Source organism: Enterococcus sp. DIV0167 (assembly GCF_050541555.1).
GTDB lineage: Bacteria > Bacillota > Bacilli > Lactobacillales > Enterococcaceae > Enterococcus > Enterococcus faecalis.
On the sequence record NZ_CP172933.1, the window covers coordinates 2,700,001 to 2,750,188 of the forward strand.

Sequence of the window (50,188 nt, forward strand, 5' to 3'; positions counted from 1 at the left end):
TGTGACGGGCGGTGTGTACAAGGCCCGGGAACGTATTCACCGCGGCGTGCTGATCCGCGATTACTAGCGATTCCGGCTTCATGCAGGCGAGTTGCAGCCTGCAATCCGAACTGAGAGAAGCTTTAAGAGATTTGCATGACCTCGCGGTCTAGCGACTCGTTGTACTTCCCATTGTAGCACGTGTGTAGCCCAGGTCATAAGGGGCATGATGATTTGACGTCATCCCCACCTTCCTCCGGTTTGTCACCGGCAGTCTCGCTAGAGTGCCCAACTAAATGATGGCAACTAACAATAAGGGTTGCGCTCGTTGCGGGACTTAACCCAACATCTCACGACACGAGCTGACGACAACCATGCACCACCTGTCACTTTGTCCCCGAAGGGAAAGCTCTATCTCTAGAGTGGTCAAAGGATGTCAAGACCTGGTAAGGTTCTTCGCGTTGCTTCGAATTAAACCACATGCTCCACCGCTTGTGCGGGCCCCCGTCAATTCCTTTGAGTTTCAACCTTGCGGTCGTACTCCCCAGGCGGAGTGCTTAATGCGTTTGCTGCAGCACTGAAGGGCGGAAACCCTCCAACACTTAGCACTCATCGTTTACGGCGTGGACTACCAGGGTATCTAATCCTGTTTGCTCCCCACGCTTTCGAGCCTCAGCGTCAGTTACAGACCAGAGAGCCGCCTTCGCCACTGGTGTTCCTCCATATATCTACGCATTTCACCGCTACACATGGAATTCCACTCTCCTCTTCTGCACTCAAGTCTCCCAGTTTCCAATGACCCTCCCCGGTTGAGCCGGGGGCTTTCACATCAGACTTAAGAAACCGCCTGCGCTCGCTTTACGCCCAATAAATCCGGACAACGCTTGCCACCTACGTATTACCGCGGCTGCTGGCACGTAGTTAGCCGTGGCTTTCTGGTTAGATACCGTCAGGGGACGTTCAGTTACTAACGTCCTTGTTCTTCTCTAACAACAGAGTTTTACGATCCGAAAACCTTCTTCACTCACGCGGCGTTGCTCGGTCAGACTTTCGTCCATTGCCGAAGATTCCCTACTGCTGCCTCCCGTAGGAGTCTGGGCCGTGTCTCAGTCCCAGTGTGGCCGATCACCCTCTCAGGTCGGCTATGCATCGTGGCCTTGGTGAGCCGTTACCTCACCAACTAGCTAATGCACCGCGGGTCCATCCATCAGCGACACCCGAAAGCGCCTTTCACTCTTATGCCATGCGGCATAAACTGTTATGCGGTATTAGCACCTGTTTCCAAGTGTTATCCCCCTCTGATGGGTAGGTTACCCACGTGTTACTCACCCGTCCGCCACTCCTCTTTCCAATTGAGTGCAAGCACTCGGGAGGAAAGAAGCGTTCGACTTGCATGTATTAGGCACGCCGCCAGCGTTCGTCCTGAGCCAGGATCAAACTCTCATAATAAAAGTTAGAACAATCTTGCGATTGTTAAGCTCAATTTGTTTGCTAGCATATTGCTTGCTTGTTAAAAATGTTTGTTGTCTTGAATTGAATCAAGACGCCCTACACATTTGGTTCGTCTATTCTTTGTTCAGTTTTCAAAGGTCTACGTTACCTCGCAGCAACTTTTATATCATAACAAACTTTCGTTTGAATGTCAAGAACTTTTTTTAAAAAAGTTTTTTTAAGTTGTTTTGCTCGGTTGTTGTTGTCTGTTGTGACAACTTCTATATCTTATCATCTCGCTTGTTATTTGTCAACAACTTTTTTGTTGTTTTTTCAAACTTTTTTCGAGAGATTTGAAATCAAGAATTGTTATTTAATTATTGATTTCTGAATCGCTCAGCTGTGTGACTCGCCTTGCGACATGTAATAATATACCAAGATTTCAAGCATTGGTCAATCATTATTTTCACTTTTTTTAAACTTTTTTTCAATACCGATTATTATGATTGGTATAGGTATTTTCGTTCGCTTTTTACCCCCTTTCATCCTTTTTTGGCTATAGTTTATTAACTTTTAGCAAAATCTTCTAAATTTATCGTAATATATCAAGGATTTTGTCCTTTTTAGCAATTATTTGTTAAAATATGGAAAAGAGATTTTTTTATATATGGAGGAAATGAACGCTTATGAAAATTTTAGTTGCAGATGATGATAAAGAAATTGTAGAACTATTGAGTATTTATATTCATAATGAAGGATACGAAGTCGTGAAAGCTTATGATGGAAAAGAAGCATTATCCAAATTGCACACAACACCAGATATCGATTTATTAATCTTGGACATTATGATGCCAATCATGGATGGAATGGAAGTAGTGAAAGAACTTCGAAAAGAATCGCAAATTCCAATTATTATGTTAACAGCAAAAACAACCGATATGGATAAAATCAAAGGCTTAGTTGCTGGTGCAGACGATTATGTCACCAAGCCTTTTAATCCTTTAGAAGTAATGGCTCGGGTGAAGTCTATTTTACGTAGAAGCCAAATGCAATTAACCAAAGAAGAACCCGATGAATTAGAAGTCGGCCCATTAATGATTAATAAGGACTCTCACGAAGTCAAAACAATAGAAGGAAAAGAAATTCAATTAACCGCTCTTGAGTTTGGTATCCTCTATCTATTAGCTAGTCATCCAAATCGTGTGTTTAGTGCGGATGAAATTTTTGAGCGTGTGTGGCAACAAGAAAGTATTGTTTCTGCTAAAACCGTGATGGTTCACGTCAGTCATTTAAGAGATAAGATTGAAGAAGCAACTGGTGGAGAAAAAGTCATTCAAACAGTGTGGGGAGTTGGATATAAGATCGATGCTCGTTAAACCTAAAAAGATTGAAAAACAAAAACGAATTACCTTAACTTCTAAAGAAATCAGCGAGTTATTAGCAGAAGCAATTGTGACAATTGTTTTATTACTACTATTAAATGTCTCAATTATGTTCCTTTTAGGACAACTACTTAGTGAAAACTCGCCCTTAGCTGGTGTCATCTGGGCCACTAAGGATGCGGTCGCTAAAGAATTAAATACTGATTTGTTTTGGAGCTGGAATAAATTTGTCTTACCCATTTTCTTTTTAGTAGATGCAGCTGTTCTCTATTGGCGCTTAATTCGTCGCTACCATCAAATGCAATTGCGTCATATTATCAGTGAGTTACATTACATCGCTGATGGTAATTACAATCACCGCATTCCGTTTGAATTAAGTGGTGATTTAGCAAAAGTCGTGACGAGTATTAACGGTCTGGTGGATAGTACTGTCGCAGCCATTGAAGATGAACGGCGAATTGAAAAATCAAAAGATGAATTAATTACGAATGTCAGTCATGATATTCGGACACCGTTAACTTCTATTATTGGTTATCTGGGATTGATTGAAGATCGTCAATTTCATAGCCAAGAAGATTTACTGAAATATACGCATACCGCTTACGTCAAAGCGAAACAAATGAAATTATTAGTTGATGATCTTTTTGAATATACAAAAGTCCGTCAACCAAGTGTACCGATTCATACGACGACTTTTGATATGGCACAATTAATTGAACAGCTTGCTGCCGATTTTGAATTGGAAGCGAAAAAGATTAATATGCAAATCCAAGTAAAAGCCAATCCAGCTTCTTTAATGATGGAAGGCGATACAGAAAAACTAGTCCGAGTCTTTAACAACCTTCTTTCAAACGCTTTGAAATATGGCAAAGGCGGCCATCATATTGTGATGGAAGTAGACAAAGTCGGCACCGAAGCAATTATCGCTGTTCGCAATGATGGACCAGCTATCCCTAAACATTCTTTAGATCAGTTATTTGACCGCTTCTATCGTGTCGAAGAATCCCGATCACAAGAAACGGGGGGTACTGGTTTAGGTCTGGCTATTGCACAAAGTATTGTTGCTTTACATGGTGGATATATTTATGCGAAGTCTGATCAAAAGTGGACTTCCTTTATTATTCATCTACCCTTACAGCGTACCAACAAGAAATCAGAGAGTTAATTGACATCCCTGAACTTTTTCGGTATTCTATAGAAAAGAGAAAACTAAGAGAAAAAGTATTTATGGCACTGAATTCCAGAGAGTTTGCGGGGGTGCGAGCAAACATTCATCTATAAAGAAGTCCGTCTCTTCCAGGTGTCCAGCGAAATAAGTTGGAACGGTCTGCAGCCGTTATCTGCAAATCAAGGGCAGTAACATTACTGAACTTGGGTGGTACCGCGAGATTTCCAGTCATTTCGTCCCAAGAATATTTATTTTTGGGGTGAGATGGCTTTTTTGTTGTTTTCTACAACAGTTATTATTGATTATGTACTAATTTTAAGGAGGAAAAAATATGTTAGATGTAAAAATGATGCGTCAAAATTTTGACGAAGTAAAAGCAAAGCTACAAACCCGTGGCGTGAAAGAAGAAATCTTAGTGGAATTTCTGCGTTTAGATGAAAGTCGCCGTGATTTATTAGTCAAAGTCGAAGAAATGAAAAAATACCGGAATGATGTGTCTGCTGAAATTGCTCAATTAAAACGAAACAAAGAAGATGCAACGGCCAAAATCGCGGAAATGAAAGAAGTCGGCGGCAATATTAAAGCATTAGATGCAGAAATTAACGCTATTGACGAAGAGCTACGTGGGATCACAACTACTTTACCGAACTTGCCAGATGCTTCTGTGCCTGTTGGTGCTGGTGAAGAAGAAAATGTAGAAGTACGTCGTTGGAGTGAACCAAGAACTTTTGCTTTTGAACCAAAACCACACTGGGAAGTCGCTGAAAACTTAGGCATTCTAGATTTTGAACGTGGTGCCAAAGTAGCTGGTAGCCGTTTTGTTTATTACAAAGGCTTAGGTGCTCGCTTAGAACGTGCGTTATACAACTTCATGTTAGATTTACATGTTTATGAACATGGCTATACAGAAATGATTACGCCTTATATCGTTAATGACACCGCCATGTTCGGAACTGGCCAATTTCCTAAGTTTAAAGAAGATGTCTTCCAATTACAAGATACGGATTTAACGTTAATTCCAACTGCGGAAGTCCCTTTAACCAATTACTACAACAATGAAATTTTAGATGGCAAGGATTTACCGATTTACTTTACGGCCTTGAGCCCTTCTTTCCGTTCTGAAGCTGGTAGCGCTGGTCGTGACACACGTGGGTTAATTCGTTTACACCAATTTAATAAAGTCGAAATGGTTAAATTTAGTGATGCAGAGCATTCTTATGAGGAATTAGAAAAAATGACGAATAATGCCGAAGAAATTCTGCAAAAACTGGGATTACCTTACCGTGTCATGGCTCTTTCAACAGGTGACATGGGCTTCTCAGCTGCGAAAACTTATGACTTGGAAGTTTGGATTCCTGCTCAAGAAACGTACCGTGAAATCAGTTCATGCTCAAACTGTGAAGATTTCCAAGCGCGCCGTGCGATGATTCGTTACCGTGATGAAAATGATAAAGTCCAATATGCGCATACACTCAACGGTTCTGGTTTAGCCGTAGGACGGACAGTCGCTGCTATTTTAGAAAACTACCAAAACGAAGATGGCTCTGTGACTGTACCAGAAGTCCTAGTTCCTTACATGGGTAACCTAACAGTTATTAAATAAAGGGAAGATGAAGGTCGTTGTCTGATATCAGATAACGGCTTTTATTCTATAGGAAAAGGAGCCTGTAACAAAAATCCAAAGTGATTTTTGTTACAGGCTTAAAAATTGATAAACGGCGGAAACAGAAGCAACTCCTTCATTCTACAGAAAAAGAGGCAGACGTCGAAATGACGTCTGCCTCTTTTAAATTTTAAAAAAATCAGCTTTTATTTTATTGAACAGAATAGTTTGGTGCTTCTTTTGTGATTTGAACGTCATGTGGATGTGATTCTTTCAATCCGTTACCACTCATTTGAACAAATTGTGCTTCTTCACGCAACGCTTTCAGGTCTGCTGCACCGACGTAACCCATCCCTGATTTCAAGCCACCGATTAATTGGAAGACAATATCAGAAACGCTTCCTTTGTAGGCGACACGTCCTTCGATTCCTTCTGGCACTAATTTGTTTGCTTCATTGACACTTCCTTGGAAGTAACGATCACTTGATCCTTTTTCCATTGCACCCAATGAGCCCATGCCACGGTAAGTTTTGAAACGACGGCCTTGATAAATTTCAAATTCGCCTGGAGATTCATCTGTACCTGCTAACATACTTCCTAGCATTACAGCATGTCCACCAGCAGCTAAGGCTTTCACGATATCACCAGAATATTTAATACCGCCATCAGCGATAATTGCTTTACCATATTCTCTAGCTACAGAAGCAGCATCATAAATCGCTGTTAATTGAGGAACACCAACACCAGCAACGACACGTGTTGTACAAATTGAACCAGGTCCAATACCAACTTTGACAACGTCAACGCCGACATCATACAATGCTTTGGTTGCTTCAGCAGTGGCAACATTACCAGCAATTAATGTTGCTTCAGGGAACGTTTCACGAATTTCTTTAATTTTGCGAATAACGCCGGCACTATGGCCATGTGCAGTATCGATAACAATCGCATCGGCACCTGCTTCTAATAATGCTTCCGCACGTTCGAACGTATCACTAGTGACACCGACTGCTGCCGCTACAAGTAAACGACCGTGTTCGTCTTTGGCAGCATTTGGGAATTCAATCACTTTTTCAATGTCTTTAATTGTAATTAAGCCACTTAAGCGACCTGCTTCATCAACGATTGGTAATTTTTCGATTTTATGTTTTTGTAAGATTTTTTCTGCATCTTTTAAAGATGTGCCTACTGGCGCAGTGACTAAATGATCTTTTGTCATGACTTCTTCAATTTTGATTTGGTAGTCCGTTACAAAACGCATATCACGGTTTGTAATAATTCCGACTAATTTACGGTTTTCCATTGTTTCTACAATTGGCACACCGCTAATACGGTAACGACTCATTAATTCTTCTGCATCCGCTACTAAGTTTGTTGGTGTTAGAAAGAATGGATCAATGATAACGCCGCTTTCAGAACGTTTGACTTTACGTACTTCGTCTGCTTGTTGGGCGACAGTCATATTTTTATGTACGACACCTAGTCCACCTTGACGAGCCATCGCAATTGCCATATTACTATCTGTAACAGTATCCATACTGGCACTCATCAATGGAATATTTAACTTGATATTTTTAGCTAATTGTACACTCATGTCTACATCATTTGGTAAGACATGGCTTTCTGCAGGGATTAATAGCACATCATCAAATGTAAGACCTTTTTTCGCAAATTTTGTTTCCCAATTTGACATTTTTTTGTCCACTCCTCAACTTAATTTTATATATGAAAATAACAGATAATACTAAGGAAGTCAACTAGATTTGTTTAAATAATCAATGAGGAATAAAGGACAAAACGCCAAAATCGGTTTGTCCTCTATTCAACTCTTCCTAATTAAGGTCCTACTTTCATCGTTGTTCTTTTATCTTGTGTTTCTTTTTTTGTTGTAAAAATCGGCTAAATCCAAAACCACCAACAGAAAGCAAGGTAATCATTGTCCCTATTTTTTGCACTTTTGTTCTTTGGTAACGGATGTCGACATGTCCTGTACCAGATAAAGAAAGAGCGGCTAAGCCTCCTTGATTGGTTAGGCTCATTTTTTTAGCGCCCGTTTGGTTTTTCATTTGAATCGTGGCTTGATAGCCTAAGTAATAAATAAAAGGAACGGTCACCTTCGCTGATTGCTTCACCACTTGGTAGTCAAATGAAATTTTCCCATAAGGCATTCTAACGTTTGTAATGGTTACTTGTTCTTCCGAATAATCAAGTTGTCGTTTTTTCTGTTTCAATAATTCCTGATAATTGATTTCATCTGGCAAATATTCATGGCCCGCACCGATATAAAAAGGCGCTGGCTGCTCATACTCAGCTTTTGTTAACAGGCGGCCTTGTTGTGACTGAATACTTTGATATTGATAAATGCCTAAATTGCTGATGGCAAGGAAAACCAACAAAGCCACGGTCCAAGATTTACGGAAAACGCCCCATTCGTCTTGTGCAATGAAAAAAGCGAGCATTACAGAAAGAATCCCTAAAAACCGCCAAGGAAACTGAATCGTATTTAAAGGCGTGTGGTTCAGCCAGTGCCAAGGAAAAAGCGTAGTAACCATCAATAAGAGTACTAGCGTCAAACCAATAAACCGTTTGTTCTGAATTTTTTTGCTGGCAAGCGAAACCACTGCTACAACAAGCCCTACAAACAAAAGGGTTCCTAGATTCGCTGTTTTCGCGTGAAAAACACTGCTCTTTAAACTATTAAAGAAAAGAGAATCAATGGGATAACTTCTTTCGGAAATATAAGTGAGTGGATTGGACGTAACTTTAAACACTTGATTTTTCATTTGTTCAGCAACTGGTAAAAGATAAAAGGCCAGCCAAAGCAATGTCAGACCTGCAGCCTTCGCTAATGCCCACAGGACCTCCTTTTTAAAAAACTGCTGCCAATAAAACAGAATGTATAACCCAATCCAAATAGAAACCATTTCAATAGAAATAAAGTGAGCCAACCCAATCCCAGTCATCGCCAGCGTTAACAACGGCCAACATTTCGTGGTTCCCTTTCGTAATAAAAACAGGCTCGCTAAGACCAACGGAAAAAAACTTAGCGCCAAAAATTCTCCTAACGCTTGGCGATTAAACAAGTCTTGCATGCGGTAAATAGATAAGCCATACAAAATGGCAAAGAGATAGCTTCTTTTTTTAGAGAGCGCCATTAATCGGCCTGCATAATAAGTAAGACTAAATGTTGCCAAGTTTACTGCAAAAACAAAAATCGCCATACTAGCGACAAAGGAAAGCCCCAGAACACGCAAAAGCGCAGGTAAATAAAGATACGCATCTGGATAAAACAAACTAGAGGCATAGCCATAGCCTCCCAAGAAAAAATAATTGATTTTAGGAAACCAGTCGTTGTTTTTAATTGCTAATGCGAGACCTTCCACCCGATTTTGATGAAAGCGGAAATCACTTGCTCGTAAAAAATTCTCTTGAAAATAGACAAAATAGAGAGAAAGTCCACTTAATAAGAGAAAACTAATAAAAATGAGTAGCCGCTCGTGTTGACGGCACCAAGACTTCACTTGTTGTCCCATAAGAGGCTCCTTTCTTTAGCAAACTTCTGAAAACAGAAGCCTAGGACACTAGTTTTTTCGACTAATCCCCCAGGCTTTAACTGTTAAAACGCTCTATTGAGAGAGCGACTTTGCTTGTTGCAGTTTCTGCGTCAGCCGAGCGCATTCACAATTGAGCGCGCGCCGTTTATTGACGTGTCATGAAACTACCTTGAATATTGTATTTTTTCTTGAAGAAATAGCGTGCTACAAAGGCTAACGCACCGATTACTAAAGCAATCATCGGATCTAAGATGGGATTGATCACTGGTGGCAGCATCGCTGAACCGGCGAAAACTGCAATCCACAAGAACATCCCACCAAATAGAATGGCGGTCGTTTTTAACCAACCAGGACGTTTGCTTTTGTCGCCACCTTGACGATCAAAACGGTAAACATATTTGTGCATTAGATAGAAAACATAACCCCCAGCCATCGCACCTAAGATATATGTGGTTAATCCGAGAGGCTGTGCGGTTCCTTTTGAAAATAGAGACATCGCCGCTAACATGATTGTTAATAAACCAAGTAATAGTAAGGTATTGTCGAGCCAAATCATCCAGCCCGCTGGTTCTTTGACTTCTGCTGGTTTATTTAAAATCGCTTCCGTCCGTTCTGAAACAGTGCCAAATAACTGACGGGCTGTTTTGCCTGTTTTTTGACCGGCTACTAATTCTGGTAAAATACCGTGTAGAGCCAATGCTAGTTCTTCTTCAGATAAATTAGCCGCTTTTAATGATTTTTTTAAGTCAAAAATGTATTGTTCATTTCTTTTAGTCAAATTCTGTTCTAATTGACGATTCTCAGCCACGATTGCTCGTAATGCTTCTGCTTCCATAGTTGTATCCTCCTCACCCTCATGTAGAGGGAACCTCTTTCTAAACGGCTGAATGGCCTTAAATATGTGGGCTTACCCCAAAACAAATTGCTTGTTGGACACATTTTTTTAAACGTTAAAACGGAACAACATAACATCGCCATCTTGAACGACGTAGTCTTTTCCTTCTAAACGAACACGGCCCGCTTCTTTGGCAGCTTGCATATTGCCATATTTATCTAGGTCTTCATAAGAAACTGTTTCCGCACGAATGAAGCCTCGTTCAAAGTCACTGTGGATAATCCCAGCTGCTTGAGGTGCCTTGATTCCCTTACGGAACGTCCACGCACGAACTTCTTGTTCACCAGCTGTAAAGTAGGTAGCTAAGCCTAACAAATCGTACGCCGCACGAATCAATTGATCTAAGCCAGATTGTTCAATGCCCATTGCTTCTAAAAATTCAGCCTTGTCTTCTTCAGAATCTAATTCAGCAATTTCTTCTTCTGCTCGCGCACTAACCACGATTACTTCCGCATTTTCACTGGTTGCAAAATTACGAACTTGTTGTACATACTCGTTGTTGTCTGGATCCGCCACTTCATCTTCTGAAACATTTGCTACATAAAGGACCGGCTTTGTGGTTAATAAGAAAAGAGATTTAACAATTTTCTCTTCTTCTGGCGTAAATTCAATCGTACGAGCAGATAAACCTTCTTCTAAAACTGGTTTAATTTTGTCTAAAACAGCTAATTCTTCCACCGCTTCTTTATCTTTTGCTTTCGCCATTTTAGCCACGCGAGTATAGCGCTTATTGATTGAATCTAAATCTGCTAAAATTAGCTCTAAATTAATTGTATCAATGTCTGCTAAAGGATCAACGAAATCCGCATCTCGATTTTGTTCACGCATGATATTTTCGTCATCAAAACAACGAACCACGTGACAGATTGCATCTACTTGACGAATGTGACTTAAAAACTGATTTCCCAGCCCTTCTCCTTTGCTGGCACCTTTAACAATTCCAGCGATGTCTGTAAATTCAAACGTTGTGGGAACTGTTTTTTTCGGTTTTACTAGTTCTGTCAAGCGTTGTAAACGGGCATCTGGTACTTCAACCATGCCGACGTTCGGATCAATCGTTGCAAAGGGATAATTTGCAGCTTCTGCTCCTGCTTTTGTAATTGCGTTAAATAGGGTCGATTTACCAACGTTTGGTAAGCCGACAATTCCAGCTGTTAGTGCCATTTGTTTTCCACTCTTTCTCTCAGTCTATTCTCTTTTCTATTAGAGGCATCAAAGCATTAGTCTGCTTTTTTCTCGATTACTTTTTTTAATTTTTTAGTAAAATCACGACGCGGCATCATGACAATATGCCCGCAATTCGTGCACTTGATTTTGATATCAGCGCCCATGCGAATGATTTGCCAACGATTTGCTTGGCAAGCATGCGGCTTTTTCATTTCGACAATATCGCCTAAATCATACATGTTCCAAGCCTTCTTTCTTCTCTTACTTATATAAAAATACCATGATTACAATACCATTTTTTAACGAAACTAGCAAAAGGATTTGTGACTTTCTATCTTACTTTCTCACCTTGCTTCTTATTCCTCGTCAAAATGAATATCTAAAATATCTAAAATTCTAGCCAAATCCGAAGAGGACAAGTACTCAATTTCAATTTTTCCTTTGCCTTCTTTTTCTTGAATCGCTACGGTTGTCCCAAATTTATCCATTAAGCGGTCTTCACTTTCACGAATATAAATGGGTTTTTCCTTGATGGCTTTTTTCGCTTTTTTGCCCTTTTTGCCTTGTGTTTCGTTTAATTCAGCGACAAGTTGTTCTAATTGTCGAACCGTTAAATTGTCTTTAATACAACGATTAGCTAATGGCAATAGCTGTTCTTTGTTCTTCAAACCTAATAACGTCCGTGCTTGACCCATTGACATGCTTTGTTTTTGAACCATTGCTTTGACCGCATCTGGTAAGGTTAGCAACCGTAAATAATTGGCAATATACGGACGACTTTTTCCCAAACGTTCTGCGACTTCCGCTTGTGTTAATTTCAAATTTTTCATTAGCATTTCATAGGCTTCTGCTTCTTCTAGCGGATTTAAATCTTCCCTTTGTAAGTTTTCCAAAACAGCAACTTGCATCATGGATTCTTCATCAAATTCGCGAATAATTGCGGGAATTTTTTCTTTGCCGGCTAATTTAGAAGCCCGGAACCGACGCTCACCTGCAATAATTTCATAGCCTTTAACTGCCGATTTACGAACAATAATCGGTTGAAACACACCGGAATGTAGAATCGAGTTTGCAAGTTCTTGTAAAGAGGTTTCATCAAATGTTTTCCGCGGTTGGTAAGGATTGGGACGAAGTTCGTTTAATAGAATTTCTGTCACTTGTTCGTTCTTAACGTCGACATCTTCTAGCTTTGCGATATCTTGAAACAAGGCATCGATGCCTCTGCCTAAACCTTTGCCTTTATTCATTCTCCAACACTTCCTTTGCTAGTGCTTGATACACTTCGGCACCTTTTGAGCGAATATCATAGTCAATGATTGGTAAACCATGACTTGGTGCTTCGGATAAACGGACATTTCTTGGAATAATCGTATCATAGACTTTTTCACGGAAATATTTACGGACTTCTTCCACGACTTCGGCGCCTAAATTGGTCCGAGCATCGTACATGGTTAACAAGACCCCTTCAATTTTCAATTCAGGGTTAAAATGTTTTTGAACCAAGCGAATCGTATTTAGCAATTGACTCAAGCCTTCTAATGCGTAATATTCACATTGAACAGGAATTAGAATCGAATCACTTGCTGTAAAAGCATTGATTGTTAAATGCCCTAGAGAAGGCGGGCAATCAATTAAAACGAAATCATACATGTCTCTTACTTCATCAATTGCTAATTTCAAGCGCGATTCTCGAGCCATCATTGAAGTTAATTCAATTTCGGCGCCTGCTAATTGAATAGTTGCAGGGACAATATCTAAATTTTCACGGCTGGTATGTTGAACCACGCTAGTGATTGGTTCTTCATTTACAAGGACATCATACACATCGTGTGCGACATCTGGTTTAGGGACACCCATGCCACTGGTAGCATTTCCTTGTGCATCAATGTCGATCAGTAAGACTTTTTTGCCTAAGTTTGCTAAACATGCGCCTAAATTTACAGTGGTCGTTGTTTTACCAACGCCGCCTTTTTGGTTCGCTACAGAAATAATTCGTGTCATGTGTGTGCCTCCATCTTATTTAATCGGTTGTTTATTTGGTAATCCAGGTTTTCTGGGATATTTTTTAGGGGTTTCTTTTTTCTTTTGAATCACGACAATGTGGCGTTCGTCTGCCGTAATCGGCAAAGTAAAACCAATTTCTTTTTGAAATTGACCGCCTAATGTAGCGATTGCAGGTTTTGCTTCATTAATTTCTTCTTCACTTTTCGATGCTTTTAAGGCTAAAAAATAGCCTTCTTTTTTAACTAAGGGTAAACACAGTTCACTTAAAACATTTAATCGTGCAACTGCTCGCGCTGTAACGTAATCAAACGCGCCACGAAATTCTGCTTTTTGACCAAATGTTTCTGCACGATCATGATACAAAGAAACATTAGCCAAACCTAGTTGATTCACCAACTCTGTTAGGAAAGTAATTCGTTTATTTAAAGAGTCAACAATTGTGACATTTAATGAAGGAAAAACAATTTTCAAAGGAATACTTGGAAATCCTGCGCCTGCGCCAACATCACAAATGGCTTTATCGCTGGCAAAGTCTTCAAAGAATGCCAACGAAACAGAATCATAGAAATGTTTCAAATAAACTTCTTTTTCTTCTGTAATGGCTGTTAAATTCATTTTTTCATTCCATTCTACTAATAAATGGAAATATTGGTCAAATTGTGTCATCTGTTGGTCTGTCAATTCAATGCCTTTTGCGGCTAATAGTTGTCTAAATTCTTCGGGTAGCATAAAGACTCCTTCCTTTTTTGTGAAACAGAAAAATGTTTCACAATCATCTTTTCCTACTTTAACGCAAATAGCAATTTCTTGCAATGCTTTTCGGAAGATTTTTGCCTGAATGATAAAAGAAAAACCCGCCTTTTTATGTAGTAAAAAGTCTCTAGCCACGGGCCAAAATGTTCAATTGGCGGCAACGAGAACCGCCTTTCTCTAAGAGTAAAACAAGCCAATGTTTCATGTGAAACATTGGCTTGTTTTACTTACTATAATCATCGCACTTTATTTGTCGTTCTCTGCGGTAGTCGTATTCTTGGATACGGGGACTTAACCAACCTTTTTTGGCTGTTTTTCGTAATTGATGATCAAATCTCCCTGGTGGTGAACTATCTAGTAATTCATGGGTACGATTATTCCGATTTGCATAATTAAACGATTCACCATTCAAGACTTTTTCCTGGTATTCACTGTTTTTAGCCGCTTGATAATAGGCTGGATTACTAATTAATCTGCCTCGCCAGTCTTCAACTAACACATCCCACTGGGTTACAAAGGTCCCTTCTTCATTCAAAATAAACTCACTGTGAAAATTAGGCGTCAATCGTTTCTTATTAATTAAAGAATAAGATGCCCCCTCAGGGTATTTGTTGTGCAAACGAGCAGAGCTTTTTTTCAGCTTCCGCCCGCCCATCCCTTGCGGCTTGGCCGCAAAAACATAGCGTTTTAATGCCTGTTCATCGGTGTCCCCTTCTTGTTTAAAAAAATCGCGGATATACGTGATATTTTGACGATCAATATACATTCTTAATTGATGTATCTTTTTCGCTTTCTCTTGGTTAAAGCTCCCAAGAAGACCTAACGGATAGGCTTTTTGAACTGTTTTTGCCAACAAATGCCAAAACGTCGCATGCGGTGCAATCATCTTCGAGAAACGATAAGGTCCTACTAATTGCAACATGCCATGCTGATCCAACACTGCACCTAATTGCCATAACAGTAACGAGAGCTTTTCTTGCGGACGATAAACCGAAAAGCGAAATAATCGCTCATACGCTGAAGAGCCCACTTCTTCCACTTCAGAAAACAGTTCCGCGACTGCTGTTTTCGCTTGCTCAAGTGGCAAGAAACGCGTGTCTTTTATGGCGCTTTCCACTAATCCATAAACAGCTTGGCGGTCCCAGCCAGCGTCAATCGCCGCCTCTACACCAGCACTCATTGCTTGTTGTAATTCTTGCCAACGTCCCATCTTCTCGCCGCCTTTTTCTATATACTTCTTCTATAATGATAATCCTTTCCCCGCAAAATGCCAACTGCTTTAACGAAAAAAAACAACCCGCCCTTTGGGGAAGGGCGGGCGGAGGAGTTAAAAAATGAAAAAGTGTTTTGTTAGGGTTTTGTTTATCGGGTATGTTTAAATAATAGCCGTTAAATGTGAAGAAACTATGGTAAAAATGCGCCTCCTTTTCAACAAAATTTTGAAAAAGTCTCTTCAGAAATTAAGATTTTTTTGCGAAGTTGTTCACTTGCTACCTCCATTCAATATATTATATATTTAATATCCACAAAATCATAAAATAAATATACACAATAATGAATATTTATTCAACGGTTAATAAAACAACCAAAAAAGCGAGTGATTTACACTCGCTTTTTCAACTAAATTAAATGATTTTCTCTTAAAATATCACCAATATACGTATCCTCAAATTTCTTCACAAAGTGTTCAACCATTTTGCGTTCCACGAACGGCATATCCATTTCTGTTAATTTTTTCTTGTCAGATAAATAATAAACAGAGTTTGCTAAGACGCGCAAGTCGTATGCAGAAGCAAACACTTCTGGTACTCCGCGTTCAACCTCTAGCAATTGATAAACAGCTTCCATCGCTGTCCGTACAGAATACTCTGTTGTAAACACCGTATCTCGTTCAGTATCTGCGAAGTTCCCAATGAAAGCAAGATTTTTAGAGCCGTTTGGTACAACTAATGGTCGATCGCCTGGTTCTCTTAACATAAAGTAAGAAGTGATAAACGGCATATACACTGGAATAGTGGTAGCCGATTCTTCTGAAATACGTTCAATTTCCCCTTCTGGGACCCCTAAATGATAAAGTAACTCTTGCGTAATTTCTTGGCCGGTACATTGTTCGATTGGTTTTTTGATATAATTTCCTGGTTTATTAGAAAGTAATCCATATACCCAAGTTATAGATTGTTGATCATTTTGTTCTTTAAAATGCGGTTGTCTATGCATAGCGAAACTCATCATCCAATTAGAATCTTTGATAGTAATAATACCACCTGTGACAATTTTTCCTGTGCGTAATTTACGATGTGTTAACCGAGAAAGATACGGTTCAATATCGAAATTTTCCCACGTAATCGTTGCTGAGACAAACCAACTTTCATCTGGTAAATTTTCACAGAAAACTTCTGGGTGCCCAAATTCTGGGGATTGTTTTGCTAAGTTTTTCCAGAGATTCCAACTTCCCCCTAGTTCATGAGTAATTGGTGCTGGTGTATGATGATCTCCTTGCGTCGAACTTTCAGTAATTGAGCCATTCGTTACGAAGACTAAATCATTTTCAGTTAAAGGAAGTTCTTTGGTTTTGCCCGCTTGTGTCAGCAATAATCGCCGAGCAACTTTAGTAGCTCCTTTGATGTCGACTTGGATATCATTGATCGTTGTTTCATATTGAAAGTCTACCCCTTGATTGGTTAAAAAGCTTAGTAATGGTTTCACTAACGATTCGTATTGATTGTATTTGGTAAACTTCAAGGCTGTAAAGTCAGGCAAACCTTTGATGTGGTGGATAAAGCGCATGATGTAACGGCGCATTTCAATGGCAGAGTGCCATTTTTCAAAAGCAAACATTGAACACCAATAGATCCAAAAGTTGGATTCAAAAAATTCTTCGCCGAAAACATCTTCAATTTTTTTGCCAATTAATTGATCTTCAGAAGTCATAAATAAATCAACGATTTCTTTTTGTGCTTTTTTGGATAAAGTAAATTGTCCATCGTCTGGGACACGTTCGCCACGGTTATGAATAATGCGGCAATTTGAAGAATTCGGATCATCTAAATCTAAACGGTAAAACTCATCTAGGACAGAGGCATCTTCTACTTCTAATGATGGTACCGAACGAAATAGATCCCACAAACACTCGAAATGGTTTTCCATTTCGCGTCCGCCGCGAGTGACAAAGCCATCATGGGGAATAAATTTACCATCTAAAGAACCGCCAGACAGCGTGAGTTCTTCAAAAATGTGAATATTTTCGCCCTTCATTTGACCGTCACGAATTAAGAAAACAGCCGTTGCTAAACCTGCTAGGCCACCACCAACGATATAGGCACTCTTGTCATCTACACCTTTTGGTTTTCTTGGTCGAGCAAATGCTTCATAATTTCCATTTGTGTATCTCATTCTCGTTTCCTCCTATCATTTGATACCCTCATCATACTGCTACCAAAAAAAATACCCAAAAGATAACCCTTTTTTTTAAGAAATTCTTTGACAAATAAAGAAAATTGTCTAATTTTTAAGCAAGTGAATAATCGTAGATGTTTCATGTGAAACAAAAAAAGAACGAGAAGAAAAATGGCCGCTTTTTCTTCTCATTCTTTTTATGCTAATTCGTTTACCGTTTCTACTCCAAAAACAGCAACCCAATCTTCCTGAAAATCAGTTACTGCTTTTTGAATGGCGGGCATTGCCAAGCCTTGTGTCACGAGTTCTGGTGCGATAGTGACCGCTTGCGCCCCCATTTGACAGGCTTGATTAATTTGTGCCACGTTTTTAAAACTAGCAGCTAAGATCTTACTCTTTGCGTTCGTCCGTTTAATTTCTGCAGCTAAATGCTCAATAACCTTTTGAGAATCAATTGTTAAATTCTCCATCCTATTATAATACGGCGCTAAATAATCTGCACCTGCCGCAATCGCTAGATAACCTTGAAATTCTGTATAAATAGCGGTTGCTGTTATCCGATAATTTGCCTGCTTTAGTTGTTTGATGGCTGCCAAGCCTGCTTCATTGACTGGGATTTTAATGAATGTTTCTTGGCCTAATTGTTGTACAATGGTTTGGGCATCTTCTAGCATCTCTTCTGTCGTTTGACCGACCACTTGGACGTGCAAACTCGCTTGTCCAATCGTTTTTTTTATTTCTTTCATCTGCGCAAAGAAGTCAATTTTTCCTGCTTGCTTAACAATACTAGGATTAGACGTTACGCCTGCCAGTGGTAAAATTTTCTGATACTTTCGAATAGCCTCAAGATTAATTGTATCTAGCATAAATTCCATCTTTTACGTTCCTCCCTTAAACGATAATTATAGAATAGTGATTGTTGTACCAACAGTTATTTCAGGAATAGCTTTTTCTTCAACATATAATGTACCTGGTAATTCAGGTGTTGTTGCGCCATCAAATTTAATAGTAATGTGACCCAATGTGTCTAAATTAGTTAATACTACCTCGCCTACAGCGGTAATCTGGTAAGTTTGTTCATCAATCACTAACGTTTGCTTGTCCGTAATCGCTTCTGTGACTGGCTGAACCTCAATGTTATAACAATAATCTGCTAAAGCATCTGGTGCATCTTTTCCAAATAAGATGACCATTTTTTCTTCTTTAAATAATTCGGCTTCTGGTCCAATAGACTGAACCTTTGTTGTAAATACTGACATTTCCCATCCTCCAAAAAAATTTTTTAACTATACAATCCAAAACTTGCTAACCAAGCAACTAGTACTCGAGGGGCACCATTTAAGAAACGAGAATATAAAACAGAAGGGACCCCGACTTCAACGGTTTCGGCTTCAGCTTCTTCCAAGCCTAAGCCCACGGGAATAAAGTCGCACGCGTTTTGTGTATTAATAGCAAACAATGCTGGTAGAGCTAGTTGTGGCGGAATGTTGCCTTTCCCAATTTCCACACCAATTAACGTACCAATTACTTGGCTGATTACTGCTCCAGGACCTAATAGAGGAGAAAGAAACGGCAGAGAACAAATAAAACCAATAATTGTTAACCCCACAATGTTTCCTGCCAACGGCGCCATGATATTGGCAAAAAATTCACCAATTCCTGAACCTTGAATCACACCAATTAATAAAGAAACAAATGCCATAAACGGAATCACTGTGTTGATCATCGTTTGTACGCCTTCACGGGCTGATTGGTTGAATGTCGCTACAACTTTTCCTGCACCCATACCAATTTTCGCAACAAAACTTTGTTGTTCCGCTTTTTGTTCAGTAATTTTTTTACTTGTATCATATTTAAATTCTGTTTTTTTCGAGGTGGGCTTTTCTGTATCAGCAGAAGCTTCTTCTGATGTCAATGTAATCTGTTTCGGGCCTACAGCGGAAACATAAATTGTCTCATTAATGTATTGTGCTAAGGGACCACTTTTGCCAGTTGGAACAACGTTAATAGTAGGAATTCCTTTTTTAGGATAAATTCCGCAACGAAGAGTGCCTCCACAATCAATAATGGCTAATGCGATTTCATCATCTGGAATCGATGTCTTAAAACCATTGACCGCTTCCATTCCTGTCAAATCTACGATTTTATCAACAATTGCGGGTTTCTCGCCGCCACCTGTAATGTAAATAAATTTATGTTTTTCTTCTGTCGGTGTAATCACTAAGGGCCCACCATAACCGCCATTTCCTTTAACTACCTTAATACTATTGTACGTCATCTCACCTTGCTCCTTTCTAATCCACAGCAATCTCTACTGTTTTACTAAGGGTAATTCCTTGTTGTTTGCAAACATAGGCGGTAGTGAAATCGGTAACCCAACCGCCAATAAAATTCATTAATATCCCTACAAACATATAGCGAATCGCTAGGTCCATCGAATTTAGTCCTAACGTATCAATCCCTTGCGCAATCCCTAACCAAACGAACAATTCACCAGGATTAATATGAGGGAAAACTCCATTACTGGTATGACAAAATTGCGCTTGTGCAGCATAATAGCTAGGTTTATAGTATTCTGGTAAAAATCGAGCCATCGTAAAGGACATTGGATTGCCTAACATAAAAGCGGATAAAAAAGGCAACACTAAATACCGCGTAACAGGATTTTTGGCAGAAAGTTTGGCTACTTTGGTTACTCTTTCTTCTCCTAGAAAAGCAATTAAAGTATTCATAGCTACCATTAACATCAAAACAACAGGTACGATGCCTGTCATCCAAGAAATAAATGTTTCTGCTCCTGTTTGGAAAAGGTGCATAAATCCTTCCGCAAATTTTGTAATATAAGACATTACTCGACACTTCCTTTCAATTTTGTTTGTACTTTATTTTTCCATAATTGCCATTGAATTTTGGCTCCATTAAGCGGCGTTAATGGTTGTGTTTCTTGATAATTGCCAAGCTCAACACGTAAGTAAATTTCTCGTGCATTTTCCATCGCTTGTTGGGTTAATTTATTTTCTTTTTGTACGAGTGGATGGTAATGATCCATATAATGAATATCCTCGTTCACATACTGAGGTAAGGGATGAAATTTAGCTAGAACGGTGACACCTTGCATCTTTCTAGCGGCTAAGATTTTCCCTTGCGAATCCACAGCAAACAAGATAATCGTGCCTGCTTTTAACTTCCCTGCACGTCGACCAATCGCGACTTTCCCTAATTGTCGCAATTCTTGGTAGTTTTGATTAAAGTGTTTAATCTGTTTCATTCCCATAGCTATCTGAACGAAGTAAGCTGTTAAAAAAAGCGCCCCGAATACGTAGATAAAACTCATATGATAATCCCCTTCCTTTGCATCCACTCTTTAACCGCTAAAACATCTCGTTGCTTCCGTAACTCATTACGTAAACGTTCGTCTCCTGCGATTGTAAACAAGCGGTCATATAGTTGTAGTAACTCTGCTTCAACAGTGGCAGTCAGCTCTTCTGGAATACCCAACAGCAAAATAACATCAACTTTACCTTCTGGTGTAACCAGTGATTCTTCAAAAACCCCAATCGATAAAATAATCGTTGGTAAGGCTTGATTAATTGTATGGGGAAAGGCAATCCCCGATTCAAAAATAGTTGTTTGTTGATCTTCTCTAGTAAAAATTCGTTCGATAAATTGGGGATCTACTAATTTTTCTGCTTCTAAATCAGCAATCATTTTCTGGATATTCGCTCGGTAACCTTGAGTATTCTCTAATAATTGATAGGTCATATGAATATTTTGAGATTCCACGGAACGAATTTCTTTTGCTCTCTGCCACTCATTTCTGAGCCAAGTATCGTTAAATAAATTAGTTAAATGGATCATCGGTGTTTGTGGTCGAATATTTTTTAAGGGAATGGTTGTAAAAATAGCAAAATATTGATTCAATTCTCTTCTCTCTGCCTCTTCTTCAGAAAAATGGGCAATCTGGACGTCTGGACCCAAAACTTTTTCCAATTGCCGCTGAATGATCAAGGCCGTTCCATGACCTGTACTGCAGATTACAGCGATTTCTTTTTTGGCTCCCGCTTCATAGTTCCCTCTCAATGCTAGTTCAAAATACAAAGCGAGATACCCAAATTCAACCGTCGGCACACAACGATTTAACAAACGGCCCAATTCTTGCAAGCCAATCTTGGCTAATTCATAGGCCAAAGGATATTGTCGTTCAATTTCTCCGTAAAATAAATCGTGACACTCCACATGAAAAACGAGTCGATTCATCACGTTTCTTAAATGATCTTTCATTTCTGAAAACAAGAAGTCCTCATCAAATTCAACAACAACTGAATGATGAATTTTTTTCATCATTTTTTGAAAATAGTCAGCTAAGAGTCCTTCATCAGCCAATAAAGAATTACGAATATGGTTTGTGTTGATGTTAAAAGGAAAGCTGATAAAGGAACGTTCCCATTGGCTTAACGTTACATTATAGGTTATTTCCAAGTGATACATCAGTTCTTCAATCTGCTCGTTATGACGAACATAATCAACATATTCTGGTGGTAGTTCCGTAATGAGTTTTCCAGCTAAAACACGCTGCAAAACAATTGAAACCACTCTTCGTAAAAGAAAACTATCTTGTTTTGCTAGTCTTGTTTCTTTGATTATTTTTTGTATCATTTGTTTGGTAGTTTCATGAAGAAACTGTTCTTCAAAATATTCTTGGACGTAATTCACATGAAGTAAGCGTAAATCAAACTCTTTTCCTTCTAAATGAATGCCACGGTTTGGCGTACCTACAACCGCAACCTGCCAAGGAGCAATCAGCTCTTTCATGCGCTTAATGTCTTTATTAACTGTGCCGCGACTAACGGCGAGTTCTTCGGATAAATCATAAGTTGAAATAAATTGATCTTCTTCTATTAATCGTTTGATAATGTAGGAAACACGCTTGCTTGAAGAATTAAAATCAGATTCCCTTTTTAGCCGTCCAGACAAAACCTCTTCAAAACCTTCAAAGTTATTGATTTCTAACTGAAAGAGATTTTCCTTCTGAATAATTTGGGCGATACCGATTAATTCATCATTCAATGTATCAATGTTTTTACGAACTGTTTGAGGACTTGCGGCTAATTTTTCTTGCAATTCCTGTAAGCTCATTCCTTTGTGATCAACTAGTAATTTTATTACTTGGTACCATCTATTTACTAGCGTCATTTAGTTTTCCCACCTCTATCCTCTTGTTTTACCTCCAGCTACGTTTGTGGTGATGCCTGTAATATAGCTTGAACGGTCTGATAAATAATAGCATACTAAGTCAGCGACTTCATGGAGTTTTCCGCTACGACCTAATGGAATCGTACTTGTTTTTGAATAACCTGCTCGCAATTGCTCCACAGAAATGTTTCGTGTATAAGCCAATGCTTCTTCGTATGCTAAAGTGCGCAAGCCCGTTTCTTCCATAATGCCTGGCGCAATCCCCACGACACGGACGTTTGATTTTCCTAACTCTTTAGCCCATGAACGTGTATAACTGCTGACCGCTGCTTTCGTTGCAGCGTAGGCGCTTTGCCCTTCGGAGCCTTCTAATCCAGCTTCTGAAGACATATTAATAATGACACCTGCTTGTTTTTGTACAAGAATCCGGCCCACTGCTTGGCTCATTAGGTAGAGCCCTTTTTGATTGATGGCTACAATTTTGTCGAATACCTCATCCGATAATTCATAAGGCCCATGAGGATGATTTTTATCCACCAATAGACGAGGAATATTGATTCCGGCATTATTTACTAGGCCATCTACGGTTCCAAATTTTTCCACCACTTGAGCGACACCCGCTTCTACTTCTGCTCGAGAAGTTACATCGACTTTCACAAAGAGTAAATGCTCATGTTGCGTTTCTGATGCTGAAATATCAAAATTAGCGACATAGACCTCTTGCGCTAACAAGCTTTCAACAATGCTGCGACCAATACCAGATGAGCCTCCTGTAACAATCACTACTTTTCCTTTAATTCCTAACCAATCTGTCATTTGTTCCACTCCTATCATTTGTTTGCGCTTTCAGTATAGGTCAGTTTGTGAAATTATTTAAGACAGTCTTTTTTTGCAGTTTAGAAAAAAAAGTAGACTAATTCAAAACAAAAAAGCAGTTGCTTCTTCACAATCAATCATCCGTGAAGAAGCAACTGCTTCAAATTTTTATTATCCTTGCACTTTCGCGATTTTTCCTTGTTCGATGTAGACTAAACTGAGTTATAAGTAGCTATTTCCAAATATTCCAACTTTATACTGCTGTTAAAATTAATTTTGCTGTGTCGGTCGGTACATCATGTTTAGAGTTGTAGAAAGAAGTAGAAATAATTTCTCCCTCTTTTAACTCAATTGCTACATCTTGATTCCCAGGATTAAAATTTTGCGACCTAGAATTTCCTTCATTATCATTATATATATCTAAATCCCAACCCAAATTAGCAAACTGTGGATCCATTTCCATGTTTGTACTCAATTTGTATTTTCCAGCAGGTACATCTCTTCCCACTATATATTCGCCAATACCTAACTCTGTAGCTTCTGTAACTTTTTCTGGTACAGCATTTAGTTTGATTTTAGATATATTTCTAAAACTTAACACATCACCATCAAATAAAATTAATCTTACTTTTGAAGCATAATCTGCACCTGAATCAGGTGTACCCAAGACCCAATTAAAAAATAATCCGTTAATATCTTTTCTAGTTCCTGTGAAATTACCACGTCCACCAGTAACTTCTAAATCATAAATACCAGGTTTTACTGTGGCATCATTCCCCACAGTTATATCTCCCGTTACATAGATTTCATCAACCGACTGGCCATTAGCTGCTAATTTATTCATTATTTTTGGCAATGAATCTTCTGTTTTCTGCGAATCACTCGAACTGTTTGTCACTTTTATCGGTTCTTCTGAACTTTTTTTTGAACCAGTACTTTCACTATTAGATGCACATGCAGTCAAACTAATCAATAATAATAAAGATATCCCCATATACCATTTTTTACTCAACACAAAACTTCTCTCCCCTGACTTTTATTTTTGTTCAGATAATTGTGATCACTTATATGTTACTTTTTCCACTAATATAAATCAAGAACATTCTAATATATGTTAAAAATATAATTATTTCTATGAGTTAGCTTGTTTATTTTTTCTATTCAAACTAAATTAACTACAATAAAACTCATCCATACAAAAAGAAAGCTGCTATGCTAGTGCATTTAAAAGTTAAATCAAAAAAATTAATTTTTGAGTTTAACTACACCATTTAAATAGCAACTTTCTTTTTTCACTTATTATCCTTGCACTTTCGCGATTTTTCCTTGTTCGATGTAGACCATCAAAATGCTAATGTCAGCGGGGTTCACACCGCTGATACGGCTTGCTTGGGCAATCGTTTCTGGTTGGATTTTTTGTAGTTTTTGTTTTGCTTCTGTAGCCAAGCCGTTAATCGCTTGGTAATCGATGTTTTCTGGAATGCGTTTTGCTTCCATGCGTTTTAGTTTCTCAACTTTTTCCATGGCTTTTTTAATGTAGCCTTCGTACTTGATTTGAATTTCTACTTGTTCAATCACTTTCGGATCGAGTGCCTCTTCAGGTGCGGGGATAAATTGAGCGACTTCTTGATAACTGATTTCTGGGCGTTTCAGAAAATCTCTAGCTAAAATACCATCTTTTAAGCCAGCAGCGCCTTTGGTTTCCAAAAATGCTTGCACTTCTTTGGTTGGTTTAATCCGATGTTTGCCTAAGCGGGCAATTTCCGCTTCAACAGCCGCTTTTTTGACTAGATAGGCGGCATATTGTTCTTCTTTGACTAAGCCAATTTCATGACCCATTTCTGTTAAACGTAAGTCCGCATTGTCATGTCTTAAAATCAAACGATACTCCGCACGTGACGTTAATAAGCGATAAGGTTCGTTAGTGCCTTTTGTAACTAAATCGTCAATCATGACGCCAATATAGCCATCACTACGTTTTAAAACAAGAGGCTCTTTGCCTTGAATTTTCAATGCAGCATTAATTCCTGCCATCAAGCCTTGACCAGCAGCTTCTTCGTAGCCACTAGTTCCGTTCGTTTGACCTGCTGTATAAAGATTTTCAATGACCTTTGTTTCTAATGTTGGGCGTAATTGGTGAGGGACTACCACATCGTATTCAATGGCGTAACCTGTACGCATCATTTCTACTTTTTCTAATCCTTCAATAGAATGAAGCATTTCTGTTTGGACATCTTCTGGTAAAGAAGTAGATAAGCCTTGGACGTAAACTTCTTCGGTATTCAACCCTTCTGGTTCCAAGAACAATTGGTGTCTTGGTTTGTCTGCAAAACGAACAATTTTGTCCTCGATGGATGGGCAATACCGAGCGCCCACACCTTCCACAATCCCAGTAAACATTGGGGCGCGGTGTAGATTTTTTTGAATAATTTCATGCGTTGTTTCATTCGTATAAGTTAACCAACAAGGTTCTTGGTTTTGATTGTAGGCACTATCTGGCGTGCTGTAACTAAAGTGGTTGGGTTCTTTATCGCCTGGTTGTTCCTCTGTCACAGAATAATCAATCGTACTTGATTTTACTCGCGGCGGCGTTCCTGTTTTAAAGCGATCGATTTCTAAACCTAATTCTTTTAAATGATTGGCTAAACCAACGGAAGGTTGCGAATTGTTTGGTCCTGATGAATATTTTAATTCACCAATAATAATTTCGCCACGCAAGGCAGTACCGGCAGTAATCACCACTGCTTGACTACGGTATGCGGCACCTGTTGAAGTTACAACACCACGACAAACGCCATCTTCCACGATTAATTCTTCAACAATCCCTTGACGAAGGGTTAAATTTTCTTCTTTTTCAATGGTATGTTTCATTTCTGTCGCATAGGCATGTTTGTCAGCTTGCGCGCGCAACGCACGCACTGCTGGACCTTTACCAGTATTTAGCATCCGCATTTGGATGTAGGTTTTATCAATGTTTTTACCCATTTCGCCGCCTAATGCATCGATTTCTCGGACAACGACTCCTTTGGCAGGTCCACCAACAGAAGGGTTACATGGCATAAAAGCAACCATATCTAAATTAATCGTTAAAAGTAACGTTTTAACGCCCATTCGTGCGGCTGCTAAGGCTGCTTCAGAGCCAGCATGTCCAGCACCGACGACAATAACATCATATGATTCTGCTTGATATTGATTCATAAAAAATTCCTCTCTTGTCTTATTTTCCTAAACAAAATTGACTAAATAACTGTGTAATTAATTCATCTTGGACACTATCGCCGACGATTTCCCCTAAATAATCCCAACAACGGGTCATATCAATTTGAACTAAATCGACTGGCATACCTGCTTCGATGCCGTTAATCACTTCTTGTAACGAAAGCGCTGCTTGATCCAGCAAAGCAATATGACGTGTATTAGAAATATAGGTAGCATCTTTTTCGCCTGTTTGGCCGCCAAAGAAAAGATCAGCAATTTTCGCTTCTAACTGGTCTAAGCCTGTGTTTGACAACACCGAAACGGATAAAATTTCTTCTGCAGGGACTAATTCTTGTAATTCGTTAGGATCTAGTTTTGTCGGTAAGTCCATTTTATTTAAAAGAATAACGCGTTTTAAGCCTTTCGTTGCTTCCAACAGTTGACGATCTTCCTCCGTCAATTCTTCGCTTTGATTTAAGACTAACAAAATTAAATCCGAATCTGCTAACGCTTTGCGGCTACGTTCGACACCAATTCGTTCCACAATGTCTTCTGTTTCGCGAATCCCCGCTGTATCAATTAATTTTAAAGGAACGCCGCGAACGTTAACGTATTCTTCAATGACATCACGTGTCGTTCCAGCAATATCTGTAACGATAGCTTTTTCTTCTCGTAACAGATGGTTTAACAAACTGGATTTCCCGACATTTGGTCGGCCAATAATTGCTGTACTTAGACCTTCTCGCAAAATTTTCCCTTGTTTAGCGGTCGTTAATAATTGTTGAATCTGCGCTTTCACAAATTCGGCTTTTTCTAAAAGTAATTTCGTGGTTAATTCTTCGACATCATCATACTCTGGATAATCGATATTAACTTCTACTTGTGCTAAAGTATTTAAAATTTCTTGTCTTAATGAACGAATTAACGCCGACAAGTTACCATCCAATTGATTCAATGCAACATTCATCGCTTTATCTGTTTTAGCACGGATTAAGTCCATCACTGCTTCTGCTTGTGAAAGATCCATTCGGCCATTTAGAAAAGCACGTTTTGTAAATTCCCCAGGTTCTGCCATTCGTGCGCCTTCACGTAACAGTAATTGCAATAATTGGTTCACCACGACAATGCCGCCATGACAGTTAATTTCTACCACATCTTCTCGAGTAAATGTTTTCGGTGCCCGCATCACAGAAAGCATGACTTCATCAATCAATTGATCGTTTTGCGGATCAACAATATGACCATAATGAATCGTGTGCGTGGGGACTTTAGCTAAATCTTTAGTGCCTGACCGATAAACTTTGTTTGCAATAGCAACTGCTTGCTCGCCACTTAAACGAACAATACTAATCGCACCTTCACCTGGCGGCGTAGAAATCGCCGCAATTGTATCAAATTCCATTGTAGCTGATTGCATAATTAGCTTCCTTTCTTCATAACAACAAAAAAAGCGCCCACTCCTCCTGCATTAAAAAATTCAGGTTGGATTTAGCACTTTCACTGCTTGTTCCTTCGATTTTCTGAAAATAGAATAGCACATTTTATTCTATTTGGCAATTTTTCTTCATTAAAGGGAACGAGAAAACGTATCATTGAGTGGGGAATTCTCAACAATACGTTTTCTCATCTATAGGAATTAAAGGAGAGAGCTAGTTTTTACGTTTGCGTTTGATGATTCCCATGCTCGCAAGGAGTGCGACAAAGGCGCCAAACAAACTTGTTGTCACGGCTGAAGACTCTTTTTCACCTGTGCTAGGTAAGAAGCCTGTTTTCCCGTGATTTCCAGTGCCATAACTGATGGTACTTAGTTTCGGATTGTAGCCACTACCATTTGTACCGATGCCATTGCCTAGTGAACCTAAGCCAGAACCTGTTGTGCCTAAACCAGAACCTCCATTTGGATTTGAACCTGTGTTTGAACCATTCCCATTATTCCCGCCAGTTGCGCCATTGTTTCCTGTGTTGCCGCCTGTATTGCCGTTATTTCCGCCAGTGTTACCATTGCCTCCTCCAGGATTTGTTGGGTCGGCTGGCGTCATGAAGGTTGTAGCCGTACTGTAATGTCCTGCGCCATCGGTAGCTGTCGCAAGTAAACTTTGTTGAGCAGTCGCTTGTCCCGCTGTTAATTGGATAGCGAAGTTGCCTTCAGCATCGGTGGCACCTACAGCAATCACACTTCTTAATAGTCGGTTACTAATTTGAATGATTCGGTTTGGTTCAGCTGTTCCTTTGATGAGGTAGCCGGCTTTAGACGTTCCTAAAACTGAAGAAACAGTTGGTGCCGCAATTTTAATTTCTGGTTCTCCCGTAATATCGGCTGGCGTCATAAATGTGGTTTTAGGACTCACATTTCCTTGTGTATCTGTGGTTAGTGCGGTTAACGTTTCTTTTTCTGTTGCTAACCCTGCTGCAATATGAACGGAGAAGGTGCCTCCAGTAGTTGTATTGCCACTTGCCAATAATTGTTCACTGCTATTGTAAAATTGAACCGTGACATTTGGATCAGCAGTTCCAGTGACTGTATAGCCATTGGCTTTGTTTCCTTCAACCTTCGTAATAGTTGGCGCCGCTAAAACAACATCCGCTGGAATAACGGCTGTAGCTGGTTGACTTTCATTACCTGCGCCATCTTTGCTAATAATCGTAATCGTTTCTCCTGGTGTCACTACGCCAGCTGGTAGAGTCACCGTATATTGGCCGGTTTCGTTAGCAGTTGTAGCAGCAATGATGGTTCCGTCTGCGTCACGGACATCAATAGTGGTTTTTGGCTCCGCCGTTCCAGTGATTTCGTAACCTTTACTAGAATTTCCGGTAATAGAATCAATGGTTGGTGTGGCTAAGTCGGCTGGTGTAGTTGCTGTAGCCGGCTGACTTTCTTTCCCTGTTGCATTTTTCGCTACGACAGTTATTGTTTCGTTAGCTGAGGCCTTCCCTGGCTCTAAAGTCACTGTGTATTTGCCATCAGTTCCAGTAGTTTCCATGCCAAGGACTGTGCCATCGGCGTCACGCACCTCGACTGTTGTACCAACTTCTGCTGCTCCTACTACTTGATAGCCTTTTGTCGTGCTACCAGTGATTTTGTCAACAGTAGGTGTCGCGACTGGTGCATCTGGATCAGCAGGTGTTTTGAAAGCAGTCGGATTACTTTCTTTCCCAGCAGCATCTTTTGCAATGGCAGTTAAGGCTTCGTTGGCTATTGCTGTGCCCGTCGGAAGAGTGATTGTAAAGGCGCCAGCACCATCAGTCGTTCCCGTAGCAATAACTAAACCTGCTTCATTGTGAATCTCAATGGTGACATTTGGCTCTGCCGTGCCAGTTACTTGATACCCAGTAGCAGTTGTTCCTGTGACATTCGTCACAGTCGGTGCTGCCACGGTTGCATCTTCAGGGACCGTCACTTCCGTTGGTTGACTTTCATTGCCGTCACCGTCTTTTCCAACAACTGTTAATGTATCACCAGGATTAGCGGCTCCCGCTGGAAGGTCCACAGTAAAGTTTCCTTGATCATCCGTTGTCGTTGTACCAATAATTGTTCCATCTGGGTTACGTACTTCAATGGTGGTATTAGGGTCCGCCGTCCCAGTGATTTCATAACCAGTTGTTGAATCTCCAGTAATGTCACCAATTGTTGGTGTGGTAACATCAGCGGGTGTCATAGCTGTAGTTGGTTGACTCTCAAGTCCAGTATCATTTTTAGCAACTACATTCACTGTTTGTTTCGCTGTTGCTTTTCCTGAAGCTAACGTCACAGTATATTGGCCAGTCGGTCCAGTTGTTGCGGTGCCTAAAACTGTTCCGTCTGTTGCACGAACTTCAATGGTGGTGCCAAGTTCAGCGGTACCTGTCACTTGATATCCTTGTGTTGTATTCCCGGTTACTTTGTCGACACTTGGCGGTGCCACTACTTCATCTGCTGGTGTTTGGAAGGTTGTCGGTGTACTTGTATTGCCAGCAGGATCTTTGGCTAACGCTGTCAATGTTTCATTCGCATTTGCCGTCCCAGCTGGAAGGTTCACAGCAAAGGAACCAGTCCCATCGGCAGTCCCTGTTGCAATCACGTTCCCATCTGCATCACGAATTTCGATGGTAGCATTCGGATCAGCGGTGCCTGTCACCTGATAACCAGCAACTGAATTACCTGTTACTCCTGTTACAGTTGGTGCTGTAACCGTGGCATCAGAAGGAACAAGGACTTCAGTCGGTTGACTTTCATTTCCCGCGTTATCCTTTCCAATCACTGTTAACGTATCCCCAGGATTGGTCGTTCCCGTTGGTAGTGTGACAGTAAAATCACCATTCGCATCAGAGGTACCTGTACCAATGACTGCCCCAGCTGGATCACGAACTTCGATTGTTGTGTTAGGGTCTGCTGTTCCTGTAATTTCATAACCCGAACCAGAGTTACCTGTGATGTTATCAACTGTTGGTGCAGTGACATCAGCTGGTGTTGTCGCCGTTGCTGGTTGACTTTCCGTGCCACTAGCGTTTTTCGCTACAACGCTCAGCGTTTGATTTGCTGTTGCTGTTCCTGGAGCTAAAGTCACTGTATATTTTCCATCAGTTCCAGTTGTTGCAGTACCAAGGACCGTGCCAGCTGCATCGCGAACCTCAATGGTGGTGCCAACTTCAGCAGTCCCTTTGACCTCATAGCCTTTTGTTGTACTACCTGTTACAGTCTCAACAATTGGCGTCGCCACGGGCGTATTAGGATCCGCTGGCGTTTGGAACGTTGTTGGCGTACTTTCTGTACCGCTGGCGTTTTTCGCTACGGCGGTTAACGTTTCATTGGCGCCTGCTTCACCTGCGGGAACGGTAACTGTAAATGCCCCTGTCCCATCAGCGGTACCTGTACCTATTACGGTGCCTCCTACATTTCGGATCTCAACCGTGGCATTGGCATCAGCAGTTCCTTTAACCTCGTAACCTGCCGTTGAATTACCTGTCACTCCTGTGATTGTTGGTGCGGTTACGGTTGTCTCATCCGCTGGTGTTTGGAACGTTGTTGGCGTACTTTCTGTACCGCTGGCGTTTTTCGCTACGGCGGTTAACGTTTCATTGGCACCTGCTTCACCTGCGGGAATGGTAACTGTAAACGCTCCTGTCCCATCAGCGGTACCTGTGCCTATTACGGTGCCTCCTGCATTTCGGATTTCAACCGTGGCATTGGCATCGGCAGTTCCTTTAACTTCGTAACCTGCCGTTGAATTACCTGTCACTCCTGTGATTGTTGGTGCGGTTACGGTTGCTTCATCCGCTGGTGTTTGGAACGTTGTTGGCGTACTTTCTGTACCGCTGGCGTTTTTCGCTACGGCGGTTAACGTTTCATTGGCGCCTGCTTCACCTGCGGGAATGGTAACTGTAAATGCCCCTGTCCCATCAGCAGTACCTGTACCTATCACGGCACCTCCTGCATTTCGGATTTCAACCGTGGCATTGGCGTCGGCAGTTCCTTTAACTTCGTAACCTGCTGTTGAATTGCCTGTTACTCCTGTTACGGTAGGTGCGGTTACTTCACTAGTAGTACCTGCAGCAAAATAAATGTTGGATACACCGTCTGCTGTTGCTAATAAATTAACGTCTAAAAGATCTGTTTGAACGACTGTTCCTACAAAACGAGCATCTAAATTATTGGATAAATTTTGAGGTGTTGAAACGGTAGTTGGTAAAGTAACCGTGGTTGCGCCTAGTAAAGAAGCATCCACTAACTCATTTACGCCTGAACCACCAACCGCTAATAAAGGCAAAGCACCTGAAACAGCCACGTTCACCGTGCCTTTGACAGGAAGCAAGGCTGCATTTATAGCTGCGGCGACAAGATTACTTGGGATACTGGTTCCTTTTGCCTCCAAAGCTTGAACTGCCGCATTCAAATCTTGTAAGATGTTTGAAACATTTTGGGCTAAAACTAACCCTAAACCATCACTAATTGGTGCGCTAATGTATGAGCCATCAGCTGCTAACGTTTCTGGAGCTGTAAATGAAGCAGCACCTAAGTTTTCAATGTTATTCACTAATTCCAACTGACGATTCACTTCCGTCAAATCAATATCAACACCAGTTAAATTCCCTAAAGCCCCACTGGTAATTTGAGTAATGACATTGGTTAAATCATTGGCTGCATTCAAAACGGCAGTCAAAAAAGTAACTTTTGAAAGATCAATCGTAACGTTGGTATTGATTGCTGCGCTGCCTGCTGCAGCTACATTTCCTCTTAACTCAGGAGGAACCACTAACACCGCTTGTTTTTGTCCACTAAACACAGCGGAAGCATCTGCTAAAGCGCCACCAGAAACCGTGAAATTAACTGGTTGATTTTGGTTTGCGGCTGTCCAACGATTACTCGTTGAAGTGCCACTGTCATTATTTGACGTAACATTTGATAATAGTTCGATATCCAAGACCGCTGCTGATGCACTGATTGTGCCAGAGGTAACAGCTATACTTACAGGGATTGCTAATGACGTAAATAATAAACCACTTGATATTGCTAAATTAAGCATCTTGCGTTTTGTCCATTTTTTATGCTGACTTTTCCGATTAAAATCCTCAACAATTTTCTTTTTCATCTGATCGTCCCTCTTTTCTTTAAAATAAACGATAAATACCAAAATCATTAGCTTCCCCTAGTTGTTCATCTCCCCCTTTAGCGATTTAAATGGATTTAACACCTGCAGTTTAGTACATTTCCTCAGCTTTTCAAAATATAATGCTGTGAATTTTTATATAAAAATTCATTTGATAACAAGCATCCTAAATATGTTAAAAAACTCACTAATTCATTAGTGAGTTATTATACAATGAGAGGAAAATGAGGAAGTTTATACGTTTCTCCCCAATCATTAAAGATAAATAAATTATTTTATTATAACTTATCGTTTGATAAATCGATAATTAAATAACGGAAAATTTTTTTATTTTTTTGAGAAATTCCACTATTATTTTTTCTGCTTCTTTGACTGTTTTTATCAATTTTATGGCTGTAAGTCATAAAAACTTTACATCAAAAAAATGACTCTAATCTATAACAATTTTTTCTGTTTTTAAGATTTTTTTTATGAATTTTTTTATATTAAAAAAATTTCATAAAAAAAGGCGACAGCCGTTTTTGAACGAATGCCGCCTTTTAGACAAACAAAAACCTGATTCTAAAAGAATCAGGTTTAGGAAAAGCAAATCAAGATTCGCTTCAACTGTTTATCATCGTATTTGTATACTCTGATAAGAATGATTTCGTAATAAAATATACTGTGTTTCGTGGTATTTGTCAATCGCTTTCTTGAATTCTCTTGAGACCTTTCCATAGGCATATAAGGTCAAAATAACTGACCAAATCAGCGTTGTAACTATCTTTTTAATTAAGGGGTCAGCCAATTTAATTTCATTAGTTTATCTAAAAACACCACCAAAATTAAAGCATCTGCACTGCCACCAATACTCCAATTTTTTTCTTTGAATAAGTGATTCAATCTTTCTAAGCAAAGGGTTCCCCGTAACGTTTGTGTCCCCCCTAAAGCAAAATATTCCTGGATTAACGGTTGATATATTTCAAAAATTTGGACATTTTGACTTCGTTTAATCAAATTCGTATCCTCAACATAGAGCGATAAATAAAGGAGCGTATCAATGAGTTTTTGTTGTTGTGTGCCTTGATGTTTTTGATAATAAGGCACTCCCTGTTCAAAGACAGCGGGATAGCCTTGTTGCGCCTCACCACGGATTCCAGTCAAGCCATGCTGAACAAATAGTCGTTCACCCCAAGTTAGTTTTTCTAGCTCATTCGTAGCGAGGTTTTCAAAGTCGGCCAGTAAGTCTTGCGTCATTGTTTGAAGCGTTTGTTGAAACAATTGTAAGGTGCAAGGGGTCTCCCAAATCATTAGACGACCACAGATAGCTAAAAAAATACCTAGAGAAAAAATCGCTCCTTTATGTGTGTTGATCCCTTCTGTTGCCTCAAACATCGCTCGTTCTGCTTCTAAACCAACTTGTCGAATCGCGCGAAATGTTGCCTCAATCGGCAAATGACGTAGCTCTGTCCCAGCTTGAACGAAGGCTTCAAAATAAGGAGTCAAAACTACACTACTTTCTAAAAAAGTGAAAACATCCATATCTTGATGGGCGCCTGCATCGACTGGATCCACCAAGCCTGGTTTATTTAAACAGGTCACTTCATAGAGTAGTGCCAATTGTGCTTGCTGCGCTAATTTACTCCTTGCTTGCTTTGTCATTGCCTTTTACGTCCCTTCTTCTGTGCCGTGGTCTTTTCTTGTTTTATATAGTCTAGTACAGCATTAAAAACCGTGTCAACTACGCCGCCATCAAATACATTAGGTATGAATTTTTCTGCTGTGGGTTCTGAAATCATAGCGGCCAAGCTTCGTGCTACTGTCATTTGCAAACCGACATCGACTTTTCTGCCTTTCGCTGCCAATAACCCTTTAAAAAGACCTGGAAAAGCTAAAATGTTGTTCACTTGATTCGGATATTTGGAAGAACCAGTTGCTAATAAACGGACGCCATTGGCTTGGGCGAGGGCTGGTTCAATTTCTGGTTTAGGATTTGCTAAAGCAAAGATAATTGGGTCTTGGTTCATTGATTTAATCAGGGCTGGCGTTAGCACATCCGCTTCTGATAAGCCTAAAAAAACGTCCTGATTGACGACAGCGGTGGCTAAATCTTTGTTTTCTACTGATGGTTTTATTACCTGTCGAAGCAAAGCACGTTGGTAAGGATTCAATGTCGGGTCTTCTTCTCTTAAAACACCTTGGCGATCTACTAAGGTAAGATGCGTAATTCCCGCTTGAATACATAACTTAGCGGTCGCTACACCAGAAGCACCAACTCCGTTAATCACCACACGCAATTGATTTAAAGGTTTTCCTTTAATTTTGGCTGCGTTGATTAGCCCAGCTAAAACGACAATGGCTGTGCCTTCTTGGTCATCATGATACACAGGAATGTTCAAACGTTGTTGAAGTTTTTCTTCAATTTCAAAACATTTTGGTGCAGAAATATCTTCTAAATGGATTCCTGCAAAACTATTTTGTAAATTTTCAATTGTTTGAACCATCTCGTCAACTGATTTTTGTTCCAGTGCTAAAGGAATAGCATCGACCCCCGCCAAATTTTTATAAAGTAAAGCTTTGCCTTCAACAATTGGCAAGCCCGCTTGCGTGCCCATATTGCCGAGACCCAGAACAGCTGACCCATCTGTAATAACCGCAATTAACTTACCACTAATGGTCCACTCGCGCGCTAATTCATGATTTTGGGCAATCATTAAACTCAATTCTGCGACACCAGGTGTATACATTTTGGCTAAATCATGATGGTTTAATACCGCTTCTGTTGCTTCAAGACTTAGCACACCAATATTTTTTTGATGAATTGCTAGAACTTCTTCTAACACATTGTCACTTCCTTTCACGGGCTGCCTTTTTTCTATTTGATGAAGCAAGGGTTTGAACAACCGTTATCGTCGCTCAAACCCTTGCTTCTTTATACATTTGCGGAGCACTTGCCCGTTCTATTCTGGCAAGTCAAGTTTGACTGTCACTTTCTGTAACGGTACATCGTAAAAAGGATCTTCACGACGTCCTAAAAAGTCTTTTCCTTGTTGTGGGAACATCGCATATAATAGGACATCCTCTTCAGATTTTGCGTATTGTTGGATTTCCTTTTCTAAACTATGCAACTCTGGTTTCAATAAATCCGCTGGTCGACAAGTAATTACTTCTTCATCCCCAATGATTTTTTGCTTAATCTCTTCTGCGATAGGTGCTGGTGATTTGCCATATTCTCCGCGCACATAATCTTTGATTTCATTCGGTATTAAGGAATATCTTTCCCCAGAAATCACATTCATTAAAGCTTGTGTTCCGACCATTTGTGAAAGCGGCGTAACTAGTGGTGGATACCCTAAATCCGCTCTTACTTTAGGTACTTCAGCTAAAACTTCTTCATATTTGTCTTGTAAACCTTGCTCCGTTAATTGACTTAATAAGTTTGATAACATACCACCAGGCACTTGATAAATCAAGGTTTTCGGTTCCGTATCTTTAACTTTAGGGTTTAAAATGCCTTCACTTCTAAAACGATCACGAATCGGATTGAAATAGTCAGCAATCTCTGTTACTTTTTCCATATTTAAACCTGTTTCAAAGCCTAAATCTTCTAACGCAATGGCTACAGATTCTGTGGCTGGTTGACTCGTACCGCCAGCGAAAGAAGAGATAGCTGTATCGATGATATCCGCACCTGCTTCAGCAACTTTTAAATAGGTCATCTCAGAAATACCACTAGTCGCATGCGTATGCACCTCTAAAGGTAAATCAATGGCATCTTTCATTTTGCTCACTAATTCAAAACCCGTTTGTGGCGTCAAAACGCCTGCCATATCCTTAATACAAATGGAATCCGCTCCTGTTTGACTTAATTCTTTGGCTAATTTTACAAAGTAATCGATGGTATGAATTTCACTCGTGGTATAAGAAATCGCTGCTTGACAGTGTCCGCCAGCTTCTTTTGTTGTTTGAATTGCTGTTTGTAAATTACGGACATCATTCAAGGCATCGAAAATACGAATAATATCAATCCCATTTTCAACTGATTTTTCGACAAAGGCCCGCACCACATCATCAGCGTAATGACGATATCCTAGTAAATTTTGTCCTCGTAATAACATTTGAAGTTTGGTATTTTTAACTTCTTTGCGAATTTGGCGAAGACGTTCCCAAGGATCCTCGTTTAAATAGCGGACACAGGAATCAAACGTTGCCCCGCCCCACATTTCTAATGCATGAAATCCTGCCTCGTCCATTGTTTTAATAATCGGCAGCATATCTGAGGTTGGCATCCGTGTTGCAATTAAACTTTGTTGTCCATCCCGTAGCACCGTTTCTGTAAAACGAATTTTTTTACTCACTTGGCTGCTCCTTTCGTGTCAAAATTATTTCTGTTATTTTTTCTTGCATTGCTTCAAGACTGTGACGTCGATTTCGTCCACAGACTTTCGCCTCTTCTTGGCAAATAAAACAGCGCCGTGGTGGCAAGCCTAAATCTCCTCGATGAAGGCTTTTTAGTTCTTCATTTCCCCATAAAACATCTAGGTCCACTAAACGACCATAAGGATGTGTTTCTTCAATTTTGACCATTCTTTGTTTTAATTCTTGTGGGGCTAACGAAACCGCCAAATAATATTCAGGACCTGTCTTTTCATTCCGGTAAAAATTAACAATCGGTACTTGATCCAGCAATTGTTGCTCGACTTCGTCAATTACTTCTAAAAAAACAGCCGTTAAGGTGGGCGAATTTTTCACTTCTCCAGGAATATTCATTGTGGCAGATAAGAGACTAGCTTCTGGTGCTGTTTCTAACAACTCCTTCTGTGTGGCAGCTCTTTGTTCGCGAGCATCCAACATCTCTAAAAGTGTTACTTTTTCCCCATTAAACATTGCGTACCACATCAATTAGACTACCATCTCGGTATTCAATTAACGCAACGACTTTGTCTCCATATTTAATTGGTTCCGGGGTGCCAACAATGTTGTAGGCTTTGTCTTTCAACTCTTCTAACGTAAACTGAGGAACATCTAAAGTTTTAAAACAATCAATTAAGTCTGTTCTTTTTGGATTGATTGCAATGCCGACTTCTGTTACTACGACATCGACACTCGTACCTGGTGTAACGACTGTATTTACTTGCTCAACAATTGTTGGAATCCGTCCACGAACAAGTGGTGCAATCACTAGACTCATTTTACAAGCCATACTTGTATCGGAATGTCCGCCAGAAGCACCACGGATAACACCATCTGAACCAGTAATGACATTTACATTAAAATCTGTGTCCACTTCTAAAGCAGATAAAATAGCTGTGTCTAATTGATTAATAACCGCCCCTTTGCTAAGCGGTGAAGCATACATATTGGCATCAATTTCATAATGATTGGCATTTTCCCCTAAAGAAATAGCTGATGGATGATCAAAGTCTTGGACGTCAATAATTTTTTCTACTAAGCCTTCTTCCAAAAGTTCCACCATTGCATTCGTAATTCCGCCTAAAGCGAAACTTGCTTTAATACCATCTTTAAGCATTTGTTCTCTCATGAACCGCGTAACTGCTAGTGAAGAGCCACCTGTTCCTGTTTGGAATGAGAAGCCTTCTTTGTAGTAAGGAGAATGTGTAATTATTTTTGCGGCATATTCAGCAATCAATAATTCTTTGGGATTCTTTGTAAAACGTGTTGCGCCTTTGGCAATTCCATCTGGATCACCAATTGCATCAATTTCTACCACATAATCAACATCTGTTTGTGGAATACTGATAGGGGTATTAGGATATGGTACTAATGTGTCAGTAATGATGACCACTTGATCCGCATATTTTGCATCGACCATCGCATATCCAAGAGAACCACAGGTAGCTTTTCCTTTGGTTCCATTCGCATTTCCATAAGCGTCTGAACTTGGTGCACCTAAGAAAGCTACATCAATATGGATATCGCCTGCTGCTACTGCCCGTGCCCGGCCACCATGTGAACGAATCACCACAGGATTTTCCATGATACCTGCTGAAATAGCGGCGCCTACTTTATCTCTCAAACCTGAAGAAGTAATGTTGGTGACTACTCCATTTTTAATGTGTTCGATCAAAGGTTCATGAACATTTGCAATTGAACTAGGTGCAATCGAAATGTTTTTCAGCCCCATGGCGGCAATCTCGGCTAAAACTAAATTCATCACATAGTCTCCTTCACGGAAATGGTGATGGAAAGAGATGGTCATGCCATCTTTTAAACCTGTTTTTTCAATTGCTTCACGAATACTTCCTAAAAGTTTTGTCTCCCGAGGTTTCACTGGTTTAATTGCTCGGCTCGCTTCTTGATAAGCATCAATGTGTGCTAATTCTCCTTCATAAATGCCGTATTGCTCTGCATAAGATTGAGGAATGTCTTTGCCTACTTTATTTACTACCATGTCTATATTTCCTCCTCGGTAATTAATTTAGCCGCCAATGCTAACGCAATGACCCGTTCAGCTCGTTCAACAATTGGTTTATCAACCATTTTTCCATTTACGGAGATAACACCGGAACCTTTTGCTTCGGCTTCCCGAATGCCCCAGATTACTTCCTTAGCATTCTGGATTTCTTTTTCTGTTGGCGCATAAATAGTATTAACTAATGGGATTTGACGAGGGTTAATCACCGATTTCCCATCGAAACCTAGCTGTTTAATCAAACGAACTTCGGCTTCAAAGCCTTCCGTATTGTCTACATCTGAATAGACCGTATCAATAGCTGCAATCCCAGCTGCTCGAGCGGCATGTAAAATCATGCTACGAGCAAAGAATAGTTCTTGGCCATCTGGATGGCGCCGTGTTTTCATATTGGTAACATAGTCTTCGGCGCCTAATGCGATGCCAATCAAGCGAGTTGAACTTTTGGCAATCGCGGGCGCATTTAGAACGCCTTCAGCCGATTCGATGGCAGCCATCATTTTCGTTGTTCCTACGGGAATGTCATTTTGCTGTTCTACTTCTGTAATGACTGCCTCGACATCAATGATATCTTGGGCTGTTTCTGTTTTTGGTAAACGAATCACATCGACACCAGCTAAGACCATTGCTTCAATATCTTCTGCGCCACCGGCATCTAAAGCATTGATCCGAACAACAATTTCAATATTGCCATAATCGAAAGTTTTCAAAGCAGAATGGACTAAAACACGGGCAGAGTCTTTTTCTTTTAATGAAACTGCATCTTCTAAATCAAACATGATTGAATCTGCCCCATACAAAGGTGCATCTCTTAGCATTGCTGCGTTCGCTCCAGGGACAAACATCATTGTTCTTCTTAAACGTTCCATGAGTCCAACTCCTTCCAATCATACGTTTCTTTTTCAGCGCCTCGATGTAAAACTGTAATCATCCGAGCTTTGATCGTACAATCTAATGCCCCTTTATCAATCGCCTTGACCGCAACGCCTTGGACATCTAAATGTTCCAAAGTTGTCGTAATCACCTGACGAATTTGATTGCCAAATTGTTTTTCGACACTACTTTCTAATTCAATGGTATTTTCTGTTGATTCAATGGGTTGGACGGTAATCATAATATCACTTGATTCTACTGTCCCTGCAGTAGCATTTTTGATAATCTTCACTTTCTTCACCTCATTAGTTTCTTGTGTTCTACTAAGTATTGATAACTTGTTGCTGGTAAAAACTTCTTGAGTGTCTCTTTGTCGCCTTCAGCCATCGCTTTGCGAACTTTCGTCGCACTAATCAGCTCTCCATCAATCGCTAATCGCGGGACAATGGTTAGCGTTATCGTTTGTCCGAAAACTTGTTGCATTGCTTGATTGTAGACATCGGTCACTTCTGAATAAGGCTCTTCTCCCACATAACGTTGCTGAATTTCAAGTATGGGCGCAATTCTTTCTTTAAATAACGTTGCATCAAGCGTTGCTTGAATTGCAGCTACCTCTAATGGCGCTTTTTCTTTCAAAAAATAGGTAGGAAAAGTCGCAGACGAAACTAAGTAATCTTCTGTAGATAGGACTGTCACATTGGGTAAATGGGCTACCCCTTTTTGCACCATTGCGAAACGTGCTTCTTTTGAAAACAGCGATTTATCTTCAGATAAAACAAACACATAAACGTGCGGACTTTCTTTGGCTGCTTTTTCGACTAAGTACTGATGGCCTTTCGTAAAAGGATTTGCATTCATGACAATGCTACTGGCTGGCCCTGCTTTTTTATGCTGTGTCAGGTAACCAAGATAATCGGCAAAATCTGGTTTGCCTTGCTCCATAAATAGCACCTCTTGATTCGCAACCACTTTTTGAAAGCCTAGCGACTGAAAAATTTGTTCATTTTTTGGTTTTGTATACAAAAAACTGTGTAATTGGTTTTCTTCTCTCAGTTTTTCAAGTAGATGAACCACCAATTGGGTTAACAAATTTTCAGATTGATATTTTTTACAAACGGCCACGCACTTAATCGTTTTGCCTGAAAGCGAGCCAGAGGCGATTAATGCTGTGTCATCATATATGCCAACGGTGTAATCAAGTGCTTCTGTCGTTTGCAATTCGGCTTTTTCCATTAATTCGCGCCAAGCTTGATAAGCTTTTTTATCTTTTTGCAACCAGATTCTTTTCATTGTATATACGCTGCTCACAGCAATAACCTCCTTTATTTTTTAATTGGAAATAATTTTGTTAGTAATTTAGACGCTAGATAAATGATAAATAAAACAACGAAAACGCCGCCCCAACCAAAACCTAACAGTTCAAAAGCAATTTTTAAATCTTCCATGTTAACAGACATGTATTCGTTCTCCTTTCCGTCCTATGTTAAAAAGGCTAATAGTAAGCCACCAGCAATTACAGAAGCGATTTGTCCTGAAACGTTGGCACCAGCAGCATGCATTAAAATAAAGTTTTGTGGGTCTTCATCTGTAGCCATTTTTTGAATGACCCGACTAGACATTGGGAAAGCGGAAATACCCGCAGCACCAATCATGGGATTGATTTTTTCTTTTCTAAATAAATTCAAGAATTTAGCAAAAAGCACGCCGCCGACTGAGTCCATAATAAAGGCGACTAACCCTAAGCCAATAACCATCAACGTATCGACTTTTAAGAACTCTGCATAGTTCATGCTAACGGAAATAGATAGTCCTAGCAAGATACTAATAATATTGACCAATTCATTTTGAGCTGTAATGGATAAACGATCCAAAACGCCACATTCTCTTAATAAGTTCCCAAACATTAAGAAACCAACTAATGGTAATGACACCGGCGCAATTAACCCTGCGACAATCGTAATAACAACCGGGAAAAGAATTTTCGCTGTTTGAGAAACTTCACCGGCCCGATAAGTCATACGGATCCGACGTTCGGCTTTCGTCGTCACTGCTTTAATCGCTACTGGTTGAATAATCGGAACTAACGCCATGTAGGAGTAAGCGGCAACCATTATGGCCCCCATGTATTTTGAATGTAAGGTATTTGCTACGAAAATAGACGTTGGACCATCAGCGGCACCAATAATCCCAATCGAAGCAGCATCGTTTAAATCAAAACCTAATAAAACAGCCATAATAACTGTAAAGAAAATCCCAAACTGTGCAGCGGCACCAAACATCAACATAAACGGATTTTGTAACAATGGCCCGAAATCAATCATTGCCCCAATCCCAATAAATAATAATAACGGGAATAATTCTGTTTTTATTCCAAAATCAAAAAGAACATTAAACGGACCTGGCTCGCCGCCAGCGCTCAATACGCCGGAATTGGGAAAGTTCACTAAAATCGTTCCTAAACCCATCGGCACTAAAAGTGTTGGTTCATACTCTTTTTTTATTCCTAAATACATTAATAGTCCACCAATCAGCATCATCACAATGCGTCCTGGTTCTTGGCCCATTCCTATAACACCTTGAATCAGTGTCTCCACACAAATCACTTCCTCTTCTTAAATTAATTCTAGTTAATTGTTATTAATGGTTCCCCTGGATTCACAATTTGGCCTTGGGTAACATGAATTCCTGTTACCGTACCTGCTTTTCCTGCAACGATTTCATTTTCCATCTTCATTGCTTCTAAAATTAACAATGGTTGGTTCTCAGACACCGTATCACCAACATTGACTAATACTTTTAACACAGTTCCTGGCATTGGCGCAGGCATTGCATCTGCTCCTGCTGGGGCGGCTGGCTGTGCTGCTGGCGCTGGGGCTTCTTCAACAGCAGGGGCTGGTGTTTCTGTCGTAGCAACTGGCGCTGTTGGTTGTGGTGCAACAGGTGCTGGTTGTGGGACGCCACCGATTTCTTCCATCTCGACTAAATATTCTTTCCCATCAATTGAAATTTTAAATTTGCGTAACATAATGATCCTCCTCAAGGTTTTGTTTTGAAATTCTTTTGACAACTAGCTGAGACTCTTCTGAAAGCTCTGCAGCTATACTGGCTGCAATAATGGCAACTTCTTTTGCTTCTGGATTTCGTTTTGCGATTTTTTTGATAACAAAACGACTTTCTGGAAACTCTCCTGCTGCGATGGCAGTGGCCACAATACTTACCAATTGATATTCTTTTGGTTCAGCAGGAATATATGCTGGTATATCTATCCATCGCTTTTCCAAGTTATCCGCTTCACGTTGGATAACGCTTTCATTAATCTCGGTATCCTGCGTGTGTTGCTCTTTCTTGAATAAGGACTTAAATAGGCCCATATTGTCTCTCCTTTCACTAATTCTTGGTATACGTTCATTATAGAAAAAACCGTTAAAAAACCTAGTGAAAACACTAGCTCAGATTGTTCTTTTATTGTTTATTTTGTGAAAAAAACTCTGTAAACATTGGTATATAAGCATTTATCAGCCGTTAAGATTCTATTAATATTATATTAAGTTATTAATAAGAATTTGATTGTTGAATTGTTTTTTTGATGTTCTTTTTGTTTTAGGCTATTTATTCTCTGCGAAAGTTTGTATATTCTCACACTATAGACAAACACAAAAAATATTTTTTGTTGTAAACCAGAATACTGTGAAACATTTCTCATGGCTATTCTTTTTTATTAACACCGGTTGTTAACGCTTACAAAAAAGTTCTAAAAAAAGAAAGGAAGAAAAACATGTTACTCACTATTTTAGCTTATGGTATGATTATCATCTTTATGTATGTAATCATGAAAAAGAAATTGTCACCGTTTACATCTTTAGTAATTATTCCTCTTATTTTTACTTTGATTGCAATTGCAACTGGAGTAGCGAGTCCGCCACCTGGTGCTGACGGTGTTGTCCCTGAAGTCAACATTGGGAATTTCGTCTTAGATGGGATTTCAACTACTTCAAAAACTGGTATTATGTTATTATTTGCCATTCTTTACTTCTCTATTATGTTGGACGCTGGTTTGTTTGACCCAATCACTAAAAAAATGATTTACTTTGCTAAAGGCGATCCAATGAAAGTCTTGATGGCTACTGCGGTAGTTGCTGCTGCTGTTTCCTTAAACGGAGATGGAACAACCACGACCTTGATTTGCTGTTCTGCGTTTATTCCCATCTACAAAAAACTTAATATGAAATTGATGAATTTAGGTGTGCTTGTTATCTTACAAAACACCATTATGAACTTATTACCTTGGGGCGGTCCAACAGCTCGTGCCATGGCCGTACTAGAAGTTGATGCCGACATTCTTTCTTATTTAGCACCTGGTATGATTTTATCTGTATTGTATGTTATCTTCTTTGTTGCTTATCGCATGGGGAAAAAAGAACGTGCTCGCTTAGGCGTGACAACGCTTACTGATAAAGAATTGGAAGAAATGACTATTGTTAACGATCCTGAGTTATTAGAAATTCGTCGTCCAAAGAATTTTGCATTCAATGGTATTTTAACGATTATCTTAATCGGTTGGTTAGTCCTAAGTTCATTCGTTGGTCAATTAGGTTTGCCTTCGTGGATTGAAATGCCACCGCTATTATTATTCCTAGTTGGTACTTGTATCGCTTTAATGATCAACTATCCAAAATTAAAAGATCAAAGCAGCCGCATCAGTGCAAATGCTGGTGACGCTGTGCAAGTAGTTATCTTAGTTTTTGCTGCTGGCGTCTTCATGGGCTTATTCCAAGGTTCTGGTATGGCCAATGCCTTAGCAAATAGCTTTGTTAATATTATTCCAAAACAATTAGCCGGCGCTTGGGGCTTAGTGATTGCGTTCATTTCAGCACCAGGAACATTCTTTATTTCAAACGATGGTTTCTATTTCGGTGTCTTACCAGTCCTAGCAGAAGCTGGACGTTCTTATGGATTTGACAATATGTCTATGGCTTTAGCTTCCTTAATGGGGCAAGCGTTCCACTTATTAAGTCCATTAGTGGCATTTATTTACTTGCTATTACGTTTAACTGGTTTAGATATGGGCCAATGGCAAAAAGAATCGGCAAAATATGCCTTAGGAATTTTCGTTATTTTCGTTGTTACAATTGTTGCTTTAGGTCACATGCCTTTATTTATTCCACAAAATTAAACGTCGTCGCTGAAACCGTAGGAGTGCCTTTTCTCCTCGGTTTTCTTTTCATTTTGTCTTTTCTTGCGTTATATTTTCATTTTTAATATTATATTTATTATCTATAAAAATAACCTATAGGGAGGTGCCTCATATGAATCCAACGGTTGAAGCAGTAAAACGGAACTTAGATTTAACCAGCAGTAAACCTCTAAAAATTTGTACCTACGAAGCCTTTAAAAAAACCATTATTTTAGGGGATATTCCTGCGGGTGAACGGATTAACGAAAAAGAATTTTCCGAGCAATTAAACATTAGTCGGACGCCCATTCGCTTTGCTTTACAAGAATTGGTCAAAGAACAATTGGTAGAACATATACCTATGGTGGGTATCGTGGTTAAAGGGATTAGTATGAAAGATGCTTATGAAATTTATGATATTCGTAAATCTTTGGACACTTTAGCAACCATTAAAGCCATGGAACTCATGACACCAGAAGATTTTGATGAATTGGAAGCCTTACTTCTCGAAGGAGAACAATACAATAAAAATAACCAAGTAGATGACTTACTACAGAACTTTTCAGATTTTAATTCCTTTATTTATACTAAGAGTCAGATGCTACGTTTAAAAAAAATTGTGACTGATCTCCATGCTTACTTAATCTATTTCAGAGATATTGCGATTCGTGCCTCAGAACGTCGTAGTATTGCCCTAGAAGAACATTGGTTAATTTTCCGCGGAATGAAAACAAAGAATATTGACCAGATCACACTTTTAACCCATGAACATCTAAATCGTTCGCTTCAATTTATTTTGAAAGAAATGGAACGTCGGCAAATTGAATAAGCAAAAAAGACCCGCAGTCGCTCGTGCAGCTGCGGGCCTTTTTTCATTTTTTTTGTACGCAACCATCTGGCGTAAAGGTATAACCAATGCCCCAAACGGTCCGAAGGTAACAAGGTTCTTTCGGGTTTTCTTCTAATTTACTTCGTAAACGATTAATAAAAACCATAATCGTATTCGCATCGACATCCCCAGTACCCCAAACACTGCTGTAAATTTGTTCTTTAGAGAATACTTGCTCGGGATTCTCCAGAAAAAATTGAATTAATTGAACTTCTTTCGAAGACAATGAAATAGGTAAATCCTTTTTAAATAGTTGATAACGACCATAATCAAAACGGAAATCGCCTACCTGTAGCTCTTCTTTTTTATAAACATTCAATTGTTTTCGAATCATTCGAGCTCGATTCAACGAAGCAATCACCTGAGCCTTAAAAACATTCAAGGAAAAAGGTTTCGTTATATAACTATCCACGCCCATTTCCAAGGCTGCAATAATATCCTCTTCTTCTTTTTTGCTACTAAAAAAGATAATTGGCACTAGTGGATATTTCTCTCTAATCATTTGGACTAAGTAGTAACCATCGCTGTCATGTTCCAAGTTATCATCTAAAATGAACAAATCAAAGGTAACTCTGGACACGATATCTTTTGTTTTTTCAATTGATTCACTTTGGTAAATAAGAATACCTGTTGATTGTAATGCTTTCCAAATCAAGCGACGAACTGCTGCATCATCATCTACAACCAGTATTTTCTCCGTACGCATACCTGTTGCTCCCCCTACGTCTCTTTACAAAACTTTTTCATTTGAATTTACTACTGGAGTAATTACTGATTATCATAACATAAAAAAAGAAACGAAGACGGCTAAAAAATCATTTAACAAAGAAACGTTAGCAACTATTCAGTCCCTGCTGAGAGTTGCCAACGTTTCTTTGTTTGTTTAAAAATACTTCTTAACTGGTTCAACCACTAAATACCGATAAGGTTCATCCCCTTCAGAATGGGTTTTGATTTGCTCATCTTTACTTAGCGTGTGATGAATTTGTTTTCTTTCAAAAGCCGGCATTGGTTCCAAGAAGACTGGCCGCCCAGTACGTTTGGCTTTTTCCGCGGTGCGTTTCGCTAAACGTTCCAAAATTTCATGACGTTTTTCACGATAATTTCCGACATTCACAACAATCGATAGCTTATTGCTTGCAATGCGGTGAATAAAGACTTGCGCTAAATACTGTAACGCATTTAACACTTTTCCGTGTTTTCCAATTAAGATACCTTGTTTTTCTGTTTCTAAATGGAAGATAATATTGCCATTCTCGCGCGCTATGCGAACCATGGCAGGGGCGTTCAGTTCATTTGAAATATTCGTTAAATACATCGCTAATTCAGTAATAGCAGCTTCGTCTTCCAGATTTTCTAAAGAATGTGTTGATTCCTCTGAGAGACTAGGAATTGCTTCGGTTAATTCCTCAACTGCTTCTTCCACTGCTGTTGCTTCATCGGCAACAACAATATCTTCCACTGTTTCTTCGACCGCTTCTGTGACTTGCTCACTAATCGTTGGTTCCATTGAAATTTGGGCAAGTTTTTTTCCTAGACCTAAAAATCCTTTTTTTCCTTCGTCTAACACATCAATTGTAACATCCTCTTTGGTTAAACCAAGTGCTTGTAAGCCTTTCTGCGTTGCTTCTTCGATTGTATTTCCTTCATAAATCGGCATCTGAACGACCTCCTTTATTTTTTCTTCCCTTTTTTCTTAGGACTTTTTGCTCGTTCAAGCGCTCGCTCCCGTGCTTTGGCTTGACGTGCTGCTTCCTCCCGCTCTTTACGGATTTTGAATGGATTGTTTAATAACAATGTTTGCCCTGTTTGGAAGGCATTTGAGACCACCCAGTAAAGAGATAAACTGCTGGCTAATGAAATCCCCATAAAGAAGATCATCGCTGGCATAACGTAATTCATAATTTTCAGTGAGGCATTTGTTTCTAGTTGGCTCATACTTGAAAGATACGTACTAGCAAACGTAAAGACAGCTGCTAAAATCGGTAAAATTAAATACGGATCCGGCTTATCGAGGCTTAACCACAAGAACGTTCCTTCTTTTAACTCAGGCACGCGTGAAATGGCTTGATACAAAGCCATCATGATTGGTAGTTGAACCAACAGTGGTAAACAGCCAATGTAAGGATTCACATTATTCTCTGCATACAAACGTTGCTGTTCTTCTCGGAATAAGCGTTGTGTTTCAGGATCTTTTGAAGAATATTTTTGTTGCAAGGCCTTTAATTGCGGTTGCAACTCTTGTGTTTTACGCATACTCTTCGTTTGGAAATGCATCAACGGCAATAAAATAATCCGGATGACTAACGTAAATAGGATAATCCCAATTCCGACACTGCCGCCTAATGATAGGAACTTAATCGCTTGGGCAAAATAATAAACAATGTATCGATCCCAAATTCCTGTACTACTTTCACTTACGGGCGCGGTTCCGCAGGCGGATAAAACAAAGACTAAGGTCACTAACCCAGCCATTAATAATAAGCGCTTATACTTCTTCACTACTCAATTCCCTCTCTTACATCTAATATTTTAGCTAAATTTAACACATGTGTTAAATTAGCTTTCACTTCTTCAGACGATAACTTTTCCAATCCTGGACGTGCAATCACGATAAAATCAATTTCTGGAGAGATACGGTCTTTTAATTGAAATAAACTCGCGCGGATTTTCCGCTTCACAGCATTTCTTGTGACCGCGTTTCCAATTTTCTTCCCAACAGAAATCCCCACTCGAAAATGGACTTGTTGTGGTTTCTCTAAAACGTACACCACGAAACGACGATTTGCACAAGATTGTTTTTTATTAAACACCTGTTGAAATTCTTTTTCTTTCTTGACACGGTAGGACTTTTTCATCGGCATCCCTTTGTTTCTATATTTTTTTACTTCTTAATAATAATAGCATATTTCCGCTCTTTTTTAGTAGCCTTTTCTATAGAATCCTGCTTTCTTTTATTGAAAACAGAAAAAGAACCCTTAGTTATCTTCACATCTTCCAAAAAATTATGGAGATAACTAAGGGTTCTTAGAAATTGACTGTTTAAAAGACCAGACCATCATTAAGCAGAAATAACTTTTCTACCTTTACGACGACGGCTTGCTAATACGCGACGGCCATTTTTAGTGCTCATACGTTTACGGAATCCGTGAACTTTTTGGCGTTTACGTTTGTTTGGTTGATACGTTCTTTTCATGCAATTACACCTCCTGAAATTGTAACTATCCATCAATATATAGACATACTTTGATAGTATAACGAGTAATAGGGTCTTTTGTCAATAAAATTTAAGAAATATTTCCTGAGAAAGATTCGTTTCAATTATCCACAAATTAAATTTTCCTGTGAGTAGCTTGTGGATAGTTTTCCACATTTTTTTCTGTTCACAGCCATTTTTCCACTAGTTTTACACAAAAAAACAGCCTGTTAAAAAGTTTTACACAGGTGCTTTTTTAGCTGTTGATAAGTTATTGAAACATGATTGTGTCAAGCTTAATTATTCTCAATTTTTTGTGGATAACTCATTCAACAACCACTTTCTTCCGCAAGTGTCGACACCCTGTGGAAAACTTTTTTCACCCTTGTGTACTTTTTTTCCACATTGAACAATTGCTTGTGGAAAAAGTTTTAAAAAAATGCTAAAATCGACTATGCTCATTCTTTTAAGTTATCCACATTTTTTAGATAACCAAAATTTAAACATATAGGAGGTCACTGT

At 39.6% G+C, this 50,188-nt stretch carries 43 protein-coding genes, 1 rRNA gene and 1 other annotated feature (1 of these 45 cut by a window edge); of the genes, 5 read left to right on the forward strand and 39 right to left on the reverse strand.

The genetic code is table 11. The features are described 5' to 3' along the window. Positions 1 to 1,428, reverse strand: a 16S ribosomal RNA gene (locus IGM09_RS12965) (it extends 133 nt beyond the left edge of the window). Between the two features lie 668 nt (positions 1,429 to 2,096). On the opposite strand from IGM09_RS12965, the gene IGM09_RS12970 reads away from it, so the two are divergent. The 3 genes from IGM09_RS12970 (at position 2,097) to serS (ending at position 5,563) form a co-directional block, all read left to right on the forward strand. Continuing rightward, the gene (locus IGM09_RS12970) at positions 2,097 to 2,786 is read left to right on the forward strand and encodes a response regulator transcription factor (protein ID WP_002355963.1); all 690 of its coding nucleotides are present in this window, start codon (positions 2,097 to 2,099) and stop codon (positions 2,784 to 2,786) included. Continuing rightward, entirely contained in the window at positions 2,776 to 3,957 is a 1,182-nt protein-coding gene (locus IGM09_RS12975) for a sensor histidine kinase (RefSeq protein WP_002363566.1), read from the forward strand. Before IGM09_RS12970 ends, IGM09_RS12975 begins: the two co-directional genes overlap by 11 nt. A 40-nt stretch (positions 3,958 to 3,997) precedes the next feature. Beyond that, positions 3,998 to 4,204, forward strand: a binding site (T-box leader). A gap of 87 nt (positions 4,205 to 4,291) precedes the next feature. Then, positions 4,292 to 5,563, forward strand: coding sequence for a serine--tRNA ligase (gene serS / locus IGM09_RS12980; RefSeq protein ID WP_002373670.1), 1,272 nt, complete (start codon positions 4,292 to 4,294; stop codon positions 5,561 to 5,563). A 211-nt stretch (positions 5,564 to 5,774) separates the two neighbouring features. Here the strand turns inward: serS and guaB are convergent, their stop codons facing one another. The 33 genes from guaB to IGM09_RS13145 form a co-directional block, all read right to left on the reverse strand. Next, positions 5,775 to 7,256 carry an IMP dehydrogenase gene (gene guaB / locus IGM09_RS12985; RefSeq protein ID WP_002355966.1) on the reverse strand — a complete coding sequence of 494 codons (1,482 nt, stop codon included), beginning with the start codon at positions 7,254 to 7,256 and terminating at the stop codon, positions 5,775 to 5,777. A 157-nt stretch (positions 7,257 to 7,413) separates the two neighbouring features. Next, on the reverse strand, positions 7,414 to 9,096 hold the full coding sequence (locus IGM09_RS12990) for a 6-pyruvoyl-tetrahydropterin synthase-related protein (RefSeq protein ID WP_010828447.1): 1,683 nt from the start codon (positions 9,094 to 9,096) through the stop codon (positions 7,414 to 7,416). 166 nt (positions 9,097 to 9,262) lie between these two features. After that, positions 9,263 to 9,952, reverse strand: coding sequence for a DUF1129 domain-containing protein (locus IGM09_RS12995; RefSeq protein ID WP_002363563.1), 690 nt, complete (start codon positions 9,950 to 9,952; stop codon positions 9,263 to 9,265). A gap of 108 nt (positions 9,953 to 10,060) precedes the next feature. Further along, on the reverse strand, positions 10,061 to 11,176 hold the full coding sequence (gene ychF / locus IGM09_RS13000; RefSeq protein ID WP_002355971.1) for a redox-regulated ATPase YchF: 1,116 nt from the start codon (positions 11,174 to 11,176) through the stop codon (positions 10,061 to 10,063). Positions 11,177 to 11,232: 56 nt separating this feature from the next. Further along, positions 11,233 to 11,418 carry a DUF951 domain-containing protein gene (locus tag IGM09_RS13005; RefSeq protein ID WP_002355974.1) on the reverse strand — a complete coding sequence of 62 codons (186 nt, stop codon included), beginning with the start codon at positions 11,416 to 11,418 and terminating at the stop codon, positions 11,233 to 11,235. A gap of 117 nt (positions 11,419 to 11,535) precedes the next feature. Further along, positions 11,536 to 12,426 carry a ParB/RepB/Spo0J family partition protein gene (locus IGM09_RS13010; RefSeq protein ID WP_002355975.1) on the reverse strand — a complete coding sequence of 297 codons (891 nt, stop codon included), beginning with the start codon at positions 12,424 to 12,426 and terminating at the stop codon, positions 11,536 to 11,538. Next, positions 12,419 to 13,180, reverse strand: a complete 762-nt coding sequence (locus IGM09_RS13015) for a ParA family protein (RefSeq protein ID WP_002355976.1) — start codon at positions 13,178 to 13,180, stop codon at positions 12,419 to 12,421. The genes IGM09_RS13010 and IGM09_RS13015 overlap by 8 nt, the downstream gene beginning before the upstream one ends. A 15-nt stretch (positions 13,181 to 13,195) precedes the next feature. Beyond that, positions 13,196 to 13,912, reverse strand: coding sequence for a 16S rRNA (guanine(527)-N(7))-methyltransferase RsmG (gene rsmG, locus IGM09_RS13020; RefSeq protein WP_010707903.1), 717 nt, complete (start codon positions 13,910 to 13,912; stop codon positions 13,196 to 13,198). Positions 13,913 to 14,159: 247 nt separating this feature from the next. Then, a complete protein-coding gene (locus tag IGM09_RS13025; protein ID WP_033625229.1) occupies positions 14,160 to 15,146 on the reverse strand; it encodes a DUF3114 domain-containing protein in 987 nt (328 codons plus the stop codon). 410 nt (positions 15,147 to 15,556) lie between these two features. Further along, positions 15,557 to 17,329, reverse strand: a complete 1,773-nt coding sequence (locus IGM09_RS13030; RefSeq protein ID WP_016617444.1) for an oleate hydratase — start codon at positions 17,327 to 17,329, stop codon at positions 15,557 to 15,559. Positions 17,330 to 17,529: 200 nt separating this feature from the next. Beyond that, positions 17,530 to 18,207: a fructose-6-phosphate aldolase gene (locus IGM09_RS13035; RefSeq protein ID WP_002355980.1), complete on the reverse strand. Its 678-nt coding sequence runs from the start codon at positions 18,205 to 18,207 to the stop codon at positions 17,530 to 17,532. 27 nt (positions 18,208 to 18,234) lie between these two features. Further along, the gene (locus tag IGM09_RS13040; RefSeq protein WP_002355981.1) at positions 18,235 to 18,591 is read right to left on the reverse strand and encodes a PTS glucitol/sorbitol transporter subunit IIA; all 357 of its coding nucleotides are present in this window, start codon (positions 18,589 to 18,591) and stop codon (positions 18,235 to 18,237) included. 23 nt (positions 18,592 to 18,614) lie between these two features. Beyond that, positions 18,615 to 19,610 (reverse strand): PTS glucitol/sorbitol transporter subunit IIB, encoded by a 996-nt coding sequence (gene srlE, locus IGM09_RS13045; RefSeq protein ID WP_010713665.1) that lies wholly within the window; start codon positions 19,608 to 19,610, stop codon positions 18,615 to 18,617. Between the two features lie 16 nt (positions 19,611 to 19,626). After that, complete coding sequence (gene srlA, locus IGM09_RS13050) at positions 19,627 to 20,181, reverse strand: PTS glucitol/sorbitol transporter subunit IIC (RefSeq protein ID WP_002355983.1); 555 nt, start codon at positions 20,179 to 20,181, stop codon at positions 19,627 to 19,629. Beyond that, positions 20,181 to 20,666 carry a transcriptional regulator GutM gene (locus tag IGM09_RS13055; protein ID WP_002355985.1) on the reverse strand — a complete coding sequence of 162 codons (486 nt, stop codon included), beginning with the start codon at positions 20,664 to 20,666 and terminating at the stop codon, positions 20,181 to 20,183. The genes srlA and IGM09_RS13055 overlap by 1 nt, the downstream gene beginning before the upstream one ends. Continuing rightward, positions 20,663 to 22,525 (reverse strand): BglG family transcription antiterminator, encoded by a 1,863-nt coding sequence (locus tag IGM09_RS13060; protein WP_002367533.1) that lies wholly within the window; start codon positions 22,523 to 22,525, stop codon positions 20,663 to 20,665. Before IGM09_RS13060 ends, IGM09_RS13055 begins: the two co-directional genes overlap by 4 nt. 15 nt (positions 22,526 to 22,540) lie before the next feature. Beyond that, complete coding sequence (locus IGM09_RS13065) at positions 22,541 to 23,341, reverse strand: SDR family oxidoreductase (protein WP_002355987.1); 801 nt, start codon at positions 23,339 to 23,341, stop codon at positions 22,541 to 22,543. A gap of 253 nt (positions 23,342 to 23,594) precedes the next feature. Beyond that, a complete protein-coding gene (locus tag IGM09_RS13070; protein ID WP_002386435.1) occupies positions 23,595 to 24,335 on the reverse strand; it encodes a hypothetical protein in 741 nt (246 codons plus the stop codon). 305 nt (positions 24,336 to 24,640) lie between these two features. Beyond that, entirely contained in the window at positions 24,641 to 26,539 is a 1,899-nt protein-coding gene (gene mnmG, locus IGM09_RS13075) for a tRNA uridine-5-carboxymethylaminomethyl(34) synthesis enzyme MnmG (RefSeq protein WP_002355988.1), read from the reverse strand. A 19-nt stretch (positions 26,540 to 26,558) separates the two neighbouring features. After that, on the reverse strand, positions 26,559 to 27,956 hold the full coding sequence (gene mnmE, locus IGM09_RS13080) for a tRNA uridine-5-carboxymethylaminomethyl(34) synthesis GTPase MnmE (protein WP_002355989.1): 1,398 nt from the start codon (positions 27,954 to 27,956) through the stop codon (positions 26,559 to 26,561). Between the two features lie 232 nt (positions 27,957 to 28,188). Next, the gene (locus IGM09_RS13085) at positions 28,189 to 33,153 is read right to left on the reverse strand and encodes an Ig-like domain-containing protein (protein WP_113826127.1); all 4,965 of its coding nucleotides are present in this window, start codon (positions 33,151 to 33,153) and stop codon (positions 28,189 to 28,191) included. Between the two features lie 741 nt (positions 33,154 to 33,894). Continuing rightward, positions 33,895 to 34,764, reverse strand: a complete 870-nt coding sequence (citG, locus tag IGM09_RS13090) for a triphosphoribosyl-dephospho-CoA synthase CitG (protein WP_033625231.1) — start codon at positions 34,762 to 34,764, stop codon at positions 33,895 to 33,897. Then, positions 34,761 to 35,945 (reverse strand): NAD(P)-dependent malic enzyme, encoded by a 1,185-nt coding sequence (locus IGM09_RS13095; protein WP_010707911.1) that lies wholly within the window; start codon positions 35,943 to 35,945, stop codon positions 34,761 to 34,763. The genes citG and IGM09_RS13095 overlap by 4 nt, the downstream gene beginning before the upstream one ends. Positions 35,946 to 36,062: 117 nt before the next feature. After that, positions 36,063 to 37,460 (reverse strand): oxaloacetate decarboxylase subunit alpha, encoded by a 1,398-nt coding sequence (locus IGM09_RS13100; protein WP_002355994.1) that lies wholly within the window; start codon positions 37,458 to 37,460, stop codon positions 36,063 to 36,065. Further along, positions 37,453 to 37,989, reverse strand: a complete 537-nt coding sequence (gene citX / locus IGM09_RS13105; protein WP_002390266.1) for a citrate lyase holo-[acyl-carrier protein] synthase — start codon at positions 37,987 to 37,989, stop codon at positions 37,453 to 37,455. Before citX ends, IGM09_RS13100 begins: the two co-directional genes overlap by 8 nt. After that, the gene (gene citF / locus IGM09_RS13110) at positions 37,982 to 39,514 is read right to left on the reverse strand and encodes a citrate lyase subunit alpha (RefSeq protein ID WP_002355996.1); all 1,533 of its coding nucleotides are present in this window, start codon (positions 39,512 to 39,514) and stop codon (positions 37,982 to 37,984) included. Before citF ends, citX begins: the two co-directional genes overlap by 8 nt. A 2-nt stretch (positions 39,515 to 39,516) precedes the next feature. Next, positions 39,517 to 40,404 (reverse strand): citrate (pro-3S)-lyase subunit beta, encoded by an 888-nt coding sequence (citE, locus tag IGM09_RS13115; RefSeq protein WP_002355998.1) that lies wholly within the window; start codon positions 40,402 to 40,404, stop codon positions 39,517 to 39,519. Further along, positions 40,392 to 40,700, reverse strand: coding sequence for a citrate lyase acyl carrier protein (gene citD / locus IGM09_RS13120; RefSeq protein ID WP_002355999.1), 309 nt, complete (start codon positions 40,698 to 40,700; stop codon positions 40,392 to 40,394). The genes citE and citD overlap by 13 nt, the downstream gene beginning before the upstream one ends. A gap of 5 nt (positions 40,701 to 40,705) precedes the next feature. Next, the gene (gene citC, locus IGM09_RS13125; RefSeq protein WP_002408139.1) at positions 40,706 to 41,698 is read right to left on the reverse strand and encodes a [citrate (pro-3S)-lyase] ligase; all 993 of its coding nucleotides are present in this window, start codon (positions 41,696 to 41,698) and stop codon (positions 40,706 to 40,708) included. A 32-nt stretch (positions 41,699 to 41,730) separates the two neighbouring features. Further along, on the reverse strand, positions 41,731 to 41,865 hold the full coding sequence (locus tag IGM09_RS13130) for an OadG-related small transporter subunit (protein ID WP_002356001.1): 135 nt from the start codon (positions 41,863 to 41,865) through the stop codon (positions 41,731 to 41,733). A gap of 21 nt (positions 41,866 to 41,886) precedes the next feature. Next, complete coding sequence (locus IGM09_RS13135; RefSeq protein ID WP_002383526.1) at positions 41,887 to 43,002, reverse strand: sodium ion-translocating decarboxylase subunit beta; 1,116 nt, start codon at positions 43,000 to 43,002, stop codon at positions 41,887 to 41,889. Positions 43,003 to 43,031: 29 nt separating this feature from the next. Then, on the reverse strand, positions 43,032 to 43,433 hold the full coding sequence (locus tag IGM09_RS13140; protein WP_002363547.1) for an acetyl-CoA carboxylase biotin carboxyl carrier protein subunit: 402 nt from the start codon (positions 43,431 to 43,433) through the stop codon (positions 43,032 to 43,034). Beyond that, entirely contained in the window at positions 43,417 to 43,779 is a 363-nt protein-coding gene (locus IGM09_RS13145) for a hypothetical protein (RefSeq protein WP_002356004.1), read from the reverse strand. Before IGM09_RS13145 ends, IGM09_RS13140 begins: the two co-directional genes overlap by 17 nt. Before the next feature lie 404 nt (positions 43,780 to 44,183). On the opposite strand from IGM09_RS13145, the gene IGM09_RS13150 reads away from it, so the two are divergent. Both IGM09_RS13150 and IGM09_RS13155 read left to right on the forward strand, forming a co-directional pair. Continuing rightward, positions 44,184 to 45,581, forward strand: coding sequence for a CitMHS family transporter (locus tag IGM09_RS13150; RefSeq protein ID WP_002410309.1), 1,398 nt, complete (start codon positions 44,184 to 44,186; stop codon positions 45,579 to 45,581). Between the two features lie 133 nt (positions 45,582 to 45,714). Next, on the forward strand, positions 45,715 to 46,410 hold the full coding sequence (locus IGM09_RS13155) for a GntR family transcriptional regulator (protein WP_002356006.1): 696 nt from the start codon (positions 45,715 to 45,717) through the stop codon (positions 46,408 to 46,410). 43 nt (positions 46,411 to 46,453) lie between these two features. Here the strand turns inward: IGM09_RS13155 and IGM09_RS13160 are convergent, their stop codons facing one another. The 5 genes from IGM09_RS13160 to rpmH form a co-directional block, all read right to left on the reverse strand. Next, the gene (locus IGM09_RS13160) at positions 46,454 to 47,176 is read right to left on the reverse strand and encodes a response regulator transcription factor (RefSeq protein WP_002363545.1); all 723 of its coding nucleotides are present in this window, start codon (positions 47,174 to 47,176) and stop codon (positions 46,454 to 46,456) included. Positions 47,177 to 47,353: 177 nt separating this feature from the next. Next, the gene (gene jag, locus IGM09_RS13165) at positions 47,354 to 48,130 is read right to left on the reverse strand and encodes an RNA-binding cell elongation regulator Jag/EloR (RefSeq protein ID WP_002361456.1); all 777 of its coding nucleotides are present in this window, start codon (positions 48,128 to 48,130) and stop codon (positions 47,354 to 47,356) included. 14 nt (positions 48,131 to 48,144) lie between these two features. Continuing rightward, positions 48,145 to 48,972, reverse strand: a complete 828-nt coding sequence (locus IGM09_RS13170; protein WP_002356010.1) for a YidC/Oxa1 family membrane protein insertase — start codon at positions 48,970 to 48,972, stop codon at positions 48,145 to 48,147. Beyond that, the gene (gene rnpA / locus IGM09_RS13175; protein WP_033625232.1) at positions 48,972 to 49,328 is read right to left on the reverse strand and encodes a ribonuclease P protein component; all 357 of its coding nucleotides are present in this window, start codon (positions 49,326 to 49,328) and stop codon (positions 48,972 to 48,974) included. The genes IGM09_RS13170 and rnpA overlap by 1 nt, the downstream gene beginning before the upstream one ends. 203 nt (positions 49,329 to 49,531) lie before the next feature. Further along, on the reverse strand, positions 49,532 to 49,666 hold the full coding sequence (gene rpmH / locus IGM09_RS13180; protein ID WP_002356012.1) for a 50S ribosomal protein L34: 135 nt from the start codon (positions 49,664 to 49,666) through the stop codon (positions 49,532 to 49,534). Positions 49,667 to 50,188: the final 522 nt, after the last annotated feature.

What these genes read in the sequence shown, in the direction of transcription:
- IGM09_RS12970 (WP_002355963.1), top strand. Translation starts at nt 2,097, where the DNA reads ATGAAAATTTTAGTTGCAGATGATGATAAAGAAATTGTAGAACTATTG.
- ychF (WP_002355971.1), bottom strand. Translation starts at nt 11,176, where the DNA reads ATGGCACTAACAGCTGGAATTGTCGGCTTACCAAACGTTGGTAAATCG.
- rpmH (WP_002356012.1), bottom strand. Translation starts at nt 49,666, where the DNA reads ATGAAAAGAACGTATCAACCAAACAAACGTAAACGCCAAAAAGTTCAC.
- serS (WP_002373670.1), top strand. Translation starts at nt 4,292, where the DNA reads ATGTTAGATGTAAAAATGATGCGTCAAAATTTTGACGAAGTAAAAGCA.
- IGM09_RS13005 (WP_002355974.1), bottom strand. Translation starts at nt 11,418, where the DNA reads ATGTATGATTTAGGCGATATTGTCGAAATGAAAAAGCCGCATGCTTGC.
- IGM09_RS13130 (WP_002356001.1), bottom strand. Translation starts at nt 41,865, where the DNA reads ATGTCTGTTAACATGGAAGATTTAAAAATTGCTTTTGAACTGTTAGGT.
- IGM09_RS13160 (WP_002363545.1), bottom strand. Translation starts at nt 47,176, where the DNA reads ATGCGTACGGAGAAAATACTGGTTGTAGATGATGATGCAGCAGTTCGT.
- srlE (WP_010713665.1), bottom strand. Translation starts at nt 19,610, where the DNA reads ATGACGTACAATAGTATTAAGGTAGTTAAAGGAAATGGCGGTTATGGT.
- IGM09_RS12995 (WP_002363563.1), bottom strand. Translation starts at nt 9,952, where the DNA reads ATGGAAGCAGAAGCATTACGAGCAATCGTGGCTGAGAATCGTCAATTA.
- srlA (WP_002355983.1), bottom strand. Translation starts at nt 20,181, where the DNA reads ATGTCTTATATTACAAAATTTGCGGAAGGATTTATGCACCTTTTCCAA.
- mnmE (WP_002355989.1), bottom strand. Translation starts at nt 27,956, where the DNA reads ATGCAATCAGCTACAATGGAATTTGATACAATTGCGGCGATTTCTACG.
- rnpA (WP_033625232.1), bottom strand. Translation starts at nt 49,328, where the DNA reads ATGAAAAAGTCCTACCGTGTCAAGAAAGAAAAAGAATTTCAACAGGTG.
- IGM09_RS13015 (WP_002355976.1), bottom strand. Translation starts at nt 13,180, where the DNA reads ATGACACGAATTATTTCTGTAGCGAACCAAAAAGGCGGCGTTGGTAAA.
- IGM09_RS13155 (WP_002356006.1), top strand. Translation starts at nt 45,715, where the DNA reads ATGAATCCAACGGTTGAAGCAGTAAAACGGAACTTAGATTTAACCAGC.
- IGM09_RS13060 (WP_002367533.1), bottom strand. Translation starts at nt 22,525, where the DNA reads ATGACGCTAGTAAATAGATGGTACCAAGTAATAAAATTACTAGTTGAT.
- citG (WP_033625231.1), bottom strand. Translation starts at nt 34,764, where the DNA reads ATGACAAAGCAAGCAAGGAGTAAATTAGCGCAGCAAGCACAATTGGCA.
- IGM09_RS13025 (WP_033625229.1), bottom strand. Translation starts at nt 15,146, where the DNA reads ATGGGACGTTGGCAAGAATTACAACAAGCAATGAGTGCTGGTGTAGAG.
- citX (WP_002390266.1), bottom strand. Translation starts at nt 37,989, where the DNA reads ATGTTTAATGGGGAAAAAGTAACACTTTTAGAGATGTTGGATGCTCGC.
- rsmG (WP_010707903.1), bottom strand. Translation starts at nt 13,912, where the DNA reads ATGCTACCCGAAGAATTTAGACAACTATTAGCCGCAAAAGGCATTGAA.
- IGM09_RS12990 (WP_010828447.1), bottom strand. Translation starts at nt 9,096, where the DNA reads ATGGGACAACAAGTGAAGTCTTGGTGCCGTCAACACGAGCGGCTACTC.
- IGM09_RS13145 (WP_002356004.1), bottom strand. Translation starts at nt 43,779, where the DNA reads ATGGGCCTATTTAAGTCCTTATTCAAGAAAGAGCAACACACGCAGGAT.
- IGM09_RS13055 (WP_002355985.1), bottom strand. Translation starts at nt 20,666, where the DNA reads ATGAGTTTTATCTACGTATTCGGGGCGCTTTTTTTAACAGCTTACTTC.
- IGM09_RS13140 (WP_002363547.1), bottom strand. Translation starts at nt 43,433, where the DNA reads ATGTTACGCAAATTTAAAATTTCAATTGATGGGAAAGAATATTTAGTC.
- IGM09_RS13040 (WP_002355981.1), bottom strand. Translation starts at nt 18,591, where the DNA reads ATGTCAGTATTTACAACAAAGGTTCAGTCTATTGGACCAGAAGCCGAA.
- IGM09_RS13070 (WP_002386435.1), bottom strand. Translation starts at nt 24,335, where the DNA reads ATGGGGATATCTTTATTATTATTGATTAGTTTGACTGCATGTGCATCT.
- citF (WP_002355996.1), bottom strand. Translation starts at nt 39,514, where the DNA reads ATGGTAGTAAATAAAGTAGGCAAAGACATTCCTCAATCTTATGCAGAG.
- citE (WP_002355998.1), bottom strand. Translation starts at nt 40,404, where the DNA reads ATGGAACGTTTAAGAAGAACAATGATGTTTGTCCCTGGAGCGAACGCA.
- IGM09_RS13150 (WP_002410309.1), top strand. Translation starts at nt 44,184, where the DNA reads ATGTTACTCACTATTTTAGCTTATGGTATGATTATCATCTTTATGTAT.
- citC (WP_002408139.1), bottom strand. Translation starts at nt 41,698, where the DNA reads ATGAAAAGAATCTGGTTGCAAAAAGATAAAAAAGCTTATCAAGCTTGG.
- guaB (WP_002355966.1), bottom strand. Translation starts at nt 7,256, where the DNA reads ATGTCAAATTGGGAAACAAAATTTGCGAAAAAAGGTCTTACATTTGAT.
- IGM09_RS13010 (WP_002355975.1), bottom strand. Translation starts at nt 12,426, where the DNA reads ATGAATAAAGGCAAAGGTTTAGGCAGAGGCATCGATGCCTTGTTTCAA.
- IGM09_RS12975 (WP_002363566.1), top strand. Translation starts at nt 2,776, where the DNA reads ATGCTCGTTAAACCTAAAAAGATTGAAAAACAAAAACGAATTACCTTA.
- IGM09_RS13035 (WP_002355980.1), bottom strand. Translation starts at nt 18,207, where the DNA reads ATGGAATTTATGCTAGATACAATTAATCTTGAGGCTATTCGAAAGTAT.
- mnmG (WP_002355988.1), bottom strand. Translation starts at nt 26,539, where the DNA reads ATGAATCAATATCAAGCAGAATCATATGATGTTATTGTCGTCGGTGCT.
- jag (WP_002361456.1), bottom strand. Translation starts at nt 48,130, where the DNA reads ATGCCGATTTATGAAGGAAATACAATCGAAGAAGCAACGCAGAAAGGC.
- IGM09_RS13030 (WP_016617444.1), bottom strand. Translation starts at nt 17,329, where the DNA reads ATGAGATACACAAATGGAAATTATGAAGCATTTGCTCGACCAAGAAAA.
- IGM09_RS13065 (WP_002355987.1), bottom strand. Translation starts at nt 23,341, where the DNA reads ATGACAGATTGGTTAGGAATTAAAGGAAAAGTAGTGATTGTTACAGGA.
- IGM09_RS13085 (WP_113826127.1), bottom strand. Translation starts at nt 33,153, where the DNA reads ATGATTTTGGTATTTATCGTTTATTTTAAAGAAAAGAGGGACGATCAG.